At 58.2% G+C, this 53435-nt stretch carries 48 protein-coding genes and 4 pseudogenes; 29 read left to right on the forward strand and 23 right to left on the reverse strand.

Annotation, left to right across the window (positions count from 1 at the left end):
• Positions 1–598: 598 nt before the first annotated feature.
• Entirely contained in the window at positions 599–1354 is a 756-nt protein-coding gene (locus ABIB90_RS34810) for a ThuA domain-containing protein (protein WP_354202335.1), read from the forward strand.
• A gap of 236 nt (positions 1355–1590) precedes the next feature.
• Here ABIB90_RS34810 and ABIB90_RS34815 read toward each other — a convergent pair whose 3' ends face one another.
• The 3 genes from ABIB90_RS34815 to ABIB90_RS34825 form a co-directional block, all read right to left on the reverse strand.
• A complete protein-coding gene (locus ABIB90_RS34815; RefSeq protein ID WP_354202336.1) occupies positions 1591–1971 on the reverse strand; it encodes a hypothetical protein in 381 nt (126 codons plus the stop codon).
• A 266-nt stretch (positions 1972–2237) separates the two neighbouring features.
• Complete coding sequence (locus tag ABIB90_RS34820) at positions 2238–2570, reverse strand: H-NS histone family protein (protein ID WP_009859190.1); 333 nt, start codon at positions 2568–2570, stop codon at positions 2238–2240.
• Positions 2571–2983: 413 nt separating this feature from the next.
• Positions 2984–3313, reverse strand: a complete 330-nt coding sequence (locus ABIB90_RS34825) for a PilZ domain-containing protein (RefSeq protein WP_354202337.1) — start codon at positions 3311–3313, stop codon at positions 2984–2986.
• 1125 nt (positions 3314–4438) lie between these two features.
• Between ABIB90_RS34825 and ABIB90_RS34830 the strand changes: the two genes are divergently transcribed.
• Positions 4439–4621, forward strand: coding sequence for a hypothetical protein (locus ABIB90_RS34830; protein ID WP_354202338.1), 183 nt, complete (start codon positions 4439–4441; stop codon positions 4619–4621).
• 122 nt (positions 4622–4743) lie between these two features.
• Here ABIB90_RS34830 and ABIB90_RS34835 read toward each other — a convergent pair whose 3' ends face one another.
• From ABIB90_RS34835 to ABIB90_RS34850, 4 genes are all read right to left on the reverse strand, one after another.
• On the reverse strand, positions 4744–4998 hold the full coding sequence (locus tag ABIB90_RS34835; RefSeq protein WP_354202339.1) for a hypothetical protein: 255 nt from the start codon (positions 4996–4998) through the stop codon (positions 4744–4746).
• Positions 4999–5831: 833 nt separating this feature from the next.
• Complete coding sequence (locus tag ABIB90_RS34840; protein ID WP_354202340.1) at positions 5832–7241, reverse strand: DUF2130 domain-containing protein; 1410 nt, start codon at positions 7239–7241, stop codon at positions 5832–5834.
• A gap of 737 nt (positions 7242–7978) precedes the next feature.
• Positions 7979–8515 carry a peroxiredoxin-like family protein gene (locus tag ABIB90_RS34845; protein ID WP_009859186.1) on the reverse strand — a complete coding sequence of 179 codons (537 nt, stop codon included), beginning with the start codon at positions 8513–8515 and terminating at the stop codon, positions 7979–7981.
• A gap of 74 nt (positions 8516–8589) precedes the next feature.
• Positions 8590–9342, reverse strand: a complete 753-nt coding sequence (locus tag ABIB90_RS34850; protein ID WP_354202378.1) for a sulfite exporter TauE/SafE family protein — start codon at positions 9340–9342, stop codon at positions 8590–8592.
• Positions 9343–9587: 245 nt separating this feature from the next.
• On the opposite strand from ABIB90_RS34850, the gene ABIB90_RS34855 reads away from it, so the two are divergent.
• Positions 9588–10475, forward strand: coding sequence for a LysR family transcriptional regulator (locus ABIB90_RS34855; protein WP_009859184.1), 888 nt, complete (start codon positions 9588–9590; stop codon positions 10473–10475).
• Between the two features lie 475 nt (positions 10476–10950).
• On the opposite strand, the pseudogene ABIB90_RS34860 reads toward ABIB90_RS34855, so the two are convergent.
• The 6 genes and pseudogenes from ABIB90_RS34860 to ABIB90_RS34885 form a co-directional block, all read right to left on the reverse strand.
• A pseudogene (locus tag ABIB90_RS34860) lies at positions 10951–11432 on the reverse strand (zinc-binding dehydrogenase); the annotation flags it as partial.
• 189 nt (positions 11433–11621) lie between these two features.
• On the reverse strand, positions 11622–12110 hold the full coding sequence (locus ABIB90_RS34865; RefSeq protein WP_354202379.1) for a DUF3788 domain-containing protein: 489 nt from the start codon (positions 12108–12110) through the stop codon (positions 11622–11624).
• Positions 12111–12187: 77 nt separating this feature from the next.
• A complete protein-coding gene (locus ABIB90_RS34870; RefSeq protein ID WP_354202341.1) occupies positions 12188–12901 on the reverse strand; it encodes an FMN-dependent NADH-azoreductase in 714 nt (237 codons plus the stop codon).
• A 43-nt stretch (positions 12902–12944) separates the two neighbouring features.
• The gene (locus tag ABIB90_RS34875) at positions 12945–13490 is read right to left on the reverse strand and encodes a carboxymuconolactone decarboxylase family protein (protein WP_354202343.1); all 546 of its coding nucleotides are present in this window, start codon (positions 13488–13490) and stop codon (positions 12945–12947) included.
• Between the two features lie 34 nt (positions 13491–13524).
• Positions 13525–14142 (reverse strand): nitroreductase family protein, encoded by a 618-nt coding sequence (locus ABIB90_RS34880; RefSeq protein WP_354202380.1) that lies wholly within the window; start codon positions 14140–14142, stop codon positions 13525–13527.
• 221 nt (positions 14143–14363) lie between these two features.
• Positions 14364–15320 carry an AraC family transcriptional regulator gene (locus ABIB90_RS34885; RefSeq protein WP_354202344.1) on the reverse strand — a complete coding sequence of 319 codons (957 nt, stop codon included), beginning with the start codon at positions 15318–15320 and terminating at the stop codon, positions 14364–14366.
• 57 nt (positions 15321–15377) lie between these two features.
• Between ABIB90_RS34885 and ABIB90_RS34890 the strand changes: the two are divergent.
• The 9 genes and pseudogenes from ABIB90_RS34890 to ABIB90_RS34940 all read left to right on the forward strand — a co-directional run.
• Positions 15378–15488, forward strand: a pseudogene (locus tag ABIB90_RS34890) (NnrS family protein); the annotation flags it as partial.
• A 182-nt stretch (positions 15489–15670) separates the two neighbouring features.
• On the forward strand, positions 15671–16072 hold the full coding sequence (locus ABIB90_RS34900) for a GlcG/HbpS family heme-binding protein (protein ID WP_502918254.1): 402 nt from the start codon (positions 15671–15673) through the stop codon (positions 16070–16072).
• A gap of 175 nt (positions 16073–16247) precedes the next feature.
• On the forward strand, positions 16248–18716 hold the full coding sequence (locus ABIB90_RS34905) for a 3-keto-alpha-glucoside-1,2-lyase-like domain-containing protein (protein WP_354202345.1): 2469 nt from the start codon (positions 16248–16250) through the stop codon (positions 18714–18716).
• Between the two features lie 29 nt (positions 18717–18745).
• The gene (locus tag ABIB90_RS34910; protein ID WP_354202346.1) at positions 18746–20587 is read left to right on the forward strand and encodes an alpha-amylase family glycosyl hydrolase; all 1842 of its coding nucleotides are present in this window, start codon (positions 18746–18748) and stop codon (positions 20585–20587) included.
• Positions 20588–21031: 444 nt separating this feature from the next.
• Positions 21032–21181 carry a hypothetical protein gene (locus tag ABIB90_RS34915; protein ID WP_354202384.1) on the forward strand — a complete coding sequence of 50 codons (150 nt, stop codon included), beginning with the start codon at positions 21032–21034 and terminating at the stop codon, positions 21179–21181.
• 594 nt (positions 21182–21775) lie between these two features.
• On the forward strand, positions 21776–22654 hold the full coding sequence (locus ABIB90_RS34925) for a CBASS oligonucleotide cyclase (protein ID WP_354202348.1): 879 nt from the start codon (positions 21776–21778) through the stop codon (positions 22652–22654).
• Positions 22647–23285: an SLATT domain-containing protein gene (locus tag ABIB90_RS34930; RefSeq protein ID WP_354202349.1), complete on the forward strand. Its 639-nt coding sequence runs from the start codon at positions 22647–22649 to the stop codon at positions 23283–23285. Before ABIB90_RS34925 ends, ABIB90_RS34930 begins: the two co-directional genes overlap by 8 nt.
• A gap of 1157 nt (positions 23286–24442) precedes the next feature.
• Positions 24443–24580 (forward strand): hypothetical protein, encoded by a 138-nt coding sequence (locus ABIB90_RS34935; protein ID WP_354202350.1) that lies wholly within the window; start codon positions 24443–24445, stop codon positions 24578–24580.
• 78 nt (positions 24581–24658) lie between these two features.
• Positions 24659–25231: a hypothetical protein gene (locus ABIB90_RS34940; protein ID WP_354202351.1), complete on the forward strand. Its 573-nt coding sequence runs from the start codon at positions 24659–24661 to the stop codon at positions 25229–25231.
• Positions 25232–26219: 988 nt separating this feature from the next.
• On the opposite strand, the pseudogene ABIB90_RS34945 reads toward ABIB90_RS34940, so the two are convergent.
• Together ABIB90_RS34945 and ABIB90_RS34950 are read right to left on the reverse strand one after the other, a co-directional pair.
• Positions 26220–26330, reverse strand: a pseudogene (locus ABIB90_RS34945) (hypothetical protein); the annotation flags it as partial.
• 25 nt (positions 26331–26355) lie between these two features.
• The gene (locus ABIB90_RS34950) at positions 26356–26652 is read right to left on the reverse strand and encodes a hypothetical protein (RefSeq protein WP_354202352.1); all 297 of its coding nucleotides are present in this window, start codon (positions 26650–26652) and stop codon (positions 26356–26358) included.
• Positions 26653–27098: 446 nt separating this feature from the next.
• On the opposite strand from ABIB90_RS34950, the gene ABIB90_RS34955 reads away from it, so the two are divergent.
• From ABIB90_RS34955 to ABIB90_RS35000, 10 genes are all read left to right on the forward strand, one after another.
• Entirely contained in the window at positions 27099–28277 is a 1179-nt protein-coding gene (locus ABIB90_RS34955; protein ID WP_354202353.1) for a DUF6361 family protein, read from the forward strand.
• Positions 28267–30123, forward strand: a complete 1857-nt coding sequence (locus tag ABIB90_RS34960; RefSeq protein ID WP_354202354.1) for a phospholipase D family protein — start codon at positions 28267–28269, stop codon at positions 30121–30123. Before ABIB90_RS34955 ends, ABIB90_RS34960 begins: the two co-directional genes overlap by 11 nt.
• Positions 30124–30125: 2 nt before the next feature.
• The gene (locus ABIB90_RS34965; protein WP_354202355.1) at positions 30126–33290 is read left to right on the forward strand and encodes a helicase-related protein; all 3165 of its coding nucleotides are present in this window, start codon (positions 30126–30128) and stop codon (positions 33288–33290) included.
• Positions 33291–33681: 391 nt separating this feature from the next.
• Positions 33682–34281, forward strand: coding sequence for a hypothetical protein (locus ABIB90_RS34970; RefSeq protein WP_354202356.1), 600 nt, complete (start codon positions 33682–33684; stop codon positions 34279–34281).
• A 129-nt stretch (positions 34282–34410) separates the two neighbouring features.
• Positions 34411–34602: an excisionase family DNA-binding protein gene (locus tag ABIB90_RS34975; protein ID WP_354202357.1), complete on the forward strand. Its 192-nt coding sequence runs from the start codon at positions 34411–34413 to the stop codon at positions 34600–34602.
• 61 nt (positions 34603–34663) lie between these two features.
• Positions 34664–34837 (forward strand): hypothetical protein, encoded by a 174-nt coding sequence (locus ABIB90_RS34980; RefSeq protein WP_354202358.1) that lies wholly within the window; start codon positions 34664–34666, stop codon positions 34835–34837.
• Positions 34838–34874: 37 nt separating this feature from the next.
• The gene (locus ABIB90_RS34985; RefSeq protein WP_354202359.1) at positions 34875–35414 is read left to right on the forward strand and encodes a hypothetical protein; all 540 of its coding nucleotides are present in this window, start codon (positions 34875–34877) and stop codon (positions 35412–35414) included.
• Complete coding sequence (locus tag ABIB90_RS34990; RefSeq protein WP_354202360.1) at positions 35411–36898, forward strand: YfjI family protein; 1488 nt, start codon at positions 35411–35413, stop codon at positions 36896–36898. The genes ABIB90_RS34985 and ABIB90_RS34990 overlap by 4 nt, the downstream gene beginning before the upstream one ends.
• A 140-nt stretch (positions 36899–37038) precedes the next feature.
• A complete protein-coding gene (locus ABIB90_RS34995) occupies positions 37039–37305 on the forward strand; it encodes an HGGxSTG domain-containing protein (protein ID WP_354202361.1) in 267 nt (88 codons plus the stop codon).
• On the forward strand, positions 37298–37849 hold the full coding sequence (locus ABIB90_RS35000; protein ID WP_354202362.1) for a hypothetical protein: 552 nt from the start codon (positions 37298–37300) through the stop codon (positions 37847–37849). The genes ABIB90_RS34995 and ABIB90_RS35000 overlap by 8 nt, the downstream gene beginning before the upstream one ends.
• 69 nt (positions 37850–37918) lie before the next feature.
• Here ABIB90_RS35000 and ABIB90_RS35005 read toward each other — a convergent pair whose 3' ends face one another.
• Complete coding sequence (locus tag ABIB90_RS35005; RefSeq protein ID WP_354202363.1) at positions 37919–39025, reverse strand: trypsin-like peptidase domain-containing protein; 1107 nt, start codon at positions 39023–39025, stop codon at positions 37919–37921.
• Positions 39026–39249: 224 nt separating this feature from the next.
• Between ABIB90_RS35005 and ABIB90_RS35010 the strand changes: the two genes are divergently transcribed.
• From ABIB90_RS35010 to ABIB90_RS35030, 5 genes are all read left to right on the forward strand, one after another.
• Positions 39250–41154, forward strand: coding sequence for a hypothetical protein (locus ABIB90_RS35010; RefSeq protein WP_354202364.1), 1905 nt, complete (start codon positions 39250–39252; stop codon positions 41152–41154).
• Entirely contained in the window at positions 41151–44570 is a 3420-nt protein-coding gene (locus ABIB90_RS35015) for an nSTAND1 domain-containing NTPase (protein ID WP_354202365.1), read from the forward strand. The genes ABIB90_RS35010 and ABIB90_RS35015 overlap by 4 nt, the downstream gene beginning before the upstream one ends.
• Positions 44567–44863, forward strand: a complete 297-nt coding sequence (locus ABIB90_RS35020) for a hypothetical protein (RefSeq protein ID WP_354202366.1) — start codon at positions 44567–44569, stop codon at positions 44861–44863. The genes ABIB90_RS35015 and ABIB90_RS35020 overlap by 4 nt, the downstream gene beginning before the upstream one ends.
• 2 nt (positions 44864–44865) lie before the next feature.
• Positions 44866–46032 carry a cyclophane-forming radical SAM/SPASM peptide maturase GrrM/OscB gene (gene grrM, locus ABIB90_RS35025; RefSeq protein WP_354202367.1) on the forward strand — a complete coding sequence of 389 codons (1167 nt, stop codon included), beginning with the start codon at positions 44866–44868 and terminating at the stop codon, positions 46030–46032.
• 89 nt (positions 46033–46121) lie between these two features.
• On the forward strand, positions 46122–47369 hold the full coding sequence (locus tag ABIB90_RS35030; RefSeq protein ID WP_354202368.1) for a metallophosphoesterase family protein: 1248 nt from the start codon (positions 46122–46124) through the stop codon (positions 47367–47369).
• Positions 47370–47864: 495 nt separating this feature from the next.
• Here the strand turns inward: ABIB90_RS35030 and ABIB90_RS35035 are convergent.
• The 6 genes and pseudogenes from ABIB90_RS35035 to ABIB90_RS35060 form a co-directional block, all read right to left on the reverse strand.
• Positions 47865–48191 (reverse strand): annotated as a pseudogene (locus ABIB90_RS35035) (IS66 family transposase); the annotation flags it as partial.
• A gap of 28 nt (positions 48192–48219) precedes the next feature.
• The gene (locus ABIB90_RS35040; RefSeq protein ID WP_354202369.1) at positions 48220–48618 is read right to left on the reverse strand and encodes a DUF5615 family PIN-like protein; all 399 of its coding nucleotides are present in this window, start codon (positions 48616–48618) and stop codon (positions 48220–48222) included.
• Positions 48618–49256, reverse strand: coding sequence for a DUF433 domain-containing protein (locus ABIB90_RS35045; protein WP_354202370.1), 639 nt, complete (start codon positions 49254–49256; stop codon positions 48618–48620). Before ABIB90_RS35045 ends, ABIB90_RS35040 begins: the two co-directional genes overlap by 1 nt.
• 159 nt (positions 49257–49415) lie before the next feature.
• Positions 49416–49802 (reverse strand): hypothetical protein, encoded by a 387-nt coding sequence (locus ABIB90_RS35050; RefSeq protein ID WP_354202371.1) that lies wholly within the window; start codon positions 49800–49802, stop codon positions 49416–49418.
• Between the two features lie 10 nt (positions 49803–49812).
• On the reverse strand, positions 49813–50394 hold the full coding sequence (locus tag ABIB90_RS35055) for a recombinase family protein (RefSeq protein ID WP_354202372.1): 582 nt from the start codon (positions 50392–50394) through the stop codon (positions 49813–49815).
• A 108-nt stretch (positions 50395–50502) separates the two neighbouring features.
• Positions 50503–50682 (reverse strand): hypothetical protein, encoded by a 180-nt coding sequence (locus tag ABIB90_RS35060; RefSeq protein ID WP_354202373.1) that lies wholly within the window; start codon positions 50680–50682, stop codon positions 50503–50505.
• A gap of 497 nt (positions 50683–51179) precedes the next feature.
• On the opposite strand from ABIB90_RS35060, the gene ABIB90_RS35065 reads away from it, so the two are divergent.
• Complete coding sequence (locus tag ABIB90_RS35065; protein WP_354202381.1) at positions 51180–51458, forward strand: recombinase family protein; 279 nt, start codon at positions 51180–51182, stop codon at positions 51456–51458.
• A 199-nt stretch (positions 51459–51657) separates the two neighbouring features.
• On the opposite strand, the gene ABIB90_RS35070 is transcribed toward ABIB90_RS35065, so the two are convergent.
• Positions 51658–51981 carry a hypothetical protein gene (locus ABIB90_RS35070; RefSeq protein ID WP_354202374.1) on the reverse strand — a complete coding sequence of 108 codons (324 nt, stop codon included), beginning with the start codon at positions 51979–51981 and terminating at the stop codon, positions 51658–51660.
• Position 51982: 1 nt separating this feature from the next.
• Between ABIB90_RS35070 and ABIB90_RS35075 the strand changes: the two genes are divergently transcribed.
• Positions 51983–53266 carry an O-antigen ligase family protein gene (locus ABIB90_RS35075; RefSeq protein ID WP_354202375.1) on the forward strand — a complete coding sequence of 428 codons (1284 nt, stop codon included), beginning with the start codon at positions 51983–51985 and terminating at the stop codon, positions 53264–53266.
• The last annotated feature ends 169 nt before the right edge of the window (positions 53267–53435 follow it).

The following is a 53435-nucleotide window of genomic DNA, read 5'->3' on the forward strand; positions in this document are numbered from 1 at the left end:
GGCGTTTTCCGGAGGCGCTCCCATGGTTGCGCCGATCACATTCACGGACCCGCACAAGGCGCGCTACTTCATGTCCGCTCCCAGGCACCATAATAATGAGTCTTGTAACCTCCAAGGTCATACTCGGAAGGCGACAGGAGCAGCACTTGCAGGATTCGCGATGTCCGTTCCGGGTCAAGGTGCGAAGAACCCGGCCTGAGCAAAACCAGTCCGCTTCCACCCAGATTTTGTTGCAAAAGTCGAAAATCGAACGACCCTGAAAATCTCGCGAAAGTTGATCTTTGAACGTTTCTCCAGCTGCATTGCCCTTCAATGCTGCTGCGGAGATCTGTGATTGATTTTGGACGAAGCGATATGGTCCCTCACGTCACCGCGCGTGAAGCGCATCAGCGGCTCTAAGAATTTTCGTTCACCACCCCAAAAAGACTTTTGCAACAATATCACCCACGAAGCTGACCTCATGAGACGGTTCGCCACTTCGCTGATGGGCCAGCAGCGTTGCATAGGACGCCAGAGGGCGATGCCCCAAGGCCGGTGCTGGGCTGATCTGTGCTAGGCTTCTTCAAAACATGGTTCGTTGGCTTTGGCGGAGGCGATTGTGAGGCGACGTGAGTTCATCGCGCTCCTCGGCGGCGCGGCGGCAATCCGACCACTCGGCGCGCATGCGGAGCGTCCGCCAGAGCGCATCCTCTATTTCACATACTCCGCCGGCTACCGGCATGATGTCATACCGCTTTCCAAGGTAATCCTGACCCAGCTCGGAAGCAATTCGGGTGTCTTTGAAGTCACTGCAACGGAAGACACGTCCGAATTTTCTACCGAAAACCTCGAGCGCTACGCGGCAGTGATGTTCTACACAACCGGAGAACTTCCGATGAGCGAGGCGCAAAAGAGAGCTCTTCTCAACTTTGTGCGCTCGGGTCGCGGGTTCCTCGGCGTTCATTCGGCGACGGACACATTCTACACTTGGCCGGACTATCTCGATCTGGTCGGCGGCTACTTCAATGGTCATCCTTGGCATCAGGCCGTGAAGATCGAGGTGGTTGATCCTGGCGATCCCCTGGTGGCTTTTCTCGGGAATTCGTTGCAAGTCGAGGACGAGATCTACCAAATCAGCGACTTCGACTATCGTGGTTCACGCTTGCTCCTGCGCCTCGACCCAAGCTCGGTGGACCTTGGCAAGACCGGCGTGCATCAACGATTCTATGGCTGGCCTCTCACCTGGACCCGATTCTATGGCGAGGGACGAGTATTTTATTCGGCGCTAGGCCACGAGCCGTCAGTTTGGCAGGACGCCCGCTACCAGCGAATCCTCACGAACGCTATCCTCTGGTCTATGCGAAGGTCGCCCTAGGAGACGCCGCCGCACTTCGCATTTGCGCCACCGCCGGATTCGTCGGGTGGTGTCCGTGCCAGAGGTTCGGACGGTCTTGGTCTGCGACCTTCCGTTCCGGGTCAAAAGCGGCTGGCGAGCCAAGTTCAGCTCGGCGTCCGGTTCACCAGCGATATTGTTGCAAAAGTCGTTTTTCGCCGATGACCAAAATTCCGCGGGCCGTGGGCGCGACTTTCGCGTACAAGATGCGGGGGACCTCACGGCCTCACGCAAAATTCACAGGCGACTTCGGTAACGCGATTGAGGTCATACGAATCAGCGGTCGCTCGCTGCGTAGTGGTTTCGCGAAAAATCTTGAACCCTGCAACTTTCGACTTTTGCAACACAATCCCAGCGATAGCGGACATCACGGCGGCTGAACTGCTCTTCGGCTTAGGGACCAGAACCGGACCTTCGTTGCTGGCTTTCTCGCGGATCACAGGTAACGCACAGTATGCCGTATCGCTATCTCGACCTATCAAGCATCCTGCCGCCGTTCGATGCCCGGAAAGCAACATAGCACGGACGACATGGCAGGCGCCCTGCGCGGCTGCACTTGGGGTGATCCATAGGGCCGAGCTGAACGATCTCTCGTTCATCCACCATACATCCGACACGGCACAATACTTGCTACAGTGCGGGAGGCCGATTAGTGCTTGCGGAGTTGTTCCCAGATGGGACGAAAGGTCCGGGCTTCAAAGAAGCAAAAGCGTGTTACGCCGGACCTACTGATCCTGGCTGCTGAGCTTGAGAGGCTGAAACGAAAGCACGCATCAGCAACCGACCTCGAAAAACTTTGGGACGAAGTGCAAGCACTCCGAGAGCAAGTTAGGAAAGCGGAAATCCAACGCCGGCATTGAACGGGCTACGTCGCGGTCCGATCAATACGTAAGTCATCGATCCGTTTTCCAGACTTCAATAGGTTTGTTACCCAGCGAGGCTGCTTACCGCGTCCGGCCCAAGTCTCCGATCCATTTAGTGGGTTTCGATACTTTGGGAGGACCTTGGGATAGCGCCGTCGGGCGCGAACAGTTTGCCGCGTAAGAGACCCAACCGCGCCGCCGAGCTTAGCCAACCGCTCTTCTAGCGCCTTTTGTTTCGCCGCAAGTTTTCCTGGGAGAATGGCCTCGGTCTGGCGGTAGAGATCCCAAAGCTGGTCGATGGACATCTGCGCCAAGGTGTCCCTAGACGGTTTCATATCTTGCTCCCTTTACGGAGGAAACAGCGGAAAATTAGGTTCCAGCATTGGAACTTTTTTGTGGTTTCTTAGCGCCTGATCCTCGTTGAGAAATTGACCCTTCGGCGACGACCTGCTTGCGTTCCGCGACATTGCTTCAGCAGCGTGGCACTCGTTGCCTACACACAATGGATCGTGATGCCTTGATTTAACACAAGACGATGCCCGCGTTCAGGGCGCGTCGACACGCTGGAGCCCGCAATGGGTCAGGATGCGAAAAACTCAACGTGAGCAAATCTGGTCCGTCATGCCTCGGTGAGCGGACCTCGTGGAGGGGCGCGACTTTGCCGATTGGCCAACACCCAAAACGGCCGCCCTATCCAATCGCTTCTCAGCGCACGCGAGACTTATGTCGAAACATGAGCGAAGGATGCTCAGAGCGGCAGCACATGATTGGTAGTCAAGCCGCACCACGTTGTGGTGTTGCTGCAATCATTCGCCAATTTCGGCGAGCTGTGGCGCAGGACGAAGCACACGCCGCAAAGTGTCTCCTTCCTCCACATGACGCGGCAGGTGAAGGTTTCGGAATGTTCGTCGAACGATAGCGCAAATTCGCTGGCGAATATGTAGTACGGCGTGGAGATGCAGGCTCCCAGGGTGCTGATGTCGCGCACCACGCACGGATGGGTCCCACTCAATCCACCAAACGATAGCCGCGCCGCCCGGTTGATCGGTATCCGCTCCATTGCCCGACGTTCGACCATGGCGAGATTCTCCAAATGAAGAGGTAACTTCCAATCGAGCGATCGCAGCGATCGCGATTGCACCTCTACGTTTTCCGATCCCGCCGAGCCCGGAAAACGGCAATATCTGCACGTTGATCTGCACGGCCCAGGGTAACAAGCAGTATTATTGTCTCATTAAAATTAAACCAGACCGCGTGGTTAATCCGCCGACGTTGGTGCCCACCTTACAAGCAAATGAAACCGCTCAAGGACACGTCTTTTTCCGCGAAAGTGAAGTATTTCACAGCACTTTCACAAACCTGAGCTACTATTAGTTGAACTTAATAGATCATTTTATGTCTCTCGGCCTGACAACGGTGGTTTTTAAATATTCATAATAAGGGGCGTTGATGAGTAGGCGTGGTCAGGGGCACAACCGCATGACGGTTCTGCACGAACGCGTTTGGTTTCTAAGATCTCAGCTGACAGAGCTTCAGAACCTTCGCAGCCGGGTTGAGCAAGCCGAGGAACGAAAAGTCGGCAAACGTTCAAAAGTCACAGGTGTCTCGGCGATGCGTCGCCGATTACGGCGACAGCGGCGTTTTGTTTTCTAGCCGCAAACCGTGGCGACGAACGTGCCGTGGGCTCGCAGCCACGGAAAGCCTTCATCAGAGATCGCTCTGGCCGAAAAAAGCGACCGCGTTGACTTGTTCGGCTTTGGGTCAAAAGCAGGCGGTCGCGGCAAGTGCAGCTCGGCGTCGGTTTACCTTTGTCAGCGGACATCACGCCGCTGAAGCGCTCTTCGGGTTAAGTCATGAACGGACCACCCTTCTCGCTCGGAGACGTAGTCGGACCTCCACTCGGAGAGGTCGCTGTTCTATCCGCGGTTGGTCGGCGGCTAGACCCGTCGGGTGCAACAAATGTTCTTGTTTAGGCGCGGTAGCATCGGCAGTAGTGTGCGTTTGCGCGCCCTGCGTGCGCTCTATCAAAGCTTCATCGAGCAAAATGGCCCGGAAGCGCGTGCGCAACGTCTTCTGCGCGATTGGTTATCTCCACAGCAGCGTGCGCAATATGATGCCGAGGGTTTTTTCGAAGTCACCGGCTCTCACACCGGCCGACGATATCGAATTCATCAGGGCACCATGAGCAATGTTTTGGAGCTTGATGAAGAAAAGCAGCCTAAGATCGGCTGGTGTTTCGTTCCCGAACGGGCTCTGGCTAGGTGGCGACGTGATGCTCGCCCAGAAGATCGCGCTCGAAACCGACGAAGCCGCGGTGCTCGCGCTTGCCCACCGGTTTTCTCCGAGACTGCCCTCTCTGCCCCGAGTAGCGCGGCGCGCTTACTAGGCCTCTCATGGGCGGGGCCACCGCTTGCGACAGCGGCAGCCCCAGCGACGAAGGCGGCGTTTACCTCCGCGGCTACAGGTAGCCTCAACCCGGCGATCGCTTTGTGCAATGTTATCTACCTGTTAGGCCTTACCCGGCGGCTTGCCGGCGTGTTTCGTGACGCGCTTCTGGATATCGGCCATCGTCCTGGCAAACGCTTCGCGCAGCTGCTCTGCGTGAGCTGCGTTCTCCGGTTCACTGAGATATGCAATCTTGATCAGCAGCCTATTCAACGGATAGGTGATGCGTAGATTTTCCGAGTGCCGGGACCGCAAGGCCGTGATCTGCCGGCGCATCTCGGCGAGATCGAGCGTTTCCTGTTTCGATGGCCTCTTCAATATGAACTCGCGCATGGCCAGCAGAGGCCGACGCGCCGAGTATAATGGCGCGAGGGCTTCGCCTGCGTGGACCCGAACGGGACAATGTCCGGTGCGCAAAGCTAACGCTCCAATGCGCCGCCGCAAGCAAAGCCTGAGATTAAGATTGATGTCAGCGCTGCGAGTTAATTCTGGATCTGGTCAGCCCTGATCTGCTCATGATACTTCTGCCGGGCGGCTGAATTCCGTCGGTTGTTGCGAGCGGTACGTAGTGACGATCGCCCGATTCATCCGAGATGACTAAAACTCCGGAATTGCTGGGCCCGTTCTCTTCATCGATTCGGCCATGAGCTCACGTCAGCGCGTTCAGCGTCATTCAGCCTCAGCGCATCTGGCATATTTCTATGCCTCCGTCATCTAGCGCTATCGTCGTCTCAAGGCAGGGATCCGATTGAACAGAAATCTGTTTGGGAAGCAGATTTGCAAAGTCGCTAGCATGCTAGGCAGGAAGCCGTGAGCACGGCTACTATCAAGTCCGACTCCCGTTCCTGCCGCCCGCCGCCCGTTAACCAAGACTATCGAGGCGCCTTAATCTGGACTGATTTGATCAGGACGCTTTGCGACTCCCGCATAGGAGCGTGCCACGTGATCAGGACCGTCGCGCTTGGAGTAGTTTGCCTGGCTGGCCTCGGTGCAATTGCCGCGGCCGCAAAGAAATCACCGCCGCCGCCACCTGCTGAGATCGTTTTCCCAGTCGCAGCCGGCGACAGGACGTCTGCAATCTCAGCTGAGGCGACCCTGCGCACGCTGTTCAGCAAGTAACGACTTGCATCGAGAACGAAACACTGGGTCGCTCACTCTGCCGCCTCAGCGGCCTGGCTCTTAAGCTCGGCAAATTTGGCCGCCATCGTAGGGTTACCCCGGGTCAGCTTCTTGATCGTCACGTCCTGCGCCTTGTCATTCGCGAGGCGCAGGTTGCGGTCAGCCCCGATCAACGCATCCTTAGTCTTCTGCAGGTGATCGATGGACTTATCGATCTCCGTGATCGCGGTGTGGAAGTGCCTGGAAGCGAGATCAGTGTTCTTCAAGAATCCGTTCTTGAACGTCTCCAGCTGGCTTTCGAACTGGGTGATGTCGATATTCTGGGCCTTTACGAGTGCCAGTTCGGTCCGGTACTTTAGGGAATTGAGCGAGGCGTTCCGCAGGAGGGTAATCATCGGCAGGAAGAACTGCGGCCGGATGACGTACATTTTGGGATAGCGGTGGAAGACGTCGACGATGCCGGTATTGTAGAGTTCGTTGTCGGGTTCAAGCAATGAGACCAGGATCGCGTACTCGCAGCCCTTCTCGGTACGATCGCGGTCAAGCTCCTTGAGGAAATCCTCGTTCTTGCTCTTCGTCGCGGTTTTGTCGCTCTCGTTCTTCATCTCGAACATGATCGAGATGAGCTCGGTGCCGGCTTCGTCGGAATCGCGGAAGATGTAATCGCCCTTGCTGCCGGTCCGCGCGTCGTTGTCCTTCTCGAAATAGGCCCGCGGAAACGCCATCGAGCGCACCCGGTTGAACTCGGTCTCGCAGTGCTGTTCGAGGGTCTCGCCGACCATCTTGGTCGAGAGGCGGGCCTTCATATCTTTGAGGCGTTCAATCGCGTCATCCCGATCCTTGATCTGGGTTTCGTATTTGTCCTTGAGCGACTGCTCGGAAAGCTGCTTTTCAAGCTGAATTTGCTTGATGCCGTTTTTCAGCTCATCGCGCTCTTTTTCAATGGTGCCGACGGCTTCGGTCACGGCGAGCTTCTTCTCAAGCTCGACGGCTTGAAGCTTAGCCTTCAGCTCCTGGATTTCTTTTTCCTTGGCGGCTGTGATCTTGTGCTGCTCGCTGGCCAGAAGCGCCTCTGCAAGCTCTGAGGCAGCCTTCTTCTCGCGTTCCGCTTGCGCGAGGGCGTTCGCAAGCCTGTCCCGCTCTTTTTCCACGGCACCGAGCGCTTCGGTGACGGCAAGCTTTTGAGAGATCTCACCCGCCTCCAGCTTGGACTTCAATTCCTGGATTTCGGCATCCTTGGCAGCGGCGGTCTTCTGCAGATCGCCGCCAACCTGGGCTTTGGCCAATTCAACAGCGCCCTGCTTGTCGCGCTCGGCCAACTCCAGCCGTTCGTGCAGTTGCTTGGCGAAATCGGCGTCGCGGACCTGCTTCAGAATCTCGGCATAGCCGGATTCATCAACCTTGAAGGCCTTGGTACAGTGGGGGCAGATGATCTCGTGCATGGTCCTGGTCGCCTGGGGCGCTGCTGTTGTCATTCAAACAAGGCAAGGGGCCGACAGAATCGATCCTGCTCATTGAGAACAAAATTAGAACATGAAGGTTTTGACGGTCAAGTAAAGCGCCGGAATTCCGGGCATTTTCAGCCGGAAATCCACTGGTTTCCCGCTATCGGCAGGCGTGGCCTGCTTATCCATCCAGCCTAAAAACGGCAAATATCGATTTCCTTGCGATGGGCCGTCCTGCGGAGAACAAGGTGGCCTACGTGCTAAGCTATGGCAAATCAGCAAATGCGATTTTGCGCTTTCACGGCGGTGATGGACTAAGGAAAGGAAAACCGATTTTCCCTTCCCTAGGCGAACTGTGTGGGTGCTGCTGAATACGATTCTACGTTTCAGACCGCCGGGTACACGACGACCTGATCGCAGCGCCGGTGTTCGCTTGCGGGATAAACGCCTCCGCCGCGGCCTCAGTCGGTGCTTCGATCGACCAATGCCAATAAATCGGCTATCGGGCTCCATGTAATTGATCCAGGGGGACGTCTCTCGGACGGTAAAGCGACGCATCGAAACCTTCTGAAAGTAAAACCGGCGAATCATCAGATTCAATCGCCGGCCTTTCAAGCGGAATTGTCCCGCGTTGAGAAAATGGCTCGTGGGCTGTTCGATGATCCCACGTTGAGCAAGCGGATCTGCGAGATGCAGAAGCTAAGTGGCACCCTCGCCAAGCTTCAGAGACGTGTTCAGACCGGCCCTGTGTATTCGCCTCTCGCCGGGTAGTCATTTTTGATGATGTAATCGACGGCTTGCACCATCTCGCCGAAATTTGGTCGAACGAACGGCATCGACTGTACTGAAAGATAGTAGATCGTCTGATCGGGTTCGATCAAAAAAACGCCGGGCTCCGAAAATTTCGGCGGCTCCTGTATGTCGATTGAGCTTTTCCCACGCGAGGCCGAGATATAGAGACCCCATTCGCGGGCCGCTCTTAATTCCAAACCATAACCAACTCGCAGGTTCTTCGCCGCGATCTTTTCCGCCATCTGACGCGCCCGCACTTCCCCGTCTGAGCTGATGGCGATCGTTTCGACGCCGCGCTGAGCAAAAGCAGGCGTCAGGCGCTCCAACTCCTTCAGGTAGTTTGCGCAAATGGGGCAGTGCAGACCGCGATAAAAGCAGACGAGAGTCAGGCGCTCTGGTTTTTCCGCAGCAAGATTGAAGCGTCCATGGTCAAGAGTTTCGATGATCAGCTCCGGGGCTTTCTGGCGTGGTACGATCATGGAAATTCCTTCGCGGAGATTCAGTGAATCTGATGGAACGGACGGGCTTACGATCTGGGGCATCGCCATCTGCCTCAGAGGAAGAGTGGATGAACGGCCAGTTCAAGGCCAAGAACTGCGAGGAGAATAAGGAACCAGCGTCGAAAGGTTGCGGCGCTTATGCGCTCGCGGACTATTGTCCCGACCTGCATGCCCAGCAACGCGGGAATGACCGCGAGGGCGGACAAGGTAACATTTCCAAGATGGAAAGCTCCGCCACGAGCCAAGCCCGCTGCAAGTGCAATTGTTGACACTGTGAACGACAGCCCCAGGGCCTGGATAAGATCGTCTTTGGAAAGCCCGAGAGCCTGAAGATAAGGAACGGCGGGAAGCGTGAAAACCCCGGTTCCTCCATTGATCAACCCGGTTGTCAACCCAATGACAGGCGCCAATAGACCCTCGAAGCGCACAGGAACCGACAATGGCTTCGCAGACAAGCCGTGCACCGCATAGACAATAAGGGCGGCGCCCAATCCAACACTTGCGAATACCGTATTGGCGCTCGTCAGAAGCCATGAGCCGGCGAGTGTGCCAACCATGATGCCGAGCATCATCACCCAAAGTCTTTTCATCAGCGCCAGGAAATTCGGCCCCGTAAAGAGCTGCCAAAAATTAGTGACAAAGGATGGAATGACCAGCAGCGAAGCGGCGCTGACTGGCGACATGATCGCACTGAGGACGCCCATAGCCACGGTTGGCAGGCCCATGCCGGCCACCCCCTTGACGAACCCGGCGACGAAAAACGTGAGCGCGATAGCCAGAACATGCGACGAAAGATAATCACTCATTCTGAGCCACTCGGTCTGGGCCGTATTGCGGTTGAAGGCTTCGTGCGGGCCGATGGCATCCGCGCTAATATCGCCTGATGGGATGGTGATAAACCCCGTTCTCGCCGAGACGCCACTCTCCAATCGCTTGTGCTCTCGTCACAAATCGGCAAAAATGGCGTCGCATGGTGTAGAGTACGCGCACCGGCCGAACCTCACAATTGGTCATTTCCGATGGGTGGTTTCGGCAGGGACGAAGGAAAAGAATGCGCTTCGATTTGACGGACATGCGGTTGTTCCTGACCGTGGTGGAGCAAGGCAGCCTCACCAAGGGCTCAGAGACCATGAACTTGGCGCTCGCTTCCGTGAGCGAACGCATTTCCGGAATGGAATCTTCGCTTGGCGCGCAGCTCCTGGAACGAAATAGGCGGGGGGTCACTACGACTGCGGCCGGTAACGCCCTCGTTCGCCATGCCCGCTTGATCCTGGACCAGGTCGAGCAGATGCGTGGAGAACTGCGCACCTATGGCACTGGCCTGAAAGGGCGCATCAGGCTGTTGTCCAACACGGCTGGGTTGGCTGCTTTTCTACCGCATCAACTCGGCCAGTTCTTGGTGGCCTATGGAGATCTTTCTATCGACCTCCATGAACGGCCAAGCACTGAGATTGCACTGGCCATCGCGGAAGGTCGTGCTGATTTGGGAGTTGTGGCCGACATCGCAGATTTGACAGCATTGCAAACTCGCCTAATCGCTCAAGACCAACTCGTCGTTGTGACGAGTGAAACTCATCGCATCAGCGATCAACGATCGATAGCCTTTGCGGAAATCGTTGGTGAGCCGTTCGTCGGCTTGTCCGATGCGGCGCTGGAAGCTCATTTAGGAGAGCGCGCAGCCCGTCTAGGTCGTCAGATTTACTATCGCATTCAACTCAGGCGGATCGAGAACATCGCGATGATGGTTGAATCAGGTGTAGGGATCGCAATCTTATCGGAGGCGTCAGCAAAAGATTTGAGGCATCCTGGTTTGGCGATAGTACCGCTGCAAGAACCATGGGCGCTTAGGAAACTTTATCTTTGCGCGCGTGATTTCTCTGCGCTCACGCCGCACGCCGGCTTGCTCGCGCAAAAGCTTATGGAGCCGGAGCGATTATAAACTAACCAAACTTATGCGTGTTTATCAACAATCTAGAGGCGCTAGGCAGTCTATGCCATGAAAAATGCCATGCTCCACGACTTTCCTGCGCGATTCTTCGCTTCGTCGGTCACGCAGCGCCTCGTGCGGCCAGCGCGAAAAGATACCATCACCGCTTATCGCACGCGGCCTACGGACCCGTCGTGCTTGTTGCTTCTCGCCCTTATTTCAAGATCAGCCCTCTTGCGTTTGATAAGACGCTATCGAATGAGTGCGCTTCGCTGCGGCGGTGTGGAAGGCACACAGCCAGCAAAGATCCGAGATGGTGACGAGAAGACAACGGCGTCATGGCTCGATGCGCCAAACCCATCCACCAGCTGGTATCGAGTCCGCCCGTTCAGGTCCAGCGATTCGATCACAGCCAGGCGACTCTTCGAAAGCCTATGCGCGCCCGCTTTCGCGGGCGACATTGTTGCAGCTTTGACTCCGGCGGACGTCACGAGCGATCGCGGATGATCGTTTTCCCCGCGCGCCGCTCAGTCGAATTGAACGTGGCGACCGCGTCGCCAAGGATGAGACGTTGCCGATATTTGTCTGCAGTCTTTCATCCCGCACTCGCTGAACGATCTCGGTCAGTTGGGCACGATCAGCCTCGACGACGAAGTCGATTGCCAAGCCGTCGGCAGGTCGAATATCCGTCGGTCCGACGAAGTCACAAGCGTGCCGCCTGCACGGATTAGCGCTGCCGACCGCTTCTGCATATCCCCGCCAATGACGTCAACACGAGATTCGACACCGCCGACGTCCTCCTGGGTGTCATTCACAAGATCGACGAATTCATTTGCACCGAAGTAGAGAGCCTTCTGGCGGCGGCGGCGCGTCCAGTGCCGATGACATAGGCACCGCCTCTCGGGCAAGCTGCGTCACCATCGAACCGACGGCACCGGCCGCGCCGTGCGCAAGCACGCTCTGCCCGCTGTTAGTCATCGAATTGTTTCCTCAAGTTATATTGCAGGCGCGGAGGTCATCTTCGATCTCTCACTCAATTAGTCGCCAGCCCGATGCCTTCCGCGACGAGCTTGATGTCGAATTGCTGTGTGATATCGGCGAGACCGCCGCTCGCGTTCCTAGCAGCCATCGCGCGGCGAACTAGCATTTTCGTGAACTTCACCCGCGCGACGGTGGCGGGCGCTTCATAGCCAAAAGCTCCGTCACATCATGCAGATCATTTTCCGACGAGATGGCAATCGTCAGCCATTTCCCGTCTATGTATGTTGTGGCTTCATCGTAGAGCTTGACCAATTGCGGTCGCCAGACATAACGCCGCTCCTCAAACTTCTCTCGTTCTGCTCCGCCCATGACCACCACGGCCGAAACCCGCTTGTATTCCGGCAGCAAGGTGCAGAACGCCTTGGTCTTCTTGTAGCGCAGGGACCAACCGCGGTTCTTGCCCCCGTAGAGCCAGTCCGGCGCGAAAACTCCAGGGTAGAATTCGTCGATCCAGTTCCGCAGCTCGGCCCAATGCTCGAACGCATCTGGTCCGATCCATTCGCGGACGGTGCCGTCATCGGGTGGTGCTGATTTGTCGGTGATCCTGTCGCCGATTTGGGGAATTGTCTCGCCAGCGGCTGTTGTCGTACCTGTACGTAACATCATCAAAAGACCTCGTGTTGATAGTCCGGCGGAGGCTGGAGGATTATGATGCGGGCGTGCCATGAACTTGCGGCGCGCCATCAGAATGCTGCTAGCGCGACGCTCCCAAGAGCAGGGCGTCTTGCATTGCGATACGGTCTACCGATGTCTGAGAGCACGGCAGGGCAACCATGGAGGGGTCGAAGTTCTCGTATGACCGTCAGATCGATCTCTGCCAGGGCCTTCTCTCTCGCGAATGTGGCCTGCTCCCGGTCAATGAACCCGGTGGCTTGTACCGAGAGAAATTGCAGGGCTTTTAGCCCAATGGAGCCAAATGCCAGAGACAGATATGGCGTGAGAAAATCGGGTTGGTTTGCTCGGTCCCCGGAAAAGACGCCACCGGAAGCGACGCCGATAAACACCGGACGGTCCCGGAGCATTCCGACCTTCCCGGCGGGCGTCGACATCATCGTGCGATCGACGCGCAAGATTTGATCGATCCACGCTTTGAGAACCGAGGGAATAGTGAAGTTGTGCATGAGCGTTCCGATGACAATCACATCGGCCGCTTCGACTTCCTGAATAAGCGCTTCGGAAACATCCAGAGCGCCCTTCGATGGGGCCGCCAAGGTGGCCGGCGACGACAGTGCGACCGCGTAATCAGCCATGGCGTGAGGCAAGGGTTCAGTCCCTAAATCACGCCGAGTGATGCCCGCCCCGGGCGCAACCTCGAGAAGCCTTTCGACGATCGCCGCTGAAAGCTGGCGGCTATGCGATTCCAGGCGCGGACTGACATCAATATGGAGGATTTTCATGTGATTGTTCCAATAGCATCACGAGGGTGGGCCAGGACCGAGCTCAGATCGAGCCGGCCGGCGTAACGGCGGGAAAGTCCTTCTCGTGATCGAACACGTTGTTGAAGAAGTTCGTCAGCGAGTACATGGCCACAAGCGCGACGATCTCGATGATGTTCGCATCGGTGTAGCCAGCGTCGCGGACGGCTTTCAGATCAGCGTCGTGGACGTGGCCGCGGGTCTGAATGACTTTGCGTGCGAACTGGACGGCAGCGTCCCGCTTCCGATCGTTGGCGTGACCCCTTCGGGCCAGAATGATGTCATCGGCCTCCAGCTTGGCCATATGTTCGGCTGTAAAGCTGTGAACGGTCAGGCAGTAGTTGCAGCCGTTCACTTCGGAAACGGCGAGCCCGATGCTGTCTCGCGTCTTTACGTCGAGCACTTTGCTCAGGGATCCGAGCAGGGTTGCCCAGGAGTTGAACGCGATCGGACTCTGCGCGAAGGCAGCCATCATATTTGGGGTGAACCCGATGTTCTTAGTGAACGCGTCGAGAGTCGGTTTCGATTCAGGCGGCACCTGTTCCGGCTTCAGAGCGGCAATTCTTGACATCATTGTCTCCATAAGATCTCGAGTTGATTATTGATTATGCAAAGTCCAAGACATCAACCATGGGCAAGCGGGGCTTCTGCGGCCAGTTGCCAGCTCGCTCCGGCCCAACGGTCAACAGCATGACCGGCACTTCGTCTTCGGCCAGGCCGAACTCGCGGTGCACCGCATCGGAGTCGAAACCGATCATCGGCGTTGAACCCAGGCCCAGCGAACGGGCCGCGTAGATGATTGCCGCGCTGCCAAAGGTCGCGGAGCGCACGGCTTCGTCGCGCTGGCGCTGCGGCTGATCGTCATACAGACCGCGAGCTGGGATTTCCCACTCCGGCACCAGGTGCGCCGGCATGATGCCGGCTTCCACCACGGGCGCCAGACGGTCGGGGACGGTGCTGGCATCGGCCAGCCTACCGATGATGATGAAGGTCACAGCCGCGTCGGTGATCGCGGGCTGATTCCAGGCGATCGGACGCAGCCGTGCCTTGGCTTCTGACGAGCGTACGGCGATGAAGCGCCAGTTCTGCAGGTGGAAGGAGGTCGGCGCGGACGTGCCGATACGCACCAGGTCGCGGATCTGGTCGTCGCTCAGCGTGGCGGTAGGTTCGTAGTACTTGGCGGCACTGCGGCTCAGGATCGTTTCGATGACGGCGTTCGTCATGAAAGCGTTTTCGTTCTTCCCGATCTTCCCGATGGTCTCGGCGGCTACGCCGGTAGCGGGTCCGGTGATGGCAAGGCTGATGCAGTTCATTGGATGGCTCCCTCGTCAAGTGATTACGGAGCCGAATTTACAGGGATGAGTGATAATTTCGAGGCTTGATTGGCTCAAGATGATGCGCGAAAGGATCAAACTGCGCCTTCTGGATCCCAGGCCGCCCCGCGTTACTCGCCCTTGTGCGCCAGTCGGCGCCACTCCCCCGGCGTCATCCTCATCCTTTCGGCGAAGACATGCCGGAATGCCGAAACGGATTGATACCCAACGGTCTCGGCCACCGCCTCAGTGCTGATCCCCGGCTTCTTCAACTCGTTGGCGGCCAGACTCATGCGGAGATCGGTCAACAAATCGAGGGCGGAGCGACCCAGCTTGTCCTGGAACTGGCGCATGAACGTAGCGCGCGACATCCCGCACAAATCGGCCAGATCGGGCAGTTTCCAAGGCCGCGCTGGATCCGCAAACATCGCCGCAACGGCTGGAGCCAGTCGCGGATTGCCAGCCACGGCCAACAAGCCCTCGGCCGATTTTCCGGATTCGCTCGCGGCGCGCAGGACGAGAGTGAATAGGACCGAAGAGAGCGCGTTGAGAATGGCGCGCCCTCCCGCCCTGTTACCAGCGGACTCCATTCGCATCAGCCCGACAAGTCCGGCAAGTTGGTTGGATGCGGACCCGATGCCCTCTTCTCCATCGCTGTCCACAGCCCGTGTCACCACATTAGCGGGCAGGTAGTTGCGGATCAGTCGATCATGGGGTGGCGCGACGAAAAACCGTCCGCACAGCAGATCCAGTTGCTCACCCCGCCCATCGTTCTCGCTCAACATCCATCCGGCAGAGCTCCGGCTCTCGTGAGTACGGACCGGCGTTTGGCCGCTGCCGTCGTGCAGCACATGCGCAGCACCATGAGGGAGCAGCACGATATCCCCGTTCACTAGCTCCCACGCTGTTCTCGACTCCGGATCCTCGAGAATGGCCCGGCCCCCGACAATAACGTGATAGGGGATCTCATTCGGCGCGGCCCTGGCCCAGGTAACACGCCATGGCGCGCCGTACGCGCAACGGACTTCGAGCTGGCCGGTAACGGTCACGATTTGTAGGAGATGGCTAAGCCAGTCCACTTCAGACATTGGACCTCGAAAACTGGAGATAGTGAAACAGCTTATCGTAACTGTGCATTAGTTCCAGCTCTCCATGCCTTGGCGGTTGGCGCGATCGGCACAATGACGCTGGCCATCATGACCCGCGCCTCGCTGGGGCACACGGGGCGACCGCTTATTGCCGAATTGGGGACGCAGGCAAGGGCGCGCAGTCGGCCTCGGTGAGAGCCTGAGATTTGGAAGGACGATGCGGTGCTCGCAAGCCGGGGGCCTTGATTGTCGTCCGCCGACATCGACCCACAATTGCAAATCAAGATCGATGCGAAAAGGAACAGACCAATGACCACCGAAGACATCCCGTTGCGGGTCTCCTACACCGAATCCTTCGTCCGCGCCGAGAGGCAACGACAGGTCTCGCGCGTGGAGGTCTGGAGCGATTCCAAGTCGCAGTCGCCGTGGTCGATCGTTTCGGCGTGACGCAAGTGATGCTGCGTGATCGCTTTGCAGGTCCTCACACGCCGCCAACGGCGGCAGGAAAGGCTTGGACGGCCGCGTCGTTCAGGACCAGCACGACTGAGCTCAATGCGATCAGTCAACCCGGCATGATGCAGGCGGGCATTCGCCACCTTCCTGGAGTAGTCATCATAGGGGGAGGACTAGTGGTCGAAGCGACTCGTTCGCTGGTCGCAGCGGTAGGTGTCTCCGGAGCTCCGGGTGGCGATGCCGACGAAGCATGCGCGAGGGATGGCATCGACGCGATTCGCGACAGGCTGGAGTTCTGACCTGAGCGGGGAGCGGCTCCAGTACGAAGATGGAACTCGACCGATGCCGCCCAGCGAGGCCCCTCTCGCTGCGGCGCTGAAAGTAAGAGCAATCTGTGAACTAGCTCATTTAAGGTTGAAGAAGATCGTGCCCTAACAGGAAAGCGAGTTCGAGGATTGCACCAGGAGGCGGGCAATGGCGATCAGTACCGAGACGACCTCGTTCACCAAAGACATCCAGGGCCGCTACCTCTGCAACAACCTAGCGGAGGTTGATGCGTGGAAATCCGCAGGCGGGCGTCCGTTCGATTTCATCATTGTGGGAGGCGGTACGTTCGGCTCGGCTATCGCCGAGCATCTGTGGTTTCGTCAGAAGCAGAGTGGCGGCGGATTACGGACATTGGTCGTAGACGCCGGGCTGTTCACCGTTCCTGAGCACGTCCAGAACACGGGGATCCAGGGGTTTGGCGATCCGACCAATCCGTTCTTTCTGAACGAAAACCTGCCGCAGCCGGAGCCGCCACGCAACGAGGTTTGGGGCATTCCTTGGAAGTCGACCATTCCCTTCAAGGGACTGGCGTATACGCTCGGAGGCCGATCACTCTATTGGGGCGGTTGGTCGCCTCGTCTGCTGGACGAGGAGATGTCGGGTTGGCCGGCAAATACCATAGCCGATCTGAACGGCCGCTATTTCGATGAGAGTTCGCGGCAGATCGGTGTCGACGAGGCGAATGACTTCATTTTCGGCGAACTGCAAAACGCGCTTCGTCGCCAGCTCTTCGACAATTTGTCCAGCGTGCCCGGGGCGATTACGCTCGACGCGCTCCCACCCTCGCCGCTGCTGATGCCCGGCGCCGACCCCGCACAGTTGCTCGGTCTGTCGTCGAGCGGCGGGCTTTCGCAAAACGACCTGCTGAACCTGCTGAAGCTGGAAGCGCCGCTTGCTGTGCAGGCGCGCCCGCCACATGCGGGGTTCTTTCCCCTGAACAAGTTCAGCGTCGTTCCGCTGCTGATGAAGGCTGCTCGGACCGCGGCGAGCGACTCCAACGGCAGCGATGCCGTCAAGGAATTCATGGTGCTGCCCGACACGCATGTGCTCACGCTGCGCAGCGTTCCTACCTCAGCAGGGACTTGGCGCATCTCGGGCATCGACACCAGCCGAGGTCCGATAGATTTGGCACCGGGTGGTGTGGTCGTCATGGCGCTCGGCACGATCGAGAACGCGCGGCTGGTTCTCGCATCGTTCGATGCCACCGGACTTCCGACCCTGCCGCTCATCGGCAAGAACCTGATCGCGCACCTTCGCTCGAACCTCGTCATCCGCGTGCCGCGGTCGGCGATTTCCGGGCTTTCCGCGGTGGTGAACGAGCTGCAGACCGCGGCCCTGTTCGTGAAGGGGCGGGCCACGCGCCCGAATGGTGATCTGATCGGCCACTTCCACCTTCAGATCTCCGCGAGCGGCGGCGCCAACACCATCGGCGCCGAGGACGAGCTCTACCGCAAGGTGCCCGACGTCGACTTCTTCGATCAGCTGAAGACCTCGACCGATACGCATGTCGCAATTGCGATCAGAGGGCTCGGAGAGATGGAGCCCGCCGATCCGGCCAATCCTGCGGCTCATCCAAGCCGCGTTGATCTGAGCTCGCGGACCGACGAGTACGGTGTTCGTCGCGCATCGGTTGCGCTGACGCCGACGCAGCGCGATCGGGATCTCTGGGCCGCCATGGATGCGGCGATGCAGAAAGTCGCCGCCGCCTTCGCCAACGGTCAGCCCATGCAGGTGCTCCAGAGCAACCAGGACGGGCTCGGGACGACCCATCATGAAGCCGGAACTCTTTGGATGGGCACCGACCCGACCGCGAGCGTCACCGACGGCAACGGACGCTTCCATCACACCGAAAACCTGTATGCGGCCGGCCCGGCGCTATTCCCGAGCATCGGTTCGCCCAACCCGATGCTGACCGGGATAGCGCTATCGCGCCGCACCGGCGACCGGATCATGACGCCTCCAGCCTTCATGGCCGAGGCGGGTTTCGAGACGCTGTTCGATGGCACCTCTCTGGGGGACTGGACAATGTCGACGATCAGCAACCAGCCCGGTCGGGACGACCCTGGCTCGTTCCGGGTACGGCGCGGCGTTCTCGAGGCGCGAACGGGGACCGACCTGGGGCTGCTCTGGCTGAAGCGCCCGACCCCGCCTCGCTACGTTTTGCGGCTGCAATGGATGATAACGGCGCCGGACGACAATTCGGGCGTCTTCGTCGGCTTTCCGGACCCTCGAAACGAAGGCTACGACAACACTGCATATGTCGGCGTCAACTTTGGCTTCGAGATTCAGATCGACGAACTGGCCCGGCCTGACAATGCGCCCGTCCACAGGACGGGTGCGGTCTACTCCTTCAAGGGGCCGACCGATGGTCCGCTGACGGTCCATCCGGTCGGAGAATGGAACAGCTATGAGATCACCGTCGATGGTGCCGACATCACCGTCGCGCTGAACGGGCAGACGGTGAACATTTTCCATTTCGCGGGCGACCCGCAGTCGCCGCGCCGCGGGCTGCCGTCTACTGCGCAGGACCCGCGCTTCATCGGCCTGCAGACGCATACGGGTGGCGTGCTCTTTCGCAGCATTCAGTGGAAGTCGTTGGAGGGTCTTGTGGCATGAACCTGATGCCACTCGGATCGTTGGGCGCCGTGGAAACCAACGGCACGGTGACGTTCGGACTCTGGATGCCTTGGTTGTCGGCGGCCGACGGCAACGTCGTCACGGTGAAGATCATCCATGAGGCGGACCAGTTCCTGCAAGAGATGCCGGCCCGGGAGTTTGCACTCGCGCACAGCGTTCGTGCTCCGTATGGCGACTTCTGGTCGGTCACGGTCCCCCTCGCCGGGACGCCGCCCGCAGTGCCGGGCTCGGCCTGGGGCAGTCCGGGTCGCTATGTCTACCGCTACACCATCACCAACCCGAACGTCGGAACGCTCGACTGGATAATGGATCCCTTTGCGCGCGAGTTCGGTGTCGGCAAGCAATCCGCCTTCACCCTGGGCTATCAGCCCTACCTCTGGAGCGCCGGCGAGACGCAATGGCGAACACCGGCGCTGGCAGACCTGATCCTCTATGAGGTGAACATCGCGGAGTTCGGCAACAATTTCGACCGCGCCCGCGGGTTCGTGGCCTACCTCGCCGACCTCGGGATCAACGCCATCGAGATCATGCCGCTGTCTAACGTCGGCAACTCGGTCGATTGGGGCTATCTCCCAATCGGCTATTTTGGTGTCGATGAGCGCTTCGGCAAGCGATCGGATTTCCAGCAGCTGGTCGACATATGCCACGAACACGGGATCGCGGTGATCGTGGACGTCGTCTATGGTCATACGGGCGTGGATTTTCCTTACTACGACGCCTACACGCGGCTGCAGTACCGCGACAATCCATTCATGGGGCCGTTTGCCAAGGACTATTTTAGCAATTTCGGCAAGAGCACGGATTTCAATCGAGAAATCACGCGCGACTACTTCTATACGGCCAGTAACCATTGGCTCGAGGTCTACCACGTCGATGGCTTCCGCTACGACTGTGTCCCGAACTACTGGGACGGGCCGATGGGCGTGGGTTATGCGAGCCTGGTCTATGAAACGCACCAGCTGACCAAGGCGAACATCGCGGCGGGTCGCCCGTACTGGAGCCGCTTCGACGCAGGCGCCGGCAAGCCGCTGTCGCTCGTGCAGATGGCCGAACAGCTCGAAGCTCCGGAGGACGTCCTGCGCTCGACGTATTCCAACTGCACGTGGCAGAACGGCACCTATGGCGCGGCACGCGCCGTAGCGCAGGGGGACCGCGGCCGGCTCGCCGACCTGGGTCTGCAGCTTGGTCTCTTCGGCTACCCCGACCGGGAGACCGTCAATAGCGACGACGTCCCCAAGAGCGCGCTTCAGTACATCGAGAACCACGATCACGAACGGTTCCTCTGCAATTTCGGCACCTCCAATCCCGACGAAGCCGGCAATCCGCTGTTCGCCGAGGGTGACCGGGCGCGCTGGTACATGCTGCAGCCCTATTTGATCGGTCTGCTGCTGAGCAAGGGGATTCCGATGCTCTGGCAAGGCGAGGAATTCGCCGAAAACTATTTTCTGCCCGATTTCGGAATGGGCCGCGTCTCGCTCCTGCGGCCGATGCGCTGGGATTTTTTCTACGACGGGTCCGGCCGGCCGATTGTGAGCCTGGTCCGCAAGCTGCTGCGGATCCGGCGGCAGCGCGACCACATTCGTCAGGGCACGTACTTCTTCTTCAATGACTGGGACCGGTATCAGCAGTTCGGAGTGCTTCTGTTCGCCCGCTACGACGGCGGTCGCTACACCTTGATCGCCGTGAATTTTGGAGACACTGACCGGACCGTCCCGTTCTGGTTTCCAATGGCCGGAGACTACGTCGAAGAGCTGCATGGCGGCGCTCTCGACCTGAGGAACGTGCTTTCGCTTCGGCAAGTGGGGCTGAATGTCCCATCGCATTATGGACGGATCTGGACGCTGACGTAGGCATGGGACCACCCGCGCTCGGCGCATGGCAAATCGACGTCCCATCAATGCGGTCTCAGCGACACTGATCTGAGACCGTACGAGACAACGTACAGAGTCTCTGAAAGAACGACGTCGGCACGCCTGCCGCGCCCGTGCTGACCAATCTCCGCAAAAAATCTAACATGCGTGACTCCCAAGCCAGAAGAACCGGGCTAGGATGGGCTTTCCCTTGATGGGGGCACCTCATGTTCGACACGGCAACCACCGCGCTAGTGCGCGCGGTCCCCGACCAAGTATGTGAAGGTGTCTCGCACCGCGGCATCGGAGCACGTACCCACGTCGCAACGAACATTCTGGAAGCAGCTACCAGAGGCGAGGTCTCACTGGAGGGGCTTAGGCGGGTCGGCCGCGATGCCTCGTCCCGTGCACCCACGATGTGGCGCTGATCGATCCGGAGGGGGCGTGAACTTTCAGGTGACGGTCCTCAAGATCCTGGTGAGCTATCCGGATGGCTTCGCCGTCATGGAGGATCTCAAACGGGTGGACGCGAATGGGCGGAGCGGACCGAGCCAATGCAGGTTGATGGCGCTGCACGTGGGTGCCGCCGACTAAGGACCCTTGACCAACCCCGCGCGCGCCGCAGCGCGGCTCCCAATCGCTCCTTCTCCTTATCCGAGCGGGCTTTTTCGGCCTGCGATCTCTTCTCGAGAGCCTCGAGCTCTGCCTGGATGTCAGCTACCCGCTTCGCGTGCTCTTGCTCGGCCTTGTCCAATGCAGCCTGCGCCTTGTCGACCGCCTGCTGACGGCGTTCACGCTCGGCCATTCGATATCGAAGGTATTGCTGGTCAGCGCCGCCGGGTCAAAATGGCCTTCTCCGGCGAATGCGCTACGCGCTTCCCTCCTCGCTGTCGGATCTCCCCCAGCGCCAGGAGTGGACCAATCGAAGCACTCGGGCCGAGTTTCCGCAAACTCGCGCCGCGCGACCTGCTCCGGAGCATCCGCGGCATCAATTTCGCCCTTCGGAATGGACCAGGCGCCGTTATCCTTTGTGCGCCAGAACGGACCGCGTCGCAGCTTTACCTTCTTGTTCACGGGCCCAGTAGAACGAAACACGAACGACGAGTCAAGTCGGGTATAAGCTCTTCGCGGGCCTTTTCTCCTCCCGGCTACCGTGTATCTTTCGCTTCGTTCATTCCACGGTTTTGTATGCCCTTTACCATCGCCGAGTCCTTCACCAAGCTGCGCTCAAATCTCGAAATCACCTTCCCGCAAGGTGAGACCGTGTCCACGCGGCAGCAAACCGTTCGCCGTGTGCTGGCGAGCAACTTCACGATCGTGGACGACTTCCTCACCGGCTCCTACGCACGGTGGACCATGATCTCTCCGCTCAGTGAAGCGGACATTGACATCTTTATTTGCCTGGACCCGTCCTACTACAACGCCTTCAACGGCGCGAACGGCGGCCCCGCTGGGTTGCTCGGCCGCGTAAGGGTGGCTCTACGGCAAACTTATACTTCCACGCCCGACATCAGCCGCAACGGCCAAGCGGTCACCATCCGCTTCTCCGACTTCGTGGTGGACGTGGTGGTGGGGTTCAACCGCCAGGGCGGCGGCTACATCATCGCGAACGCCGTGAACAACTTCTGGCTTTCGACGGACCCTAAGCAGCACGTCCTCCTCATGAGCGCGGCGAACAAGTACCACAACGGCAACCTGGTGCCGCTCATCAAGATGATTAAGAGCTGGAACAAGAGCCACGGTTCTTTTTTCCGGTCCTTCCATCTCGAAGTGCTGGCGCTGAATATTTTTACGAACGTCACCATCACGGACTTTCAGTCGGGCCTTCGCTTTTTCTTTGAAAAGGCTCGCACGGCAGTCCGCAACCCGACCCTCGACCCGGCGAACTACGGCGACAACGTCGGCCGTTACATCACCTCGGCGACAATGGAGCAGGGCGTGCAGAAGTTGCAGGGAGCCTTCAACAGCGCCGTTCACGCCGAGAACTACGGAAAGCGCGGCGACCACAAGGCCGCCATCGCGATTTGGAAACATCTCATGCCTTACCATTTCCCCGCCTATGGCTGACAAACCCGTTCCCGCAATCCCCGCCGGTCGCGACCTGGTTATTGCCACCACCGGGGAGGCGCCGCCGTCGAAGGCCCGCGGCCAGATCATCACAGAGGCGAAGCGCTTGGAGGAGACGGCCCTCTACTCCTTCAAGGGCCATCACTGCGCGGCGGCACGCTGGGCGACGGGACACCTGTGGCTGGGTCTGCCCACGGCCATCCTCTCCACCATTGTCGGCGCGGCCACCTTCTCGCAATATGCAAAGCAGTACCCCGAAGTCGCCTTCGTCGCGGGCTGCATCTCGATCACCGTAGCGGTACTTGCTGGTGTTACCACCTTCCTCAATCCCAACAAGAAGGAGGCCGTACATCTCGCCGCAGGTCACGGGTTCAGCCGTATCAACCAGGAGGCACGCTTGTTCTGGTCGGTCGAATGCTGGCTGGAGGAATCGGAGACGGTCTTATCCGCGAAGCTCCGCGAGATGATCGACCACAAGGACGACCTCAACTCGAAGAGCCCGCAAATTCCCGACTGGGCATATCAGAAGGCGAAGAAGGGCATCGAGAGCGGCGAGGCCGAGTTCAAGGTGGACCAACAACCTGCCGCACCCGCCATCGCCGACAAGCCGGGGCCGCAGCCTCACGCCTGAGTTCAGTCGAACCTCATGTGCTTGGGCCAAGGGACCAGCTCGACGGCTCATCCTTCTTAGGTCGCCGCAGCGAGGGTGGCGCGCTCATCCCGCTCTTTCTGACACTCTTCAAAGAATAGTTCGAGCTGCTTGAACTGCAGCTCCTGACTGTATCCCTGCTTTCCCCGAGAGCAGTGTGACGGTCAGTACCGACTATCTGGCCGCCAATGAACCTGTGGTGAAAGAGCAACTGCAGAAGGCGGGAGTAAGACTGGACATTGACAAGGTGCCGTGCTGGTCAACCAACCAGTACGATGGAGTGCAGCTACTATTGCGCCAACCGCCGCAAAGAAGAAGTCTACGACCGGCAGCGTGAAAAGACCGAATATAACCGCGCCCATGCCGGGAATGGCTCTCGGCGCAGCTCCACACCCGCGCAGCATGCCCTCCAAGCCTACGTAGACAAAAGCTGCCACACCAAACATCGGGAATAGAAGCCACTTGCGCGTCGTTAGCTCTGGACGATGAATCAGGAGGCCCGACGTCCTCGCAAGTGTTGCAAAAAACCAAACGATAACGAACGGCAGCGGCACAATTAACCTGTCCTGTATGGAAATCGGTAGCAGCAATGACCCCAGCCAAATAGCTACTCCTACAGCCCCCACCACAACGAACTTGTAAACCGAGCCCGTAATCAGGTTCATGGGATACATGACGGCGATATCGTAAAAACAATGGGCGCGTCATTTTTCCGTCCGCTGATACGCGAACGCTTTTCCTAACTTCGAGCATGGGACCGAGAAGTATCTTGCCGCTGAGCCACACGGTCACGACAAACGAAATAAATTCTTGCCAACTGGAGGGATGAAGTGAGCACCCGCCCTTGGCGTTAAAGCTTATAGCGGCGATTAGTAGCGTCCAAAGGGACGCCCAATGATCTTGCTAAGAAAATATCTTATCGAACATCCGCGACGGCTTCCCCCCTCCCTCGGGATAGGCAAGAACCTCTGATGTGGGTCCTTGCCAATCAGAGTAAAGAAAATGATCGAAGAAACAAATATTCCTATAAACACTAGCAATGAAGCACCGAATGAATTCGCGTGACAAAAGGTTGTTAAAGATCCATCTTACTACCAGTATGCCGTGAGGCGAAGATAAATCAACGAGAAGAAACGACAATGCCACTCTTTGTCGCCGTCGCCGCGCTCATCGTGGGCGTTGCGAACATGGGCTTCCAGCAAGGGCAAGCCAACCCGGATGCGCAGAGCTTCTTCAGCTCCAACTCGCACATTGTCGAGGACGGCAGTTTCCATTAACTAACGCGACCGCCGACTAACGAGGGTCCCAGCTTGGGACCTTTATAGGCCCGAATTCCTCAAATTACCGGCGGATCCATGTCCAAGGTTTCAAAGCTCAGGGAATTGACCACTAGGCCTCCGACACCCGAGCACCAGGAAGAGTTCGACAGGCAAACAGCTGATGACGCAGACAGTCGCAGTTTTTGCCTGCTGCTTTCGGCGATGCTGGAGAACAACCTCGACAGAGCGATTGATCATTGGATTGCCGATGACTCAGAAGATCTGCGTAAAAGCCTTTACGAACAGGATGGCCTGCTGGCTACGTTCGCACGCAAGATTTCATTTGCCATTGTGACTTGCATAGTAGGGCCGGTCTCCCGCGAGAACCTTCGGCTGATCCGCCATGTCCGCAACGCGTTTGCCCACGCTAAAAGCCCAATCACTTTCGCCACGCCTGAGGTCGCGACGATTTGCGAAGACCTAGTCCGCATCAACATTTTCGATCCACCAGAAGAACCTGACCAAGACCCAAACTTGCTCCCGCGAAAACGTTTCGAGGTCGTATGCAACGAAACAATGATACGGCTAAGCAGCTACACCGGCTTCAAGGTGTTGTTCTGGGATGATGACGGGATTGAACGGCCGATCATCGGGGGAGCGTTGCCCTAGTGACCGATCAGGGCCAAACCATACCTCAGGGCCACGCCACCGATGATAGTACCTAGAGTAACGAGCCCACCCCACAAAACGGGTCTACGACCTACGGCCTTGTTGGCGAAGCTTAGCTGGATGAAGCCGCCCCACCATTTGCCGTAGTGCTCTCTGAATTCACCGGATCTCTTGGCGATCTCCACCAAGTCCGAGTACTTCGCATCTTGGTCAGACACCGCCGACCTCCTGAGTTCTCGCCGAACGCCTTCACTCACTTCAAATGCCGCAAAGCCGCGGGAATACCCGTCACCCCCCAGGTTATCCCCGAATATAGCATTGAGGCGGGTTTGTTCCCGATTTGTTCTCCGGTGGACTAAACCACTGTTTTGCCCGACGGCGCAAGCGACAATTTCGGTAAACACGAAGCTTACTACTGTAGGAACGAGCGGCCCCCGATAGCGATTACAGTTGCGATCGGGATGCTCGCTCGGGCCAGAATGCCGATGACCATGAGGACAAAGCCAAGCCGCGGTCCGAACGCCTTTGCGACGCATTCCGATTTCTCCAAAATCGATGCCAGACCGAATTTTGGCCAATTGAAAGCGAGCCCAGAACCGGGCAGTTTATGAGACCCCACTGTTTAGACCTCCATGACCAGGCGAACGAAGCCCGTCGCGGGAAACGCGTTTCCCACGTCAGAACGAGCGATGAAACTGCCTACAATTAGAACGAAAGCGCCGAATGGACCGTTCCTTAGCGCCACTTCCGAATCAGCGTGAGCACATGACGATCGTTCGACACTCGCAACCCAAGGCTCAGAACTAGCCGACGAACGGTTGAGTACACGAATCCCATCGTGCGCCGTCGAACGGTCACGTCACGGTCTAGTTTCTCTCAGTTTTGCAATGATTTAGTTGTCGCTGAGGGAAAGTATAACATCGAATGTAAGACTCGCGGCCGACAAACGACAAGGGGCGGAACTTACGTTCCGCCCACTCATGCAACTCTATGATTGGACGTCATTTTGTGCCGACGTATCGAGCGCTTGCAGCGAATTCGCCCAATTGGCAAGCGAAGATTTGCAACCGCCTACTGGGCCGAGCAGATAGAGAATCTGCTTACGTTACCCGAAGGGCTTCTCTTCAGTTCTTTCGTCGCTCTCGCCTGTTCGTCTGATAGCGCAGCACATACTGTTTCAGGTAATACACCGTCAGCATCGCTTCTCCGGCCGGTCGCACATTCCAAACCTGCGCCCACCGGCTTTTCCGGGCGAAGCCGTTCAACGTACCCTTCTTGATATCCAACAAGCGGCAGGCTTCATCACCTGATACGTATGCGACGCCGTTGACCCGAATTTCGTCTGCGTGCGGCATGGACACGGTGGTGCAATCAGGCTTGCGTTCAAATTCTCGAATGGCGCTGGTGAAGGTTGCACGCATGATTTCCTCGCTTTGGCCGTCAGCCAAGCGGACAGGAGGTCGCCCCCATACAGGAGCAGCATCAATGCCAGGTCACCGACGAAGACCTGCAGTGGATGTACGAGCGGCAAATCCAGTTGTCGCATTGTGTGAGCAACGAGGTAGCGAGGGATGGTGAAACCTGAGTTGAGCGCTAGTCCCATTCTTGCAGCAGCTCGCGCCTCAGCGCAGCTTCGCCGTGTCTCGTCATTAGCTCTCGGGAAGAAGAGTACGGTGGCATTGGGATGACACCGGTCCGTCGGCCCTACCGACCGAGGCGCTTACCGATTTTTTCCGCGAACTACCTGCGCGACGTCGGTCGAAGCTGATGGACGGCGACTTAGGGCGTAGGCACGACCGTCTAGCATTCTCGCCGAATCGTAGGTAGCGTCATCGCGACACAACCGGCGAGGGTGCCAAGGGGTCGAATGTCTTCTCTGGCCTGGATCGATTTCGACGAAGTGGAGCGGCAACGCGCTCTCCGCATTATGGCTCTTCTTGACGAGCGAGAGGGACGAGACGAACTGGGGCTTGGGAGCATACGCGACTCGATCGCCGACCATCTCTTTCCGGGGACCAGCACGATACAGACGCGCCTCCGCTACATGCTTTTCGTCCCTTGGATCATGCGTACGCTTGAGCACCGTGATCTTGCCGCAGCTCAGCTTCGGAGCGAGGCGCGCGCACTCGAAGTTCGGCTCGCGGACGCGCTTAAAGCGGGCGGCGAGCAGTATGGCATCATCGGCAGAGACGCTGGCGCTCGCCTTCAGCGGCTCCCGAGTTCAGTTTATTGGTCTGGCCTCGGTGCATGGCGCATTCGAACCTTCCCGGGTTCCGTCGATAGCTTGTTCGCGTCTCTGCCAGCTCTTACAAGAAGACGCCATCCGGTCGATCTCGATGGACTCGCAGAGGGCGGCAATGTTGATCCGGTCTGGGCGCGTACGCTGCCTGCGGCACCCGCTGATTTGTTACAGAAAACCACGTTCCGACTCACTACCGAGGAAGCGCAATTCATTGTCGATCGCCTCCTGAACGCCCAAGCAGGATCATTGATCAGCTTTCTCGCCCGCGAAGCGGTGGAAGTCGACTGCGATTATATTTGGGCTCACCCGCGCCTGGCCGAGTTTCCGCATTTCGCTCGCCGCTTGGTTCATCATGGCGAAATCTTTTCGCAGATCATGCACGGGGCTGCCTTGCTCTACAACATGACCCTGAGCGAGCTACGCGGGCGAGACGATTGGACGAAAGAGTATGGCCGACGAATAGCCGCTTGGAGTGAGGAAATCCAACCCACGCTTGCACGCGGCTGGTCGCTGGACGAATTCTGGGACGTGATCAAGCATCCCGGTCATAGCATCAGGCCGGCCGCGAAGCGTTTCGTCACGGAGTGGCTCGAGCTCGTGGCGGGGAGCGCGCCCCAGATAGCCGCTCTCCCCTCGGCGCGCAGGCTCGTGGAAATGCGAGAACGACAACTCAAGACCACCCAGTCGAGATACCTCAATCGTTCCGTGAGGGACCGTTGGACCGGAGCCTCAGGCGTGAATCGCCTTACGTTCCGCTGGCATCAGGCGAGGTCGCATCTCAAGGATCTCATAGATGCCAGCTAAGACCAGCCTCGATCCCGATCATCGGACGCTGTACGGAGCAAGCCTACAGCCGCCCGAGGGATATGCGTTCGATGCAGCGGTCGCCACGACCTTCTCGCTCGATTTCGAAACTGCTCTGGCGGTCCCGGTGAGCCTTGCCCTCTTCGCGGCAGAAAGCCGCGAGGAAATCTTGGATCACCCTTTGGCTCTTCTAGAGGGCGCCGAGCGTATGGCGGGGCGGGTGTTGATCTTCGCAGATAACGGACACATCCAGATTCAGTCCCGCCCGCACTCGCGGCTTTGTTCACTGCTAGAGAAAATCATCGTCGAGGTTGCAGCCCCAAAGGGGGGAGCTTTTCATCCTAAAATGTGGGCTCTTCGCTTTAGGTCTATGAGCGACGATAAGCCGATTTGCGTGCGCTTGCTGGTGATGTCTAGAAATCTTACGCGGGATCGCTCCTGGGATGTAGCGCTGACGCTTGATGGGATTGTTGCTAAAAGACCTCAAGCCACCAATCGCCCCCTCGCGGACTTCATTCGGCGCCTTCCGCAGCTGACGGTCGCCGATCTGCCATCGGGCGCCACCGAACTGGCGTCCCGCTTGGCCGAGGACATTCGGCGGGCGAATTGGATTTTGCCAGAGCCCTTCGACAGGGTCTCGTTCGCCGTTAACGGCTTCGGCGGTACGCCGTGGCGACCCGAGCCTGGCGCCCGGCTGGGCATCATCTCTCCCTTTTGTGACGAGGACGCATTAGCCATGCTTGCCGAACGTGCCGGGACGCAAGCCCCTCTGCTGATCGGCCGTTCGGACGAACTCGGTCGCTTGTCGCGCGAACTGTTGAATAGGTTCAGCGTCGCGGTGCTGGATGAAGCCGCGGCGGCTGAGGATGGAGAAGAACTCGAGGCCGGCACCTTGCAAGGATTGCATGCGAAAATCTTCGTCATGGAACGGGGCTGGGATACCGAAATCACGGTTGGTTCGGGGAATGCGACCCGCCCCGCCTTAATCACAGGTCGCAACGTCGAGCTGTTTTCGACGCTGAACGGCAGGCGATCGCAGGTGGGCAGTATCGAGGAAATATTTGGCGATAAGGGGTTCGGCAGACTTACACGCCCGTTCGTGCCTGAAGAGTTGACGAATGAAGACGAGGCGAAAAGGGATGCGCAGGCAAGGCTTGACGAGGCCCGCCGCGAAATATGCACCGGCGGATTGAAATTAGTCTGCAGGCGATGCAGTTCGGAAGACGAAGCTGCAAACCTCTGGGAAGTCACCGTGCAGCCGATTCGGCCTATGCACCTGGCGGGGGTAGAGGAGCTTTACGTCTGGCCCATCACCCGGGGAGAAACTCACCAGAAGCATGCCCTTGAGAATTTGAGGCGTGGAGATCCCGTCGATCTTGGATCTATGCCCCTGATCGATCTCACTCGCTTTTTGGCTTGCCATATTGTCGACCGGGAAACGGGAGTGTCGTTGCTGTTTGCGACCGGGTTGGTTTTGGAAGGGCTGCCGATCGGACGAAATGCGGCCATCTTGCGCTCCATAATCCACAATAAGGATGCCTTCTTTCGCTACCTTCGCCTGCTTCTTGCCGAGCTCGGCGATCCCTTCGCGGCTGCCTTGGCTGCACAGAAGGACGAGAAGCACGGAGGCTGGCGCTCGAGCGGGGAAGACTCACCTCTGCTCGAGGAGATGGTGCGAGCTTTCTGCAGTAGAGACGGTCGCCTTGACGCGATCGAACGTTTGGTCGAACGGCTCGAAGAGGCCGAAACCGGTTCCGAGAGCCCAATACCTCCGGATTTCCACGCTCTTTGGCAAACCTTCCGGCTTGCTTTGCGAGCCAAGTCCCAAGCGCAGGTACAGGAATAGTCATGGTGACCGAACGGTTTCTCGCTGGGTCCGCATTGGCCCCGCTCAAGTCATTCCAACGACGCACAGTCGATTATGTCTTCGAACGCCTCTACAGCCAGACGGATCCCGCGTTGCGATTTTTGGTCGCGGACGAGGTCGGACTCGGCAAGACGATGGTCGCCCGGGGCGTAATTGCCCGCATGATCGAGCATCTCTGGGATACGACGGACCGGATCGACATTCTTTATATCTGCTCGAACCAGGCGATTGCCGCACAAAACATCAATCGGCTGAATGTCCTGGGCCGTCGCGAACTGTCCTTGCCGACGCGGATGACTTTGATGCCTCTTCAACTGCGAAGCGAGGCTGAATCGCGCTCGGGCTATGGAGGATTGAGCTCGAACAAGGTCAATTTCATCAGCCTGACGCCGGGGACGACCTTTGATCTACGGTCTTCCACCGGCATCGCCCTGGAACGGGCCCTGCTCTTCCGCTTGCTCGCGGACGTCGTGTCACGGGAGCGCGGACTTCGTAATCTCCTCCAGGTTACTGCAGGTGACGATGGTTGGGACAGTGCCGTCGACAACATTAGCTTGAAAGGTGTGGACGCTCACATAATCGAGCGCTTTCGAAGGAAAGTGATTGAGGATTCCGAACTCTTCGCGGAATTGGAGCGGGTCTGCGAAATGTTCCCACGCAGAAGGAAAGAATATCCACTCGAAATGACGCAACCGCGCAACGCGGTCGTGGCGAAACTGCGCGCGAAGCTATCGCACGCCTGCGTGGATGCGCTTCAGCCAGATCTCATCATCATGGATGAGTTTCAGCGTTTCCGCGATCTTCTCCACGGAGACTCCGACGCGGCCATGCTCGCCCGAGAGCTTTTCGACTATTCTGACCCGAGCGGTCATGCCGCCAGGACACTGCTCTTGTCAGCTACGCCTTACCGCATGCTGACCCTAGCGAGCGATGCCCCCGATGATGGTGACCATTACGCGGATTTCCTCGAAACGCTGAGCTTCCTCTATGGCCCCGACCGAGGGCCGATCGTGGCCGCGGAGCTTTCGCGGGAAATGAGGACGTTCCGAGCGATGCTGCAGGCTCTGCCAGCCTCCCATGGCGCGGCCATCGAATCTCGCGCCCGGATCGAGCAGCGCCTTCGGCGTGTCATCGCTCGGACCGAACGGGTCGGAAGCACGAAGGACCGAGACTCGATGGTTGAAGAGCCGCGGATGTCGCTCACCATCGATCCGACGGACCTCGCGCAAGCCGCCGCGGTCTCAAGCATCTCGCGCGTTCTGGATGCTCCAGAAATCGTGGAGTACTGGAAATCCGCCCCCTATCTTCTGAACTTCATGCGCGATTACCGTTTGAAGCGTCTTCTCTCGGAGCAGGCGGCCAAACCTTCGGCCGCCCTGCGCGATGCTTTGGCACTCGCCCGGCCCGCCATGCTGAGTCGCGAGCTCCTCGATGCGTACGAGCCGCTGGACCCCGCAAACGGTCGGATGAGGGCCATGATAGAAGACGTTTTCGGCTCGAAGCTCGAAGAGCATCTCTGGATACCGGCATCCATGCCCTATTATGGTTTGGCACGATCATGCCCTCCGCTGACAAAATCGCTAGTCTTCTCGTCGTGGTCGATGGTTCCGGACGCATTGGCGGCACTCCTGTCCTATGAAGCGGAGCGACGGATGGGGGTCGGAGAATCTGGCAGACGATATTTCGAGCAAAATAGATTGCGGCCGCTGCAGTTTCGGCAGGATCAAGGCAGACTGGCTGGCCTCCGGGCGCTGCTGTTGATCTATCCTAGTCCGCGGCTCGCCGAAGTGGCCGATCCGCTCTTGATCTTCGCGGAAACACAGGAGCAGTTGTCCAAAGAAGCCATGCGGGAGGCAGTTGCGGGACGGCTTCGGCCCGCGCTCGCTGCGCTTGAACAGGCGGCCGGTGATAGTGGTGGGGTCCCCGTTCCCGAATGGGCTGCCCCTGCGATGATCGATCGTCTGCTTGGCTCCTCAGTCGACGCATGGCTCTCGGCACCGGATGGATTCGTCGGACTAGCAAGTGAAGATGGCTTTCGAGAGCATGTTGCCGAGCTCGCGGCAGCGGCGCTCAGGAGCGATTTCTCGGGCCTCGTAAGCGATCAGCTCGACTTATTGGTCGACCTCGCCCTGGGAAGTCCCGCTATTTGCGGCTTACGTGCATTGCGACGGATCGCGCCCGAACTGCCTTGGGACCACCCCACTCTGTTGCGGGCAGCCGCTGAAATCGCTTGGGCATTCCGGTCATTGTTCAACCAGCCCGATGCCATCGCTCTGCTTCGCCGAGGCACCGAAGACCGGTACTGGCATCGTGTGCTGACATACGGCCTGGATCACAACCTCCAGGCAGTCCTCGACGAGTACGCGCATTATCTGATTGACGCGGAGGGATTAAGTTCGCTCGGACCGGAGGAGCGAGCCCTGGGCGTATCGCGCGCGATGGCATCGGCGCTGTCAGTGCGGCCATCGCAGATCGACGTGGATGACGTTCAACTCGAGGGGGGCGCAGTCAAGCTGACCAAATTTCAAATGCGTGGCCGGTTCGGGATGCGCCTCGCAGACTACCGCGACGAGGAAGGCACCGTGGCTCGACTTAGTGGGGTGCGAGAGGCCTTCAACTCGCCCTTCAAGCCCTTCGTTCTGGCCACGACTTCGGTCGGGCAGGAGGGCCTCGATTTCCATCCATATTGCTACCGCATCTACCACTGGAATCTGCCGAGCAACCCGGTGGACCTGGAGCAGCGTGAAGGGCGCATCCATCGTTTCAAGAACCATGCCGTACGCTTGAACCTGGCCGAACGTCAGATCCACACCGTAAGATCGAGTGCTACGGCTGCGCGCGATCCATGGAGTTATATGTTCGACCGGGCAAGATCGGAGTCAGACGCCCATGCTGATATAGTCCCCTATTGGATCTATGAGGGATCGGTTCGCATCGAACGACGAGTCCCGATGCTACCTTTCAGCCGGGAGGTCACTCGGCTCGAATGGCTTAAGCAAAGTTTGACGGTCTACCGGCTCGCGTTTGGACAGCCGCGGCAGGACGATCTGCTGGAGTATCTTGCCAGGCTCGCCGGTAACGGAGTAAGCGTCGATACCCTCAACGATCTGCAGATTCGGCTGGAGCCGAAGGAACGCGCCCGATAGCACGCTCGGTCCGATGCTGGCCATGTCACATCATGAGCTCGCAGCCGTTTCATCGTCCGACCGATCGAGTAGACGAGATAGCGCCGACGGAGACTAATGACATTTATTGCGGTTCTAGGATTCAATACGCCATCGCCGGCTCGATGAGGTCCAGATCATCGCCGCCGCGTTTGTGTTTCGGCATGGAAAGGGCGAGGAAGGCTCAAGCCCGAAACTCGCCAGTTACGAGCCCAAGCCGCCCTCGCTCGAGGGGCTAAGCAATGTGCTCCAAAGGTACACGCACGCGCGCGAGGTCGAAATCGACCAAGAAGCCTGTTGCTTTCACTTCAGGTTCATCCTGCCCGGCGGTGGAGCATCGGCCACTTGCGTCACTCCCTGGGTGCTTCTCGCTATGCCCGATACACCGCTGCCAATCGACCCGCGCGTCGAGGCGGAGGCGCTCTTCAACAAAGAAGGACTGGTGCTGCTCCGGAAGAGCGACGAAGAGGACAGGCACGAAGGCCAGCAGAATAAAGCCCTGCGCGACGTAACCGGACTGGTCTGGCGCCAGTACATGCTCGGTGCGTTCGATCGATTGGTCGCCGATCGCAGAGTCAAGATCTACGCTCGCGCCGGCTCGGCTACGGACCCGCTCCGGCGATTGCCTTCAGACCTCTGGCCACGACTAGAGGTCCTAGATTGGCAGCATGGGGTTGCCGGAGATCCTGAAGGCACAATGTACTATTCTGTCCATGCCTCAGGCAGTTCTCCCGCGGCATCGCCAAAGCAGAAGGCTATTGCCGCTGACGAGAAGTCAGCCATCGAGGCCTTGGCTAAGCAGCTCAAATTGAACCACGATATGACCTCGGCTGAGGCCCTATCCTTCTGCAAGTCTTCGCAGTTTCGAATTGGCCGGCGCGGCTTTGAACACCATGTCTGGCCTGAGGCCCGCGATAAGGCAGGATTGTCACGGAAAGCCCCAGCCGGACGGAAGAAGAAATCGCCGCGCTGAAATCGGCGCACCACTTTTTTCGTGACGGCTATTTCTCCTGAGCCTGTCGCCTCATTCGTCTCGTTGCGCCCGTGAATGTGCGAGCGCGGTCGCCGGAACCCATCCGGCGCGCAAATCCACGAGACGGACATGACGACAGAAACTCCCTTGGCCTACTCGATCATCGAGGCGGCCAAGGCCATCGGTATCTCCCGCACCAGCATCTACGTTGAGATTGCAAAAGGGCGCCTGCGCGTCCGCAAGGTCGGCCGCCGCAGCTTGATCTCCGACGCCGATCTGAAGGCCTGGCTGGCGGCCCTGCCGAACAAGACCTCCACCTAAAACGCAAATCGCCCGGCCTCCGTTGCGAGCGTGAGGTCCGGGCTAAGAAGGTTTTACGAGCATGCAAAGCTATAGCAGCTTTGGCGGCAGCAGCAATGCTGAGGTCGCCAACGATGCCGAGCGCGCCGTTGAGCGGTGGGCCCGTCGCATCAGCCTGAAAATTGGACTGTCCCATCCGCTCGCGCTGGCCTGGGCCCGCGCGAACATGCCGATCAAGGAGGCAAGCAATGACTGAGCTTGCCCACCTCCTCGATCCGCCGATCCACGCGCGCATGATCCGCCTGGCGCACCTCCACGGACGCAATCTCAACCAACGCGAAATCGACCGCTTCATCGAGCTCGGCGTGTCCGCCATCAACCTTGGCACGCCCTGGCCGGTGCTGGTCGATAAGGTCGCCTTCTATGGGGAGTACTTTTCGTTCGCGGACGACGTTGGCCTCGCCGGCGAGCTGGCCTTCACGTTCGTGGTGTTCAGCAGTGCCGGGATGATCGATATCGCAGCCTGGCAGCCCGCAACCCAGCGGCTGGCCGTCTGGTGCGGCGAGGGCTTTGCCCTTGGCGAACGGCAGATCCAGCATCCCAATCCGCTGGTCGACGGACTGCGCGTCTTTCGCAGCCCGATCGAATGGCTGCGCGCGGGCCGCTGCGGCATCGTGATTTTGCAGTCCGGCTTTGCGCGCTCGGTGCTCGCCGACGTGCCTGTTTTGCTGGCGGAAGATGAACTGCACCGCAAAGAGTTGCGGGAGTATTTCTCTTTGACCGGCCCGCAGATCACGGTCGGGGAAGCGTTCAGCATGGAGACCGCTCGATGACCGAGAGCGTCACCATGCTCAAGAGTCCGATTGAGCGCCCGCTGCCGCTGGTCCGCCAAGCGCAGCCGGCCGGTGCCTTCCCCATCGAGGCCCTCGGTCCGATCCTCGGCGAGGCGGCCGTTGCCATCCACGAACTCGTGCAATCGCCGCCCGCAATGTGCGGCCAGGCAGTCCTGGCTGCCGCGGCTTTGGCAGTCCAGGGCCATGCCGACGTCGAGCTCGCGACGGGGCAAATCAAGCCCGTTTCGAACTTCTTCCTCACCGTCGCAGCGTCTGGGGAAAGGAAGACGGCAACCGATCAGCGGGCGCTCGCGCCCGTCCGCAAGCATGAAGAGTTCCTGGCCGAGAAGTACAAGGCCGAACGGCTGGCCTTCCTGAACGATCATGCTGCATGGGATGCGGCACGAAAAGCGGCGATCAAGTCTCGCAAGGGCGATCGCGCCGCTATTCGCAATGCATTGAACCAGCTTGGTCCTGAACCTGTCGCCCCTCCGCTGCCTTTGTTGACGTGTCCTGACCCCACGTTCGAGGGCCTCACCCTGGCTATGCAACAGGGCCAGCCGAGCATGGGTGTCTTTTCTTCGGAAGGCGGCCAATTCGTCGGCGGCCATGCAATGTCGGAAGAGAATAAGCTGGCCAGCGCGGCGGCGTTCTCGAGCTGCTGGGACGGCGAGCCTATCAAGCGAGTTCGCGCCAAGGACGGCGTAACCATCTTGCCAGGCCGCCGGCTCGCCATGCATTTGATGGTGCAGCCGGACGTCGCGCACATTCTTCTGTCGGATCCCGTGCTGGTCGACCAGGGGATGCTTTCACGCTATCTCATCGCCGCGCTCGAGCCTCGCGCCGGCCACCGCTTTCACAAGGAGCCGAGTCCGAAATCGCGCGTCAAGCTCGTCAACTACGAGCAGCAGATGTACACCATTCTCCAGCGGCCGCTCCCGCACGCAAACGACAATCCGCATGAGGTCGCTCCGCGCGTGCTTCGCTTGAGTCGTGACGCGCGGACGATGTTGATCAATTTTGCCGATCATGTGGAGGGACAACTCGGCCCAGACGGCGAACTGAAACCGATCTCGGGATTGGCGAACAAGCTGCCGGAACACGCGGCACGCCTGGCTGCGGTATTGACCATCTTTGCCGATCCTGAGGCTCACGAGATCGGTTTGGAGGCAGTCGAGCGAGGCATCAAGTTGGCTAGGCACTACGCCGACGAAGCGATAAGGCTCTTCGAGGGAGCGAAGATAGACGCCAAGCTCCGCCGGGCCGCCCGTTTGCTCAGCTGGCTTCATGAATCCTGGAAAGAGCCCAATGTCTCGCTGCCCGACATCTATCAGAGGGGACCGAGCTTCATCGGAAGCCGCAAAAGCGCACTGGGGCTCGTTGTCGAACTTGAAGCGCATGGCTGGCTACGCAAGCTTCCCGGCGGGGCCGTAGTCGCCGGCGAACACCGACGGAATGTCTGGCACGTCATTCGCGAAACGTAAGCACCGCTCCCTCCGCTAAAGTACCTAAACTCTCTAAAGTGCGAGAGAACTTTTAGGTGCTTTAGGTGCTTTAGGTGGGGTAGGCAGGCAAATTGGTTCGAAGTATCTTGGGGGAGTAAGGCAAACGAACGTACATCCCCATGAACCAAGCGGTTGAGACACGACTGACTCACTTGCGAGCCGCTCGAAGGTGCGGGGCTCGCAATCGAGCCGGTCGTCCTTGTGAGTGCCCTGCGATACGTGGACGCGAACGCTGCCGTTTGCATGGAGGACGCAGTCCCGGTGCACCGGAAGGGCACGCCAACGGCATGTATAGGGACGGGAATTTCACCGCCGAGGCTGTGTCCGAGCGGCGCTGGGCCAAGTCCTTGGTCGTAGACTTTGTGGAGACGAGGAAGGATGGCTGATCGCAAGCTGCCGACACGGGGGGAGACCGAAGATTCACCTGTGCGGGTCCGTCTTCGGCGTATCAGCGCTGACGTGTCAAAGCCTTATCCTCCTTCGGGCGACGGCGGCCAATGGTGGGCCCGACTCAAGGCTGCGCTAGGTACATCCAGCAGCGATTTCGTGAGCGCTACCTTGTTACAGTTGCAGAGTGCGGCTCGGCTGCCGAGTAGCGGCGTTTCAGAAATCGAGATCAACGCTGCACTGAGCTTCATCGAGAATGCTAAGCCGCAGACGGAGCTGGAGGCGGCTTTGGTCGTGCAGATGGCCTGCACCCATGCTGCCGGAATGGCTGTGCTTTCGCGAGTTGGCGGAGGCCACGGCGGCGACCGACACGTAGCGGCTATGGCAGCAGCCGCTAGCAAACTTCTTAGATCGTACGCGCTTCAACTTGAAACGTTGCGTCGTTGGCGCAACGGCGCCTCCCAATATATGCGGATTGAGCACATCCATATCGAGTCCGAGGCTCAGGCCATGATTGGCAATTTTGAGAATGTGCCCAGGTGAAAGGACGCCCAGAGAAAGGGCACCTGAATCGAAGTCAGCGCGCAACGAACAGGTCTGAGCGCGGTTCGTCTACTCCAAAATTGGCTTGAGAGCTGGAGGATCGCCCTCCCAGAATCTTTGCTCTGGTCCTTGGAGCCTTTGCGCCAATCGTGCCATGATCTTGTTTAGAGGAATTGCTTGATTGAACTCAGCGTGCGCGTACCGGTCGTCACCACCAGCGTGATGTAGGCCCACTAGCGACAGCGACGCTGAAAAACACGGAGAGCCGGATGATCCCGGAAGCGTGTTAGCATCATGCCGCAATCGGCGGCCACCTCCAGCAAGTTCAAGCACCCTGCCCATCGTTAGCCTTAGAGGCTGTAGTTTCAAGGTATTGCGGTCTTGTGGGTGTTGCAGGACAAATATCTGATCGCCGGGATCAACATTGGCCGTTGAAAGCGGCACCCAACCGCGCGGCTGCGCCGTCGTATTGTTTCCGGACCCAGCAGGCACATTCCCGATATCCACCGCAAGCTTGAGCAGCGCATAGTCGCATTCGTCGTCAGTTGGATCACCCGCCATCAGATTGGGATCATCCTTGCTCGGAGGACTCTCGTCGATAGGAGGGGATTCAACACGAATGGTGGTGCCGTCACTGATGATGGCGCCATCATCGGATGCCGCGAAATCGAATCTGCATTCGATCTGCGTGGTTGGGTTGGCGGAGGCGATTACGTGCTGATTTGTTAATACGTGCTGGGGGCCAACGAGCACACCTGACCCGTATCCCAGACCGTCTAATTCAATCGCGCAAACCTGGAGCTCGAGCCGCCCAAGATGCCGCCGAAACTGCGCGGGATTCAAGAACGGAACGCCGCGACGCACAATCTTCTCGAGGTTAATCGAATCCAGGCTCACGTCTCGGGTGCTGGTCACCGCGAGGGCCTCGGCAGTTCGATAGAGCTTCTCGTTGTCCGGATTGGTAATACGGGCCGCACGGATGAGCTTGAGGACCCATCCCCTCATGTTAGCGACCTGAATCACGCGAACAACGTCTGCCCGTAGGTCGCCTCGATTGGAAATAACCTCCCGCCTCTTATCCAGCTCGACGAGCAACATCTCGTCAAAAGACGTCACATCAAAAGCATCGAGGATGGCGTCACGCAGCATCCCGATTTGTTGGCCAGTGAGGGGCATGGCGCGAAATTAGTCCAAACACTATCTCCCGCCGCCAAGGTGGTGCGGCGGTTAAAATTGCCGCTGAGCAACCAATGATTGCTTGAAAATCCATTTGTGGCAATATCCCGGCACCCGAAAGTTCTGCGATTTTCATAATAGGGGAGCGGCCAAGCCGTCCCCACACTTAATTACCTCCGGCCGTCGCCGCCCCCCTCGTAGGAGGCGTACGCCGTGACTTCAGATTGAAAGGCATTTCGGTGATGGCGCGGGCTTTACCAGAAGAAATGGATGGAGTGCTGCGAAGGCGCTTGCGAGAGGCAATACTCGCCCTGTTCGATAGATTTGATGATGTTCAGGATGCACTAGCTGAGCAAGGCATAGACATTCCCGTCTCGAAGGTCGACGACGGGCCAAATCTTGAAGCGCGAGTGAAAAGTCTCTTGAAGGTCTGCTACCAGAAAGGAGTGATCGAACAAGTCTGCGACATCATGGCCCAGACGGCAAAGGATATGGCGCCGGTCTACAAAGAATTCATCGAAGTGAAGAAAGAGTACTTAAGATGGCAAGACGAATATCTCAAATTGCGGCTCACAGTGGTGGTGAGCTCGATCGGTACTGACGAGCAGTTCAAGAGGAACTTCTTAGCGCCTGATCAACACTTGCGGAAAAGTTTACCCGACAATGATGGCTTTATCGATCCTCTCGAGCCTTGCGATCTAATCGATACTTACGTTCGATTTCGAGAATCTAGGGCGAACGCGCGCAGCATACTACGCGACATCAAACAAGCTCATGTTTTTGCGGCGTTCGTCTCCGGTCGCTCTGTGGAAGACGAGCAGTTGGTCGCTGAATTTGAGTGCGGACTGAAAAGTCTGTGGCGAGCCGTGCCGAGCGGAGAACAGCGGCCACGGATAATCGCAATCGCACTTGATGAGAAGAGTCGAGACTGGATAACCAAGAAGATTGCGGAAGCTGGCCCCCTGCCGCCGAACTCTATCACGATCGAAGATTTTTTTGAAGGTAACAGACGTAAATCGATCGTCGGATCGACTGGCGCCGGAAAACAAATCGTCGATTTGGCGAAGAGCCTTCGACAATACTTCGATGGCCCCGCCCCCGATGAGGAGTTGTCGCCGCCACCGACGCTACCGAACCTGGAGCTGCCAAGTTCGGACACGATAGTTCTTCTTGGTGAACCGAAGAGAGCACGCCCCGAGATCACCTCATGCGCGTGCCCTGCGATGGACGAGCTGGCCGACGAACTCACGGTTAACGGGATCCCGCATGAAGCCTGGGGCGATGGCTGGCGTGAAACACCCCGTGATCTCGACTTCCTCAACCAACGCCCACTTTTTGTCCGCGCAGTCAACGACTCCAAACCCCTCAAGCCATTGGATCTGCTTACCCGTTTATCGAGCGAGCTAAATGTCACGTTCGGCTTCGATTTTGATGAGGAGGGCGACGGGGTGCAGGCGATCGCCACCCGACCGAAAGTGCTCTGGCGGCCAAACGGCCCGGCCTGGGACCCGCAAGAGACGGGTCCGCTACTGTTTTCGCGAAACGATCACCCTTCAGAACTCGCGCAATGGCTCGGCGGACAACTCGGTATCGATGTTACGGGGAAGAATAACGCGATCGTCTGCTACGAGGACCCGGTGGACAAGGGCGACTTCGAGAATCCGGTACGGCGTGTGGTCGTGGAGCAAAGCCTCCGTGATGCAATTGCTCTCAAAGAACCACCAGTGAGGCCAGATTCCCTGCCCTTTGGCTACCAACAGTTACAGGAAATCATCGATTCGATACGTGGCAACCGCTTGACGGTTATCGCGGCACACGACATGCGATCGGTACCTGGCTCAGGGGAAGATACGCTCCAGCGCTACCGCGACATCGATCGACGAATCGACGAAAGTCTTGCCAGAAATCGTGCCGAGGACGCCCCCCTAATGCGGGTTGCAGTGCTACTGCGAAACTGGCAGCTGTTTCCGGCCCTAGAATTTAGCCGTAATTCGCGGGTGAGTAAGTGGCAGTTGCTCCGAATTAAATACGAAGACGGAAAGTTTGTTGCAGACAGCGCAAATATGGACCGCCTGCGGGAACACGCGGCTGAAATAGTCACTCGTCGATCTGAGCATCCCACGCAATGAATGAGCAGCAGGCCATCACAGTCAATCGACCGCTCTTGAGTCCGCGCGAACAGTACCTTGCCTCTTGGGTTGCCGCGCAGAGCGCGCATGTTTCAGTCGAAAGTGAGCTGAACGTCTACCCCTATCCTGGATTGCGTAGCTTCAAACCTAGCGAAGCCGATCTCTTCTATGGACGTGATAGTCAGATTAATGAGCTGCGCGAACTACTGCGCAAAAACAATATAATCGTGGTCCTGGGCGGCTCCGGATCTGGAAAATCGTCCCTAGTTCGTGCTGGCCTGATTCCACGACTGAATAGCACCGCCCCAATTCCTGACCGCGCAGGCGCTTGGTATGTTGTGGAATTTCGTCCCAAGCTCGATCCGGCCACTGAGCTTTTTGATGCGATATTCACGCAGATCATTGCGCCGGTACTTGCTCCCCCGCAGATTGTCGACGGAGCCACAGTCCCGACACTTGCTGACTCGGTTTCCGATCCTAAGCGCCGAATCGAGGCGTTGAATGCGGCTCTTGATCTGAATTGCGATCCGGCTTCAGATATTCAAGAGTTAAAGGCGCAGTATCGGGCGCGATTGCGGGAGATGCTTCTCGAAGGCACCGTTGTCGACGTCGGCGCTCTTTTCGATTTCGTTGATGGCCAACTGCCCAAACTCGACGGCGTTCTCGCCGCCGGCTTGACGTCTGACGCGCCGAACCTAATGATTCTGATCGATCAATTCGAGGAGGTTTTCAAACCCAAGGTTGATGCGGCCGGACGCGACATGGTCACCTCACTTATCAATAGCGTGCACGCCTACAAACCATTCAACCTTTTCATTGTCGTGACAATGCGAAGCGAGGAGCTGCATCGCTGCGCCGAATTTCCGGGCCTCGCCGAGGTAGTCAATAGATCTTTATATCTTGTCGACCTTATCGGCGGAAAAGACGTAGAGCACGCCATTGTCGGTCCAGCTCGAAGGTTGCTGAAATCCTGGGATCTCGATCCAGGCGATCCGGATACAGGACCATTCACTCGCCAGTCTCTGAGCAAATTGCACATGGTCTATGATCGCGGTCGCGAAGTTCTTCCGCATCCGGCCGACCAACTACCGCTGATGCAGCACATGTTGCCACTGGTTTGGGCGGCCGCGGTGGAACGTTGGCGCACTTCCAAGGATGGATCGCCGCTTGAGATAGACGTGAGTGACCTTCAATCCTTACCGGGGTGGACCAGCGCTCAAGGGGCACTGATCGGAACCCTTAATGCAAGAGCCGATGACGTCCTCCGCCAAGCCGTCAAAGAGGGGGCAAAGCGATCAAAGCTAGCTCCCGCCGAAGTCGAAAGGCTGGTGCGAGCCGGATTTTGCTGCCTAGCGCAGCTCGACGATCGAGGAAACGTCGTCCGAGACTTCGCTACGCTAGACCAGATGCTCGAAGCTTCCGGAGTGTTCGAGCGGCAGCCTGAAGAAGAAAGGGGTCGATGCCGAAGTGCGCTGAAGACAGCGCTTAGGGTTTTTCGGCGCGCCACCTTGGTGAACATCGCTAACCAATATGACGTAAATCACGAAGCGCTGATCCGCGGCTGGGCCCGATACACGGGATGGCTTAAAGACGCACAGCGCCGCGCGAGCCGGCTTGTCAGTATAGACCAGCTTATTCGAGAATCTGTATCCCCTATTCGCAGTGGTAGACGACTTACGCGCCTAATCGATCGCGTAACCGACTGGATTTTCGTTCAGAAGTTGGCAAGGGCTGATCAAATTGCTGGCGACGAAACATGCGGCGATCTTCAGGATCTTGTCGGAAACCAGCCCACATTCAGCGAACAATGGTCACTCCGAATTATCGAGCGCGCCGATGCTTCAGCATCGAGAACTGGACTCGGAGCAAGTTCGCTCGAACGACTAAACGCAATTCGACAGACCATAAAGGACGCGAGCTCCTTTCGAGCCGGCGCGAGATACAGACCGCGTTGGCTGTTGGCTGCCGTTCTCGTGCTGCTAAGCGCTGGGGGACTCTTTCTCCTGTATCAAATCGAAAGAGCAACGCAGCAGGAGCAACTGGCCGAACAATTTCGTTTTTTCCGCCTGCAAAAGGAGACTGCAGCGCCGGCGCCTGATAGCGCCCGTTATCCGGGTCAGGATCGTGAACTCTATGCGGCGTTGAGCATGGAGGCCAGTGTTCGCGAGCCGCCCTCCTCGAAGGAGGCGCGGAGCTGGTTCAAAACCTCTGTTCGCCAGCTTGAGAGCGCGACACGCGAAATTGTCTCTGATGTGGTGGTTTGGTTACTTCCGAAAAACCCCGATGAACTCCTGGGCGACCCGGATTTCGCTCATGCCGACCTCGGCGAGAGTCAATGTGCGGTCGTAAACTCCGGTAGTCCATCTCGTGATTTGATTTCCTCGAAGCGCAATCTCGGCCTTCGCCTTAGCGTCACACAGCTGGGCAGGGACTCGCAGGCCGTCGCAATGACTCCGGTGTGGCGTGCGGCCGATGGTACAGTCGCCGAAATTATGTCGTCAAACTTCGGCGGAAGCCTTTTGCCGCAGGGCTCCCTGGTTTGTCTGTCGCACGATGCGAACTGGTTCTTGATGTGGACTCCACTGGCGAAGGATCAAAGGCGATCTCCTCCACTCCTGCAGCGCATCCTCTGGATTAGAACCGCGCCCATCTCGGGACAGTACGACGCGAATTGGCATGCCGAAGCCCACCCACATCGCCGTCCCACAAGCTTTCAGAGCTACCGAAACCTGGATGAACTAAGCGATTACTATGAGGATCTTCGCACGAGCATTCAGGAAGGACGGCAGCCGATTAAATCATTTCACGTAGACGACCGCGCTGGATTCTTGATCCCCATTACATCGACTCAACTCGCTCTCCTATGGACCAGCGCTGGCACCTTAGATGCGGACCCGGTCGACTCGGGCATACCTAGGCTTAGGGAATGCAAATTTATCCCAGTAATCAAGCGTGATGCGATCGGAAGGATGTCGAAATACCTAAACTGCAATACGGGCAAAGCCTTTTTTGAAAATGAATGGTATGATGTTGAGGCAGAGTACTACGATAGCGAAGGCGATAACCCTGATCCATCTATACGATGCGAGAATCCCAATCTTCTATGCAGAGGCCAACTGATACTAGCATTTGCAGACGGCTCGGCCTCCACGCGCCTTAGCATCCCGCACCTCTCTGCAAAAATCGTGAGTGCCGAGGTGCGTGATGGATACTTCTGGGTACAAGACGCCAATCATCAGGTTTGGCGCTATGTGATCGGTCCTGATCGGTTGAAATCTCTATTGCCTTACCGATGGAAGGATGTTCCTCCGGAGACACTTCGAAACGTCCCGTATTCTGAGTCCTGTAGTCAAGCCAGTCGATGCGCAACGATGATCATTCCAAACTGGCCGTCAGAAAAGGGAACAGCTCAATGAGTCGCATCAAAGCCGACTTTCTTGCGACCGTCTCATCACTCGCCACAACAGCGGCGCTCACCGTTCCCAGCGCTGCGGCATTCGACCGAGCAGGTTCGACGACCGCAATCGAGCGGGTCGTGACTATACGTGAAGCATATCTCTCATATCTCACAGCTTTCTCAAGCATTGAGCACGCGACTATACGCGCGCCCAATGGCACCGTGATAGCTCAGTTTCCCAATTTCCCTAATTTTCCTAATTTTGCTAATTTTCCGAACTTTCCCAACTTCCCGAACTGGCGGAACTTTTGATCTTGACACCTGAAGAACTTGTCGGGCGCACGCGACTTCTTATCCTCCAGCCCACGCCGTTCTGCAATATTGACTGCAGCTATTGCTACTTGCCGGCTCGCAACGACAGACACAGGATGTCGTTTGAAACAATTGAAGCAGCGGTGCGCTTCGTTTTCGACAATAAATTGAACGCCCCCGATCTGACCGTCGTGTGGCACGCCGGCGAACCGCTGGTACTTCCTGTCCATTGGTATAGGCAGGCATTCGCGGCAGCCTCGCGTGGCGCGCCGGCCGTAACGATGTTGCCGCACGCGTTTCAAACGAATGCTATGTTAATCGACGATGAGTGGTGCGATTTCTTCCTTGAGCACTCAGTACGTTTGGGCGTGAGCATCGATGGGCCGGACTGGTTGCACGATGCGCGGAGACGGACTCGAGCAGGCCAAGGCACCCACGCGCGAGTGATGAAAGGTGTCGAACTTCTACAGCGTAGAGGCGTCCCCTTTCACGTGATTTGCGTTGTAGGAGAGAAAACGCTGGCTGCGGCAGATGCACTGGTCGAGTTTTTCCTGAACCATGGAATACACGACGTTGGTTTCAATATTGAGGAGATTGAGGGCGCAAATCGACGATCGACGCTTCAGACGTCCGACGTTAGCGCTCGATTTGAGCAGTTTGTGAAGCGGCTTCTCAAGGTGGCGCGGGAGAGTCGTTGCCCGTTCATAATCCGCGAACAACGAGAGTTGCTGGCATTGATGCAAAGCTCAATGTTCGGCCGGCTCTTACACAATTCCCAGAACGAACCCTTTGCCTTCATATCAGTCTCGGCTCGAGGCGCTGTGTTTACATTCTCGCCAGAGCTTGCTGGATTACAAAGCCCACAATACGGCGACTTCTCCATTGGTCAGCTGCCGGAGATCAACCTTCCAGAGGTCCTGTCGGCTCCACAATTTCGAGCCATGCTATCCGACATAGAGGTTGGCGTCTCCGAATGTCGTGACTCATGCAAATATTTTGATTTGTGCCTGGGCGGAGCGCCCGTGAACAAGCTCTCAGAGCACGGCGACTTCAAGAGATCCGAAACCTTACACTGCAAACTTTACCACCAAACCTTCGCGGAGGCTGTGCTGCTTGATCTCGAGCAGAGCCTCCGTTTGCGCACCCAAATGCCTGCCAATTGTCGTTGAAATGTCGACGCACTACTCACGTGCTAGTTTTGTTGCGCCACCTTCCGAGGGAGCTTACCTTGAATTCGTCTCGCGACGTTGAGCCAGGATTGAACACAACAAACAAGATCGTTACGATCAACACATTGTACGATAGTCCCGGTGGGGCTCGAGCCCAGCGTGGCCTTGAATCGATTCACGCTAACACCAAAGAAAAATATAATAGGGCGGTAGAAAGGATCGAGGCCGAGACGCGGAAGAGCGGAGCCAATGTACTGATTACCATTCAAGACGCTGAAGCTTCGATGCTTCAAAGCGCGATAGCGGCCCACGCGAAGGCAGGAAGTGCGTTGAAGGCGGGAGGATTTGAAGCTCAATTTGGTGAGGGTTTTGCAGGGGGAGATTGGTGGGGCTGGATTCGCAGCGTATTTGATCATGTCGGCGCGGACAAACGCTGTCCTATCAAGCGTCCGGCGGACACCAACATCGGGAGCATCGCCGACAAGGCTAGGGTTGCAGTGCTGGCCGACTGGGGTACAAACCTTTATGGCGCGCCGGTATCTGCGTCATCCATAGATCGCGTCGGTGGATACGAGATGCTGCTGCACCTTGGCGACATCTATTACTCCGGTACGGATGAAGAAACCGAGGAGCGCTTTATCAATGCTTGGCCAAAGCGAGCCGCCAAAATCAGCCGCGCCCTCAACGGTAATCATGAAATGTATTCAGGCGGCAATGCTTACTTTAACAAAGTCCTCCCCCTGTTTGACCAGACTTCCAGCTATTTCGCTCTACAAAACCAGCATTGGCTGCTGGTCGGACTCGATACCGCGTACGTGGACCATGAGCTGGACGATCAGCAGACAGCATGGCTTCGCACCGTGGTGAGCAATGCAGGGCCGCGAAAGCTGGTGCTGTTTTCGCACCATCAGCCCTTCTCGCGGCTCGACAGACAGGGCCCCAAGCTGCAAGCCGCGCTGTCCGACTTGTTTCGCAGGCGACGGATCACCGCCTGGTACTGGGGACACGAACATGAGTGTGTGATCTATGATAGAGACCTCCGGACCGGGCTGCTGGGTCGCTGTATCGGGAACGGAGGCATTCCCGCTCCTCGCAAATCCGTTGTCATGAACGCACACTCGGTTCAAGTAGTGAATGACGTTACATGGAAGCACCTCCCAGCTGATGAGAATGCGCCGGCGTGCCTGATCCTTGACGGGCCTAATCCCTTTGTTGCGGGAGAAGAGCAGAAATTTGGACCGCATGGGTTTCTAACCCTCGAGTTCGATGGACCAGGGCTAACTGAGCGCATTCATCTTCCTGACGGCCGGGAAATTTTCGCCGGGCAAGTAATCTGACTTCCGTCGTCGCACTCGGATGATTGAAGCTTGCCGCTTTTGCGACGAAACACACACAGCGCCAGTCGCGCTTGAAGGCTTCCTGCACCGGCAAGGCCAGCGAGTCCATCCCGCGGCCTATATCGGTGCGCCCGGTCGCGATCCACACGCGCAGGCCCGACGGAATGGGGATCATCGTTGCCGTCCGTTGGCCAGTGCCGCGCAGCGTCACCGCGTCGATAGATCTCGATTGCGCCTCGGCGGAACAACCGTCGCCATCGCGGCAGCAACGTAAGTCGGCTTCGCGCCACGGTTGAGGTCTTGACGACGATACGCCCAGGGAAGCGATTGGTCGATCTCGCTGTTTGAGTGTGCGTTGACGATGGTGAGGGCGTCGGTCAGCTAAGCGGCATAACGGTCGCCTGCCAGGATCCTCTTGAAGCCCTCGTGATGGACAGGCGGGCGCTACGCTTTGCTATCGGGGCATAGATGCCCCCTAGCGGATCGGCGCCAGGGTCGGCCGTCGGCAACATAAGCGCAGAGCTGCCCGATCTTCGTGCGGCCACGCACCGGATCGAGCATGGGCACCGTCGTCTCGTCGGCGGATAGCTTGGGGCGTTCGCTGAGCTTGGCCAACAGGCGCGGGTGTAGGGGACGCAGGCGCCAGGCAGCAGGGCCGATCCCGTCGGCCGGCGCGGACCGATCCAGATTGATAACCTCCGGATCTGGCGCTTGCATGACCCGCCCCTCGTAGGCCCAACAAGCGTATTTCGGCCGCTAGGTCACGAGGATCCGGAATTGTGCCGGCACCATGTCCGACCGCCCGCTCTGGTCGTCGCCGATGTCGCACCAAACAAACAAACTTCAAGGATTATCGGTGCGAGCGAATGACCCGGTCACCGATTTCCACGAAGATCCTGCGCCCGTCCTGTCCATCCGTAAACATCCATTCGTGCTCGATAAGGGACATCGCCGCTCGCACGCGGGCCGCCGCATCTGGCTCGAAGCAGGAAAGCTTGATCAAGCCGAGGCGGAGGTATCTACCTGAGCCTACGCCATGTCCTTGCGCGATGCGCCGCATGTCACCGTCGAGCGCGACCAGGGTGGCGTTGTTGATATCGGCGATCGCGCACACAAGCTGATCGGAGGAACCTCGCGCAAGCGACCGATTAAGGAAGTGAACTTCGTGTCCGGCTTCAAGGAGTGCATGCCCTACGGAATCCGGTACTCCCTCATCAAGGAACAGCCGGAGCGTGGGCCTTTCTGCCATCAGGCAGCAACACTTCCGTGACGCCTCACGGCGTCGACGTCAGCGGCGGTCAGAGTGGGATATTCCTTCAGTATCTGATCGGTCGAATAGCCTGCCTGAATGAACCGCTGGATGGTCGCGACGCGAATCCGTGTGCCAGAGATCACCTCGGCCTGATGCGAGACGAACCGATGCTTCTCGATTTTGCCGATCTGGTCGACGTGCCGCTGTCGCAGCCGATTGGCCGCGTTACGCACGTCTTCCATGACGCTTCGGATGGGCAACATGGCGTACTGACCATCAACGACGCCCCGCACGCGCCCGGTCTCCGGCTCCTGAAACTGGACCTTGCGCTTCCAGACGTAGAGCGTGATTTCCGCCCAAGGCGCCGCGCTGTAAGTCGACAGTTCTGCGGCGACTTCACGGAGATGGGGCAGCGAGCATTTGTACTGGTTCTTCAGAATGCTCAGCGTTCGAAGGCCAACGACATCCTTGAATGAGTAGATGCGAGCATACGGCGCGCGCCGGTCCTCTGCCGCGTATTGCGGCTGGAAGAAGCCAAGGCCATCCCAGTAGGCGAGTTGCCGCATCGTCAGGCCGGTCAATTGCATAACCTGGTCGGCGGTGAAGGCGCTGACAATGTTAGTAATCTCGGCCAAAAGACCTCCCCTTTCGGAGGCGACGGTACCACCCAAGGTGTAAACGCACTACCTGTGATTTAGGTCGATTCGACGCGCTGGATAATTGCTACTAAAGCCTTTCCACCACCCGCACCACCTGCACCGCGAACCAAACACCGTGGCCGGCTGGTCGACCCGTCACGTGAAGAGCAGCCCCGCGGCTCTATTCCAGGGTAAATGCAAACGAGCGATCTTTGCCTGGGTCTGAGGGCTCGATCCATTGCGCTGCAAGTCGTCGACAGCTGCTTCGATGGTTTGAGGGCTCTCGCCCGTCGCCTCGTTGAGCCAGACGATCATCTTGCCGTTGTTTAGATGCTGATAGACCCACTGGGCATCGCGCTTGCCGTCTTTCCTGCCATAGTAGCCCGGACCATCATATTTCTCGAGCCACCCGATCCATTGCTCCTGGAACGTCTCGTAGCCGTCGCCAACTGGAAGCTTGCCTGCCTGCGGCGTTGTTGCTGGCAGCCGGCGCACAACAGCCAACAACTCTTCGATTGAATAAGGGCTTTTCGTGTTCTTCAACGGCGCGACCCTATGCTGATAGCACCCTCTGTACGACCGACGTGCCAACGCCCAGCGTGCGCCCGATCTTCAGAATGCCCATACCCTCGGCCCGGAGCTCGCGTATGCGCTCCTCGGTCGACGCCTTGATTGGGCGGCGGCCGAGCCGAACGCCTTTGTCGCGGGCCCGCGCAAGCCCGGCATTGACTCTCTCCCGGATCATTCCGCGCTCGAACTCAGCGAAGACGCCACACATCTGAAACATCGCCCTGCCCGGCGGCGTGCTGGTGTCGAGCGCCTGCTGATGCAGGTAAAGATCGCAACCGAGCGCCTGCAACTCAGTCAAAAAACCGACCAGGTCCTGAAGGCTCCGGCCAAGCCGATCGACTGACCAGGCGGCGATCATGTTGACCTTGCGCACAGTGGCGTCCTTCAGCAGTCGATCGAAGCCTGGGCGCTTGTCGCGCCCCTTGGCACCGGAGATACCGGCGTCCTCGTAGACTTCGACGACCTGCCAGCCCGAGCGCGCCGCGACTGACTCAAGCTCGCGGCGCTGGTTCTCTGTCGTCTGCCCGCTGGTGCTGCCCCTCAGGTAAATGCCGACGCGCTTCATAGCGACCTCCGCTGCGAACATCGCCAACATAGGCTAACGTATACGGAAATCAAGTATTTTCCGTATAGACACTCACAGCCCGGTCGGGTCCTGAAAGATCAGGATCTTTCAAGCGACCATCAGGAGAGGTTTTCGGTATAGGCGAGCTTCGGTAACAGTCTCGCTCGCGCTCTCGCCGATTGCGGTGGCCTCTGTATTGATTGCTTTCTGCTCATTTGCTGCCAGCGTGCCGCGCGGCGCGAGAGTTTCTTTCGGAATCCCGCTGCAAGCGCAGCGCTTCCAACTCATCCCGCTCCTCCGTGCTTTCGGCCAACGTGAGCTGCCGCATGACCTCCGCACCCCTGGCCGATCGTCGTCACGATCTGCCTGAACAACGAGCCCGACCCAATCGTCGCCTGGGTGGGATTCGACCGCGCCGTTTTCGAATTCATTCATCGGGAAGCCGGGCCGAAGCACAAGCGAAAGGCTGCCCGAAGGCGCCATGCTTCCGCGCGGGGACAGCGTATGGAGGGCGCCGGCCCCGCTGATCACGTCGCAGAATATATTCCGTACCTGTCCGCCGGTCTGCTGATCGTTCTATCCGTTCCCCAGCTTGGAGCACTGGCGTTTTTGGGAGACCGTCAGTCCTTCCGCGCAGTAAGCCGACCTAAAAGCAGCAAAATGCGAGAAGATATTTCAGGAGAAAATCAGCGGAGCTCGCTCCGACCGCAAACAGCTAGCTAATCTGACGGCACTGCTCGCGAAGGACCACCTATTGGCGTCACCCGGCTCGATCGGTTGGCGCGATCCACACGCGATCTTCTGAATCGGCTGGGGACGATCGGGGAAAAAGAGCAGGCTTCAAATCGCTCAGAGACAGCTGGGCTGATACCACGACGGCGCATGGTCGCGTGATGCTGACCGTTTTGGGCGGCCTCGCCGAGTTTGAGCGCGAACTGATCCGGACGCGGACCGGCGAGGGGCGTGAACGAGCGAAGCGAGGGGGTAATCCTTGGTCGGAAGCCGAAGCTGATGGGCCATCAGCGAAGAGAGGCAATCGCTCGCCGAGGCGGGAGAGGTCCTAACGGACATTGCGCGGTCATATAGTGGTTGCCATAGCACCATCAGCCGGCTCAGCTGAGCGGGTTCGTAACGTATGTGCATCGCTCTAGTGGCGAAGAATCGGTTCCTTGTGCTCAAAACTGAAGATCCCAGCATGGTACGGATTGCTTGCGCGCAAGGCAAACATCGCGTCCAGTCAAATGAGTCGAACTGCCAGTGGGACTAGATTAACGCGAATGAACTGAGGGGCGGCAGCCCGCGGGCGAGTACTTCCTGCCTATCAAGGTGCTCATCGTTACGCCGCTCGGTGGCGCGATCAAGATCGTGGGTGCGGGTCGGAAGTTGGGACAGGTTCGCCAGCATGCCCCACGCCTTGACCAGCTTCAATCCTAAACGAGACGCCCGAAGCCATTCGACGGTGGGGCTGCTGCTGGGCAAAATGCCTTGACTCGGGCCCACTTGCATTGTCTCAGGAACAGCGTGAGCCGATTGCCGACCATCAGCCATCATCTTGCCCGCACAGCTTTCCGAGGTCACGAGCACCATAATGGCTTCCAAATTCTCTTCGGTTGGCTTGCGGTTTGATCCTGCGGCACGCTTTCTTTATGCCGATCTCCTTCCAGCTCTGGCTGCTGCGATGCTGCCTTGGTCCACGACTGGCTTCGCGATTTTGCTAGTGCTCTGGTTGCTTGCGCTGATTCCGCTAATCCCGACACTGGAAGCTCGGGCGTTCCTCCGTCTGCTATCTCAGGCCTTCTGCCTGTTGCCGGTGGCTATATTTTTGATCGCGGTCGTTGGGACGCTTTGGGCCGACGTGCCGTGGCAAGAAAGGCTTTATGGCATTAAGCCGGTCGCTAAGTTGCTTGCAATCCCATTCCTATTTTACCACTTTCAGCGTTCGCGGCGTGGCACGTGGGTTTTCTTCGCCTTTCTTGTCTCCTGCACGTTGCTGATGGTCCTCTCATGGATCGTGCTATTTGCGCCCGAGTTGAAACTAACGGCCACAGCAAATGCCGGAGTGCCGGTAAAGAACTATATAGATCAGAGTCAGGAATTCGCGTTGTGTATGGCGGCACTGGCGCCTTGCCTCGTCGCCTTGTACAAGCAGCGTCGCTATGCGGCTGCGGCTGCATGCGCTGCCTTAGCGCTCGGCTTTTTCGCCAACATGATGTTCGTGGTATCGGCGCGCGCGGCGCTCATTTATATCCCGGTGCTGCTCTTCGTGTTCGCGCTAAAGTACCTCGACAGCCGCCAATCAGCCCTGCTGTTCGCCAGCGTTATAGTGACCGCGATTATGGTCTGGTTCACCTCTCCCTATGTACGTAAACGCATCGCGGATATCTCAACTGAGTACCAGTCCTATAAGCAGAATATCCCGCTCTCGACGGGGCAGCGGCTGGAATATTGGCAAAAGTCGCTCAGGTTTTTTGCCGATGCGCCAGCTTTAGGCAACGGAACCGGTACAACCAAGACTTTGTTCGAGCGGGACGCGTTCGGAAAAACCGGGCTTGCTGCGGAAATTACAAAAAATCCGCACAATCAGATCCTCAACGTGGCGGTACAATGGGGCACAATTGGAATCATCGCTCTGTCTGCGATGTGGCTGTCCCACCTGCTTTTGTTTCGCGGAGATGGATTTGCGAACTGGATAGGATTGCTGGTGGTGGTCCAAAATTTGCTCAGCTCGTTGTTCAATTCACACCTGTTCGATTTCCACGAGGGTTGGATGTACGTCCTCGGCGTGGGAATTGCAGGTGGTATGAGTTTGCGACTCAAACAGCAGGGCGAAGACATCCGGCTTAAATCGCTAAGTTCCCGTCCTTCGGTTTGAAAGCAGTTTAGAGTTTGAGGTTTCCGCCAACCTCAAACCTAGCAAGGCTCCCAGTGGGTTGCGTCACATGTAAAGTATTCCTCCGGGGTGGGCCGCCTTGTTGAGTTGCAGGTATCCGACGAGGATCTAGCTTTAAGGCTAGCCTTAAGGTCGGTAGATGCGGGTAGAG

The organism is Bradyrhizobium sp. JR4.1 (assembly GCF_040548605.1).
GTDB lineage: Bacteria > Pseudomonadota > Alphaproteobacteria > Rhizobiales > Xanthobacteraceae > Bradyrhizobium > Bradyrhizobium canariense.

Excerpts from the sequence above, each read along its gene's own strand:
- ABIB90_RS34855 (WP_009859184.1), top strand. The coding sequence starts at position 9,588 with ATGCGCTTCGATTTGACGGACATGCGGTTGTTCCTGACCGTGGTGGAG.
- ABIB90_RS35040 (WP_354202369.1), bottom strand. The coding sequence starts at position 48,618 with ATGGCAGAAAGGCCCACGCTCCGGCTGTTCCTTGATGAGGGAGTACCG.
- ABIB90_RS34990 (WP_354202360.1), top strand. The coding sequence starts at position 35,411 with ATGACCGAGAGCGTCACCATGCTCAAGAGTCCGATTGAGCGCCCGCTG.
- ABIB90_RS34985 (WP_354202359.1), top strand. The coding sequence starts at position 34,875 with ATGATCCGCCTGGCGCACCTCCACGGACGCAATCTCAACCAACGCGAA.
- ABIB90_RS34885 (WP_354202344.1), bottom strand. The coding sequence starts at position 15,320 with ATGTCTGAAGTGGACTGGCTTAGCCATCTCCTACAAATCGTGACCGTT.
- ABIB90_RS34815 (WP_354202336.1), bottom strand. The coding sequence starts at position 1,971 with ATGAACGAGAGATCGTTCAGCTCGGCCCTATGGATCACCCCAAGTGCA.
- ABIB90_RS34995 (WP_354202361.1), top strand. The coding sequence starts at position 37,039 with ATGAACCAAGCGGTTGAGACACGACTGACTCACTTGCGAGCCGCTCGA.
- ABIB90_RS35015 (WP_354202365.1), top strand. The coding sequence starts at position 41,151 with ATGAATGAGCAGCAGGCCATCACAGTCAATCGACCGCTCTTGAGTCCG.
- ABIB90_RS35005 (WP_354202363.1), bottom strand. The coding sequence starts at position 39,025 with ATGCCCCTCACTGGCCAACAAATCGGGATGCTGCGTGACGCCATCCTC.
- ABIB90_RS34940 (WP_354202351.1), top strand. The coding sequence starts at position 24,659 with ATGTCCAAGGTTTCAAAGCTCAGGGAATTGACCACTAGGCCTCCGACA.
- ABIB90_RS34880 (WP_354202380.1), bottom strand. The coding sequence starts at position 14,142 with ATGACGAACGCCGTCATCGAAACGATCCTGAGCCGCAGTGCCGCCAAG.
- ABIB90_RS34935 (WP_354202350.1), top strand. The coding sequence starts at position 24,443 with ATGCCACTCTTTGTCGCCGTCGCCGCGCTCATCGTGGGCGTTGCGAAC.
- ABIB90_RS34950 (WP_354202352.1), bottom strand. The coding sequence starts at position 26,652 with ATGCGTGCAACCTTCACCAGCGCCATTCGAGAATTTGAACGCAAGCCT.
- ABIB90_RS34865 (WP_354202379.1), bottom strand. The coding sequence starts at position 12,110 with ATGATGTTACGTACAGGTACGACAACAGCCGCTGGCGAGACAATTCCC.
- ABIB90_RS34905 (WP_354202345.1), top strand. The coding sequence starts at position 16,248 with ATGGCGATCAGTACCGAGACGACCTCGTTCACCAAAGACATCCAGGGC.
- ABIB90_RS35055 (WP_354202372.1), bottom strand. The coding sequence starts at position 50,394 with ATGAAGCGCGTCGGCATTTACCTGAGGGGCAGCACCAGCGGGCAGACG.
- ABIB90_RS34875 (WP_354202343.1), bottom strand. The coding sequence starts at position 13,490 with ATGTCAAGAATTGCCGCTCTGAAGCCGGAACAGGTGCCGCCTGAATCG.
- ABIB90_RS34870 (WP_354202341.1), bottom strand. The coding sequence starts at position 12,901 with ATGAAAATCCTCCATATTGATGTCAGTCCGCGCCTGGAATCGCATAGC.
- ABIB90_RS35020 (WP_354202366.1), top strand. The coding sequence starts at position 44,567 with ATGAGTCGCATCAAAGCCGACTTTCTTGCGACCGTCTCATCACTCGCC.
- ABIB90_RS34970 (WP_354202356.1), top strand. The coding sequence starts at position 33,682 with ATGCCCGATACACCGCTGCCAATCGACCCGCGCGTCGAGGCGGAGGCG.
- ABIB90_RS35000 (WP_354202362.1), top strand. The coding sequence starts at position 37,298 with ATGGCTGATCGCAAGCTGCCGACACGGGGGGAGACCGAAGATTCACCT.
- ABIB90_RS34825 (WP_354202337.1), bottom strand. The coding sequence starts at position 3,313 with ATGGTCGAACGTCGGGCAATGGAGCGGATACCGATCAACCGGGCGGCG.
- ABIB90_RS35060 (WP_354202373.1), bottom strand. The coding sequence starts at position 50,682 with ATGAGTTGGAAGCGCTGCGCTTGCAGCGGGATTCCGAAAGAAACTCTC.
- ABIB90_RS34850 (WP_354202378.1), bottom strand. The coding sequence starts at position 9,342 with ATGAGTGATTATCTTTCGTCGCATGTTCTGGCTATCGCGCTCACGTTT.
- ABIB90_RS34840 (WP_354202340.1), bottom strand. The coding sequence starts at position 7,241 with ATGCACGAGATCATCTGCCCCCACTGTACCAAGGCCTTCAAGGTTGAT.
- ABIB90_RS35070 (WP_354202374.1), bottom strand. The coding sequence starts at position 51,981 with ATGGTGCTCGTGACCTCGGAAAGCTGTGCGGGCAAGATGATGGCTGAT.
- ABIB90_RS34820 (WP_009859190.1), bottom strand. The coding sequence starts at position 2,570 with ATGAAACCGTCTAGGGACACCTTGGCGCAGATGTCCATCGACCAGCTT.
- ABIB90_RS34930 (WP_354202349.1), top strand. The coding sequence starts at position 22,647 with ATGGCTGACAAACCCGTTCCCGCAATCCCCGCCGGTCGCGACCTGGTT.
- ABIB90_RS34845 (WP_009859186.1), bottom strand. The coding sequence starts at position 8,515 with ATGATCGTACCACGCCAGAAAGCCCCGGAGCTGATCATCGAAACTCTT.
- ABIB90_RS34980 (WP_354202358.1), top strand. The coding sequence starts at position 34,664 with ATGCAAAGCTATAGCAGCTTTGGCGGCAGCAGCAATGCTGAGGTCGCC.
- ABIB90_RS35075 (WP_354202375.1), top strand. The coding sequence starts at position 51,983 with ATGGCTTCCAAATTCTCTTCGGTTGGCTTGCGGTTTGATCCTGCGGCA.
- ABIB90_RS34975 (WP_354202357.1), top strand. The coding sequence starts at position 34,411 with ATGACGACAGAAACTCCCTTGGCCTACTCGATCATCGAGGCGGCCAAG.
- ABIB90_RS34965 (WP_354202355.1), top strand. The coding sequence starts at position 30,126 with ATGGTGACCGAACGGTTTCTCGCTGGGTCCGCATTGGCCCCGCTCAAG.
- ABIB90_RS34960 (WP_354202354.1), top strand. The coding sequence starts at position 28,267 with ATGCCAGCTAAGACCAGCCTCGATCCCGATCATCGGACGCTGTACGGA.
- ABIB90_RS34925 (WP_354202348.1), top strand. The coding sequence starts at position 21,776 with ATGCCCTTTACCATCGCCGAGTCCTTCACCAAGCTGCGCTCAAATCTC.
- ABIB90_RS34830 (WP_354202338.1), top strand. The coding sequence starts at position 4,439 with ATGAAGAAAAGCAGCCTAAGATCGGCTGGTGTTTCGTTCCCGAACGGG.
- ABIB90_RS34955 (WP_354202353.1), top strand. The coding sequence starts at position 27,099 with ATGTCTTCTCTGGCCTGGATCGATTTCGACGAAGTGGAGCGGCAACGC.